The 57,671-nt window shown below is 41.7% G+C and carries 43 protein-coding genes (1 of these 43 running past the window's edge); 23 read left to right on the plus strand and 20 right to left on the minus strand.

Annotation, left to right across the window (positions count from 1 at the left end):
• Positions 1–86: 86 nt before the first annotated feature.
• The 5 genes from G3T18_RS03945 (at position 87) to G3T18_RS03965 (ending at position 4,936) form a co-directional block, all read left to right on the plus strand.
• Entirely contained in the window at positions 87–1,229 is a 1,143-nt protein-coding gene (locus G3T18_RS03945) for a SpoIID/LytB domain-containing protein (protein WP_224409227.1), read from the plus strand.
• 300 nt (positions 1,230–1,529) lie between these two features.
• Positions 1,530–2,987: a signal recognition particle protein gene (ffh, locus tag G3T18_RS03950; protein ID WP_224409228.1), complete on the plus strand. Its 1,458-nt coding sequence runs from the start codon at positions 1,530–1,532 to the stop codon at positions 2,985–2,987.
• A 184-nt stretch (positions 2,988–3,171) separates the two neighbouring features.
• Positions 3,172–3,423, plus strand: a complete 252-nt coding sequence (rpsP, locus tag G3T18_RS03955; protein WP_224409229.1) for a 30S ribosomal protein S16 — start codon at positions 3,172–3,174, stop codon at positions 3,421–3,423.
• Positions 3,413–3,865 carry a KH domain-containing protein gene (locus tag G3T18_RS03960; RefSeq protein ID WP_224409230.1) on the plus strand — a complete coding sequence of 151 codons (453 nt, stop codon included), beginning with the start codon at positions 3,413–3,415 and terminating at the stop codon, positions 3,863–3,865. The genes rpsP and G3T18_RS03960 overlap by 11 nt, the downstream gene beginning before the upstream one ends.
• Positions 3,866–3,958: 93 nt before the next feature.
• Positions 3,959–4,936 (plus strand): PhoH family protein, encoded by a 978-nt coding sequence (locus tag G3T18_RS03965; protein WP_224409231.1) that lies wholly within the window; start codon positions 3,959–3,961, stop codon positions 4,934–4,936.
• Between the two features lie 434 nt (positions 4,937–5,370).
• Here the strand turns inward: G3T18_RS03965 and G3T18_RS03970 are convergent, their stop codons facing one another.
• The 7 genes from G3T18_RS03970 to G3T18_RS04000 all read right to left on the minus strand — a co-directional run bounded on the left by G3T18_RS03970 (position 5,371) and on the right by G3T18_RS04000 (position 17,577).
• Entirely contained in the window at positions 5,371–8,199 is a 2,829-nt protein-coding gene (locus G3T18_RS03970) for a CHAT domain-containing protein (protein ID WP_224409232.1), read from the minus strand.
• A gap of 164 nt (positions 8,200–8,363) precedes the next feature.
• Complete coding sequence (locus tag G3T18_RS03975; RefSeq protein WP_224409233.1) at positions 8,364–9,029, minus strand: DUF928 domain-containing protein; 666 nt, start codon at positions 9,027–9,029, stop codon at positions 8,364–8,366.
• Between the two features lie 103 nt (positions 9,030–9,132).
• Positions 9,133–9,882: a DUF928 domain-containing protein gene (locus G3T18_RS03980; RefSeq protein WP_224409234.1), complete on the minus strand. Its 750-nt coding sequence runs from the start codon at positions 9,880–9,882 to the stop codon at positions 9,133–9,135.
• 199 nt (positions 9,883–10,081) lie between these two features.
• The gene (locus G3T18_RS03985; protein WP_224409235.1) at positions 10,082–10,747 is read right to left on the minus strand and encodes a DUF928 domain-containing protein; all 666 of its coding nucleotides are present in this window, start codon (positions 10,745–10,747) and stop codon (positions 10,082–10,084) included.
• Between the two features lie 136 nt (positions 10,748–10,883).
• Positions 10,884–12,890 carry a WD40 repeat domain-containing protein gene (locus G3T18_RS03990; RefSeq protein WP_224409236.1) on the minus strand — a complete coding sequence of 669 codons (2,007 nt, stop codon included), beginning with the start codon at positions 12,888–12,890 and terminating at the stop codon, positions 10,884–10,886.
• 8 nt (positions 12,891–12,898) lie between these two features.
• On the minus strand, positions 12,899–15,685 hold the full coding sequence (locus G3T18_RS03995; RefSeq protein WP_224409237.1) for a tetratricopeptide repeat protein: 2,787 nt from the start codon (positions 15,683–15,685) through the stop codon (positions 12,899–12,901).
• 209 nt (positions 15,686–15,894) lie between these two features.
• Positions 15,895–17,577, minus strand: coding sequence for a mechanosensitive ion channel family protein (locus G3T18_RS04000; RefSeq protein WP_224409238.1), 1,683 nt, complete (start codon positions 17,575–17,577; stop codon positions 15,895–15,897).
• Between the two features lie 351 nt (positions 17,578–17,928).
• On the opposite strand from G3T18_RS04000, the gene G3T18_RS04005 reads away from it, so the two are divergent.
• The 9 genes from G3T18_RS04005 (at position 17,929) to G3T18_RS04045 (ending at position 29,211) form a co-directional block, all read left to right on the plus strand.
• Positions 17,929–19,320: a malic enzyme-like NAD(P)-binding protein gene (locus G3T18_RS04005; protein WP_224409239.1), complete on the plus strand. Its 1,392-nt coding sequence runs from the start codon at positions 17,929–17,931 to the stop codon at positions 19,318–19,320.
• A gap of 290 nt (positions 19,321–19,610) precedes the next feature.
• Positions 19,611–20,483 carry an SDH family Clp fold serine proteinase gene (locus G3T18_RS04010; protein WP_224409240.1) on the plus strand — a complete coding sequence of 291 codons (873 nt, stop codon included), beginning with the start codon at positions 19,611–19,613 and terminating at the stop codon, positions 20,481–20,483.
• A 217-nt stretch (positions 20,484–20,700) separates the two neighbouring features.
• Positions 20,701–22,251, plus strand: a complete 1,551-nt coding sequence (locus tag G3T18_RS04015) for a hypothetical protein (RefSeq protein WP_224409241.1) — start codon at positions 20,701–20,703, stop codon at positions 22,249–22,251.
• 136 nt (positions 22,252–22,387) lie between these two features.
• Positions 22,388–22,843 carry a ribosome maturation factor RimP gene (rimP, locus tag G3T18_RS04020; RefSeq protein WP_224409242.1) on the plus strand — a complete coding sequence of 152 codons (456 nt, stop codon included), beginning with the start codon at positions 22,388–22,390 and terminating at the stop codon, positions 22,841–22,843.
• Positions 22,844–22,969: 126 nt separating this feature from the next.
• A complete protein-coding gene (gene nusA / locus G3T18_RS04025) occupies positions 22,970–24,280 on the plus strand; it encodes a transcription termination factor NusA (RefSeq protein ID WP_224409243.1) in 1,311 nt (436 codons plus the stop codon).
• Positions 24,281–24,303: 23 nt separating this feature from the next.
• Positions 24,304–24,624 (plus strand): YlxR family protein, encoded by a 321-nt coding sequence (locus G3T18_RS04030; RefSeq protein ID WP_224409244.1) that lies wholly within the window; start codon positions 24,304–24,306, stop codon positions 24,622–24,624.
• 398 nt (positions 24,625–25,022) lie between these two features.
• Positions 25,023–28,082: a translation initiation factor IF-2 gene (infB, locus tag G3T18_RS04035; RefSeq protein ID WP_224409245.1), complete on the plus strand. Its 3,060-nt coding sequence runs from the start codon at positions 25,023–25,025 to the stop codon at positions 28,080–28,082.
• Positions 28,083–28,245: 163 nt separating this feature from the next.
• Positions 28,246–28,839: a low-complexity tail membrane protein gene (locus G3T18_RS04040; RefSeq protein WP_224409246.1), complete on the plus strand. Its 594-nt coding sequence runs from the start codon at positions 28,246–28,248 to the stop codon at positions 28,837–28,839.
• 165 nt (positions 28,840–29,004) lie between these two features.
• The gene (locus G3T18_RS04045) at positions 29,005–29,211 is read left to right on the plus strand and encodes a hypothetical protein (protein ID WP_224409247.1); all 207 of its coding nucleotides are present in this window, start codon (positions 29,005–29,007) and stop codon (positions 29,209–29,211) included.
• A gap of 77 nt (positions 29,212–29,288) precedes the next feature.
• Here the strand turns inward: G3T18_RS04045 and G3T18_RS04050 are convergent, their stop codons facing one another.
• Positions 29,289–29,822: an alpha/beta hydrolase gene (locus G3T18_RS04050; RefSeq protein ID WP_224409248.1), complete on the minus strand. Its 534-nt coding sequence runs from the start codon at positions 29,820–29,822 to the stop codon at positions 29,289–29,291.
• 235 nt (positions 29,823–30,057) lie between these two features.
• On the opposite strand from G3T18_RS04050, the gene G3T18_RS04055 reads away from it, so the two are divergent.
• Positions 30,058–31,386 carry a hypothetical protein gene (locus G3T18_RS04055; protein WP_224409249.1) on the plus strand — a complete coding sequence of 443 codons (1,329 nt, stop codon included), beginning with the start codon at positions 30,058–30,060 and terminating at the stop codon, positions 31,384–31,386.
• 4 nt (positions 31,387–31,390) lie between these two features.
• Here the strand turns inward: G3T18_RS04055 and G3T18_RS04060 are convergent, their stop codons facing one another.
• The 3 genes from G3T18_RS04060 to G3T18_RS04070 are packed head-to-tail and all read right to left on the minus strand — an operon-like array spanning position 31,391 to position 34,197.
• Positions 31,391–31,879: a hypothetical protein gene (locus G3T18_RS04060; protein ID WP_224409250.1), complete on the minus strand. Its 489-nt coding sequence runs from the start codon at positions 31,877–31,879 to the stop codon at positions 31,391–31,393.
• A 41-nt stretch (positions 31,880–31,920) separates the two neighbouring features.
• Positions 31,921–33,036 (minus strand): mechanosensitive ion channel family protein, encoded by a 1,116-nt coding sequence (locus tag G3T18_RS04065; RefSeq protein ID WP_224409251.1) that lies wholly within the window; start codon positions 33,034–33,036, stop codon positions 31,921–31,923.
• A gap of 30 nt (positions 33,037–33,066) precedes the next feature.
• Positions 33,067–34,197, minus strand: a complete 1,131-nt coding sequence (locus G3T18_RS04070; RefSeq protein WP_224409252.1) for a mechanosensitive ion channel family protein — start codon at positions 34,195–34,197, stop codon at positions 33,067–33,069.
• Between the two features lie 254 nt (positions 34,198–34,451).
• Between G3T18_RS04070 and G3T18_RS04075 the strand changes: the two genes are divergently transcribed.
• Positions 34,452–34,649, plus strand: a complete 198-nt coding sequence (locus G3T18_RS04075; protein ID WP_224409253.1) for a hypothetical protein — start codon at positions 34,452–34,454, stop codon at positions 34,647–34,649.
• A gap of 331 nt (positions 34,650–34,980) precedes the next feature.
• Entirely contained in the window at positions 34,981–40,635 is a 5,655-nt protein-coding gene (locus G3T18_RS04080) for an Ig-like domain-containing protein (RefSeq protein ID WP_224409254.1), read from the plus strand.
• A 371-nt stretch (positions 40,636–41,006) separates the two neighbouring features.
• Here G3T18_RS04080 and G3T18_RS04085 read toward each other — a convergent pair whose 3' ends face one another.
• The gene (locus G3T18_RS04085; protein WP_224409255.1) at positions 41,007–41,474 is read right to left on the minus strand and encodes a peptidoglycan-binding domain-containing protein; all 468 of its coding nucleotides are present in this window, start codon (positions 41,472–41,474) and stop codon (positions 41,007–41,009) included.
• 600 nt (positions 41,475–42,074) lie between these two features.
• On the opposite strand from G3T18_RS04085, the gene G3T18_RS04090 reads away from it, so the two are divergent.
• The gene (locus G3T18_RS04090) at positions 42,075–42,548 is read left to right on the plus strand and encodes a hypothetical protein (RefSeq protein WP_224409256.1); all 474 of its coding nucleotides are present in this window, start codon (positions 42,075–42,077) and stop codon (positions 42,546–42,548) included.
• Positions 42,549–42,788: 240 nt separating this feature from the next.
• The gene (locus tag G3T18_RS04095; protein WP_224409257.1) at positions 42,789–43,256 is read left to right on the plus strand and encodes a DNA phosphorothioation-associated protein 4; all 468 of its coding nucleotides are present in this window, start codon (positions 42,789–42,791) and stop codon (positions 43,254–43,256) included.
• Positions 43,257–43,293: 37 nt separating this feature from the next.
• Here G3T18_RS04095 and G3T18_RS04100 read toward each other — a convergent pair whose 3' ends face one another.
• Together G3T18_RS04100 and G3T18_RS04105 are read right to left on the minus strand one after the other, a co-directional pair.
• Entirely contained in the window at positions 43,294–44,898 is a 1,605-nt protein-coding gene (locus G3T18_RS04100) for a DGQHR domain-containing protein (RefSeq protein WP_224409258.1), read from the minus strand.
• A 276-nt stretch (positions 44,899–45,174) separates the two neighbouring features.
• Positions 45,175–46,350, minus strand: coding sequence for a DNA sulfur modification protein DndB (locus tag G3T18_RS04105; RefSeq protein ID WP_224409259.1), 1,176 nt, complete (start codon positions 46,348–46,350; stop codon positions 45,175–45,177).
• Between the two features lie 89 nt (positions 46,351–46,439).
• Here G3T18_RS04105 and dndC point away from each other — a divergent pair, with 89 nt between their 5' ends.
• From dndC to dndE, 3 genes are all read left to right on the plus strand, one after another.
• On the plus strand, positions 46,440–48,005 hold the full coding sequence (gene dndC, locus G3T18_RS04110) for a DNA phosphorothioation system sulfurtransferase DndC (protein ID WP_224409260.1): 1,566 nt from the start codon (positions 46,440–46,442) through the stop codon (positions 48,003–48,005).
• A 129-nt stretch (positions 48,006–48,134) separates the two neighbouring features.
• Positions 48,135–50,117 (plus strand): DNA sulfur modification protein DndD, encoded by a 1,983-nt coding sequence (gene dndD / locus G3T18_RS04115; protein WP_224409261.1) that lies wholly within the window; start codon positions 48,135–48,137, stop codon positions 50,115–50,117.
• Positions 50,118–50,144: 27 nt separating this feature from the next.
• Complete coding sequence (gene dndE / locus G3T18_RS04120; protein ID WP_224409262.1) at positions 50,145–50,552, plus strand: DNA sulfur modification protein DndE; 408 nt, start codon at positions 50,145–50,147, stop codon at positions 50,550–50,552.
• On the opposite strand, the gene G3T18_RS04125 is transcribed toward dndE, so the two are convergent.
• The 4 genes from G3T18_RS04125 to G3T18_RS04140 form a co-directional block, all read right to left on the minus strand.
• Positions 50,542–51,144, minus strand: coding sequence for a DUF2062 domain-containing protein (locus tag G3T18_RS04125; protein ID WP_224409263.1), 603 nt, complete (start codon positions 51,142–51,144; stop codon positions 50,542–50,544). The genes dndE and G3T18_RS04125 overlap by 11 nt on opposite strands.
• Before the next feature lie 328 nt (positions 51,145–51,472).
• Positions 51,473–52,600, minus strand: coding sequence for a mechanosensitive ion channel family protein (locus G3T18_RS04130; RefSeq protein WP_224409264.1), 1,128 nt, complete (start codon positions 52,598–52,600; stop codon positions 51,473–51,475).
• 51 nt (positions 52,601–52,651) lie between these two features.
• Positions 52,652–53,776: a mechanosensitive ion channel family protein gene (locus tag G3T18_RS04135; RefSeq protein WP_224409265.1), complete on the minus strand. Its 1,125-nt coding sequence runs from the start codon at positions 53,774–53,776 to the stop codon at positions 52,652–52,654.
• Between the two features lie 9 nt (positions 53,777–53,785).
• Entirely contained in the window at positions 53,786–54,883 is a 1,098-nt protein-coding gene (locus tag G3T18_RS04140; protein ID WP_224409266.1) for a mechanosensitive ion channel family protein, read from the minus strand.
• 184 nt (positions 54,884–55,067) lie between these two features.
• On the opposite strand from G3T18_RS04140, the gene mnmE reads away from it, so the two are divergent.
• Entirely contained in the window at positions 55,068–56,450 is a 1,383-nt protein-coding gene (gene mnmE, locus G3T18_RS04145) for a tRNA uridine-5-carboxymethylaminomethyl(34) synthesis GTPase MnmE (RefSeq protein WP_224409267.1), read from the plus strand.
• 24 nt (positions 56,451–56,474) lie between these two features.
• On the opposite strand, the gene G3T18_RS04150 is transcribed toward mnmE, so the two are convergent.
• Together G3T18_RS04150 and G3T18_RS04155 are read right to left on the minus strand one after the other, a co-directional pair.
• On the minus strand, positions 56,475–56,822 hold the full coding sequence (locus G3T18_RS04150; protein ID WP_224409268.1) for a hypothetical protein: 348 nt from the start codon (positions 56,820–56,822) through the stop codon (positions 56,475–56,477).
• Positions 56,823–56,894: 72 nt separating this feature from the next.
• Positions 56,895–57,671, minus strand: the 3' portion of a protein-coding gene (locus tag G3T18_RS04155) for a bifunctional aminoglycoside phosphotransferase/ATP-binding protein (RefSeq protein WP_224409269.1). 756 nt of this gene lie beyond the right edge of the window; only the last 777 of its 1,533 coding nucleotides appear in the window; its start codon lies off the right edge, out of view; the stop codon is at positions 56,895–56,897.

The raw sequence follows: 57,671 nt of genomic DNA on the forward strand, positions 1-57,671 counted from the left end.
TTTGTGAAACAATTTTACTGGCGAATAAATCAAAACACTCAGCGATCGCTATTTAACTAAACGCAGAATTTAAGGAAATTAAATCGATGTCGGAGCAAAATCTCTCTATTTCTCGTTTCTCTGCACTCCAAAATGTGTTTTCGCAGCAACGCTACTGGTGGCTTTCCTTTTTATTTTGGCTGTTTTTGGTTCTCCCCGGACAAGCGGTAGAGTTGCGTATTGCGATTAAAGATACTCCCAGTCAGTTGAAAATCGGTAGTTCCACCACAGCAGTAGTTAAAGACAGCGCCGGTCGAAAAGTGGGCGAAATCGCTGCTATGAGTGCGTTTATGGCTCAACCAGAAGGTAGTGGAGTAGCATTAGGAAACTGGCGTTCCGGTCAATTGTGGGTAGAACCAAGCGGCGATGGTTATATTTGGATTGGCGATCGCTGGTATCGCGGTGCAGTTCATCTCGTGCGTAATGGGAATAAATTATTAGCGATCGATCGCGTCGATTTAGAAGAATATCTCTATAGTGTAGTTGGTGCAGAAGCAATTCCTTCTTGGCATCTGGAAGCTTTGAAAGCGCAAGCAGTTGCAGCCCGCACCTATGCTCTTTATAAACGTGCTGAATCTAAGAGTAACTTATATGACCTCGATACAACTACCGCTACCCAAGTATATAAAGGTTTAGAAAGCGAATATAGCAGCACTCATCAAGCCGTCAACGCTACCGCAGGCGAAATTTTGACTTACAACGGTAAAATCATCCTCGCTGTCTTTCATTCGTCTTCTGGGGGTCATACAGAGAATGTTGAAGATATTTGGTCAAATCCCTTACCTTATCTGCGGGGTGTGGTAGATTATGACCAACAAGCACCCGTCTACCAATGGACAAAAAGCTTTTCTGCAAGTGAATTAGGTCAAAAATTAGGCGGAGTAGGAACAGTGAAAGCGATAACAGCCGAACGAACAACGCCCAGAGGGAGAGTAGTTACGATGAAAGTAATCGGCGATCGCGCTACAAAAATCCTGAGTGGTTCCGAGATTCGCCAAGCCCTCGGCTTACGCAGTACCCTCTTTACAGTATCCTCAAATGGTAGCAATTTCCAAATTTCCGGTCGCGGTTTCGGTCATGGTGTCGGACTCAGCCAATGGGGAGCAAAAAACCTCGCCCAGCAAGGACTTGGCTATCAGCAAATCTTAAGCCACTACTATCAAAATACCATCCTCGCCAAATTAAATTAGGGATTGGGGTTTTCAGTGAACAGTGAACAGTTTTCAGTTAACAGTTAGCAGTTAGCAGTTAGCAGTTAGCAGTTAGCAGTTATCAGTTATATATCAGTTAGCAGTTACCAGTTACCAATTCCTCCTTGTCTCCCAGTTTCCACCACTAACTGTTCACTGTTCACTGTTCACTATTCACTGAAGTCCCCCTTGTCTTCCCCCTCTCCCAATCCCCAGTCCCTAGTCCCCAATCCCTAAAAAGCGCTATCCTGAAAGGAGTTTGATTAAGAAAAGAAATAATATCTACTTACGAATTGCTTTATGTTTGATGCCTTATCTGAACGCTTAGAAGATGCCTGGAAAAAATTACGCGGTCAGGATAAAATCTCTCAATCGAATATTCAAGACGCTTTAAAAGAGGTTCGTCGCGCACTTCTGTCCGCAGATGTTAACCTCCAAGTTGTTAAAGATTTTATTAGTGATGTTGAAGCAAAAGCTCAAGGTGCAGAGGTAATCTCTGGAGTTAGTCCTGCTCAACAATTTATCAAAATTGTCTACGATGAGTTAGTTGAGGTGATGGGGGAAAGTAATGTTCCCCTGGCGAAAGCGGATAAACCGCCGACTGTAGTTTTGATGGCTGGTTTGCAGGGTACTGGTAAAACTACCGCTACAGCAAAGCTTTCCCTGCATTTGCGGAAGCAAAATCGTAGTTGTTTAATGGTCGCAACAGACGTATATCGACCAGCAGCTATTGACCAATTAGTCACTCTGGGACAACAAATTGACGTTCCTGTGTTTGAATTAGGAACCGATGTTAATCCGGTCGAAATTGCTCGTCAAGGTGTCGCCAAGGCTCAGGAAATGGGCGTAGACACGGTAATTATCGATACTGCCGGACGCTTACAAATCGACCAAGAGATGATGGGCGAACTCGCCCAAATTAAGGAAACTGTCCAACCTGACGAAACTTTGTTAGTCGTGGACGCAATGACAGGTCAAGAAGCAGCTAATCTAACTTTGACCTTCCACGACCAAATAGGCATTACTGGGGCAATTTTAACCAAGTTAGACGGCGATACTCGCGGTGGTGCAGCTTTGTCGGTGCGCGGTGTTTCTGGGAAACCGATTAAGTTTGTCGGTGTTGGGGAAAAAGTTGAGGCGCTACAACCGTTTTATCCCGATCGCATGGCATCGCGTATCCTCAATATGGGTGATGTCCTGACTTTGGTGGAAAAAGCCCAAGAGGAAATCGATTTGGCTGATGTTGAGGAAATGCAGTCAAAAATCGTCGAAGCGCGCTTTGACTTTAATGATTTCCTCAAGCAAATGCGTCTGCTGAAAAATATGGGTTCCTTGGGCGGTATCCTCAAGTTAATTCCGGGAATGGGTAAGCTGAGTAGTGGCGACTTGGAAAAAGGCGAAGTTCAGCTTAAGCGCACCGAAGCGATGATTAACTCGATGACGAAGGAAGAACGAGGAAATCCAGAATTACTGGCTAAATCTCCTTCTCGCCGTCGTCGGATTGCTAAAGGTTCCGGATTCAAGGAAAATGATGTTACTAAGCTGGTGAGCGACTTTACCCGAATGCGATCGATGATGCAGCAAATGGGTCAAGGTGGAATGCCTGCAATGCCGGGAATGGGTGGAATGAACCCAATGGCGGGAATGAACCCAATGGGCGGTATGGGAAATGCTCGACCTGGATTTCGCGGTTATTCCGGTGGTTCTAAGAAGAAAAAGACCAAAAAGAAGAAAAAGAAAGGTTTTGGGAACTTGTAGAAGTTTTTCCTGATTGGCGATCGAACCCTTAGCGATTTGCTAATTGACTTTTGCTATGGTAGTTTAATAGGTTTGTAGTCATTATCAATTTCCGATCGCCTAGACAAGGGTCGATCGAGAAAGAATTCCCTCAGCAATAGCTCCTGGGAATGTCAAAATCAAGCAAGTTAGAAGTGAAATAAATATGGTCAAACTGCGTTTAAAGAGATTTGGAAAGAAAAGAGAAGTCAGCTATCGAATTGTCGCGATCGATAGCCGCGCTCGTCGAGATGGTAGTCCTTTAGAAGAATTAGGCTTCTATAATCCGCGTACCGACGAAACTAGATTAAACGTACCAGCGATCGTCAAGCGCCTGCAAGACGGAGCGCAACCTACGGATACTGTACGCCAAATATTGCAAAAAGCCCAAGTATTTGAACAAGTCAATGCTTCCTGAGCAACAATCTTCGTCTACCGAAACTAATGAGAAGAGTCCTGACTACACTAAGTTAGTTCGCTTTTTGCTGTCACCGCTTTTAGATGCACCAGAAACCTTGAGTATAGATTTGGAAGAGTCAAATAATAACCGCCGAGTCTGGATTCGGGTAGCATTTGACGATGCAGAGAAAGGACGAGTAGTTGGTCGCGGTGGACGTAACTTGCAAGCAATTTCGACAGTTTTGAATGCGGCAGCCCAAACCGCAGGTCAATCTGTTTACTTAGAAATTTATGGCGATGGGCGCGGTAGTGGCAGCAACCAAAGCGGCGATACACCACAAGTGCGTCGGCAAAACCATCGCGCGAGTAATGATTCTGGGGCAAAAGGAGGGGGTAAAAAACGCTCCTCTCGTTCTCGTCCATCGCCGCCGAAACCTTCTCCGCGATCGCGTTCTGAATAAGTAATCGTTGGTCATTAGTCATGCTTTTGTGGCTAGTGACTAATGAGTTACGTCTTTAATCCTAAATTCACCATCATTAAAATATTTAATCGGATGACCGAGGCATCCCAAATTATTCAGCTACCAAGTAACGAAAGTGCGATCGCTTTAGCCGGAGATCGAGAGGAAAACCTGCAAATTCTCTCTCGGCATACGGGAACGAAACTGGTGCTGCGAGGTTACGATCTGCATATCTACGGTCAAGGGAAAGCGGTAGAAAGGTGTGCGGCGGTAATTGGTTTACTCGAACCTTATTGGCGCGAGGCTCAAAATATTTCTCAACCTGAGATTACCACAGCTTTTCAGGCTCTTGATACTGGGCAAACCGAAGCTTATCGCCATCTCCAGCAAAATGAGCTAGCCCGCACTCGTCGAGGTGAGGTGATTCGGGCGAAAACTCGTAACCAGCGCCAGTACGTGCAAGCGATTCTAACTCATGATGTTACCTTTTGTACCGGACCCGCAGGTACGGGGAAAACCTTTTTAGCCGCAGTTTTAGCTGTGCAAGCGTTGCTTAATGATGAATGCGATCGCCTCATTCTCACTCGCCCCGCCGTCGAAGCTGGAGAAAAACTTGGCTTTCTCCCCGGCGATTTACAACAAAAAGTAAATCCTTTTTTACGTCCTTTGTATGATGCTTTATTTGAGTTTATTGACCCCGAAAAAATCCCCGACCTCATGGAAAGAGGTAAAATCGAAATCGCGCCTTTAGCCTATATGCGCGGACGTACTCTTAACAATGCTTTCGTAATTGTTGATGAAGCCCAAAATACCACTCCAGCGCAAATAAAAATGGTCTTGACTCGCTTAGGTTTTCGTTCTCGCATGGTAGTTACAGGCGATATTACCCAAACCGATTTACCTAGTTATCAAGCATCAGGATTAGTCGTCGCCACTAATATCCTCAAATCAGTTGAGGGACTTGCTTTTTGCGAACTAACTTCCGCCGATGTCGTGCGTCATCCTTTGGTACAAAAAATTGTTGCTGCTTACGAACTACACGAACAAAAAAATCAAAGTTCGAGTAAGTAATTCATAGTTTTAATAATTTGTCAAGTCTCTCAAGAATCAATAAAAAACCGTGGGACGCAAATACCACGGCTGACGAACAGAAGGAACCATTACTTAGCTATTATCATAAAGCTCTTTTCTCGCTGCTAGGTTGCGGTTACAGTTTTTGTAACCAAGTGAATCAAGTTGTATTGACGAACTGACAAACAAGTTGAAACTTAGACTGATACTGTGTTTGCTGGTCTTAAATGAGTAAAAAATTAATACTTAGTCATTGAATAAAAGCGAATGATACTCTACTAATTTTTTCTTTTTCGTTCTTCTTCAGCTATTTTTATTAGCTTTGGAAGGGTATGCTTTTTATCTCAACTGCAAAGATTATTTTGCCCTAATTTTAGCTCAAGCTATTGGTAGAGACGCAGCCAAACTTCATCTCTACCAAATAATAATTAGCTTTATTCAGCTTCACCAATTAACGTTGGAGCAGCCCAATTTTCCGGATCGGGAAACTGTTCCATTGTTGCTAACATTGCTTGTCGGAGAGCCACAGCTTTATCGCCAGTGCTATCAAGTTGTTGATAAAACTCATTCATTAAAAAGGCTGTAGCATCGTCAGGAATTTTCCACAAAGTAACAATAATACTCGGCGTTCCTGCGGCAATAAACGAACGAGATAAACCAATTACTCCATCACTTTTTATGTCTCCTTGACCAGTATCGCAAGCACTTAAAACAACTAATTCAGCATTCAAATTTAAGTCCAAAATTTCGCTAGAAGTTAAGAAGCCACGATCTTCGGAAGAAGGTGCAAGTGCTAAAGCCCCCGGTACTCCTAACCCGACCACATCTTCTAGCAAACCATGCGTAGCAATATGAACAATTCGCGAAGCTTCAATTGACTGTAAAACCTTGTTTTTTGTGGCTTCAACTCCTAAGATAGGGTCGGTATTCAGAAATTCAGCTATTTGTTGTGCTTCCGCTTCTGCACCTTTTAAAGGCATCAAAGTTTCGCCTGTTTCGGGATTTTTAGGCATTTCTGGATTGCCTAAAATTAGGTCGTTTATCGCCCCGGGATCGCGAGGAAAACCAACAATTAATGAGTGTTGAGGATTAGTTTGTTTGTTTCTTTCTCGTTGTTGACGAGTTAAGTCGAGAACTTGAATTGCCGGAGCAGTTAGCAAGGTATGCTTCTGAACTAAATATTGTTCATTTTCATCTAAAAGGGCGACAAAGGGAACTAAGAATAATTCTTTTTGGGGAATGAAAACAATTCTTTTATTTTCGTCTTGGGGAAGCAAATCGGCGATCGGATCGATCAAGATTTGATGTAGTTTTTGGAGTTCTTCCCCTGGATAGAAAGGAGGGATAAATAAGCCATCGCGAGTGTTTTTAACTAACTGAGCTAAAGTTTGATTTTCTAGGAGAGAGGAAACTTCTACATTCCGAAAAGCGACTTCTCCTGTTGGTTGAATTACCCAAGTATAAATGTTATCGTTGACTAGGGAGTATTGAACTAAAGTTGCGTTTTGTTCTTGAGCAATTTGTTTGATTTTTTGAATGTTTGGCGGGTTAATATCGGGCGGATTTTCGGCAAAGTTAGCAGCGAGTAATTCAATAAAAGCTCTGGCTCGTCCTCGTTCGGCGATTTCTAAAGCTGCTTCAATTTTATTTTGCGCGATCAGTGTTTCTTGGAGGTAGCTATAAGTTTGATTTTGTCTTTCTGCAAGAGAAACTTTATTTTCATCAGTTAAACCGGGACGAAGAGATTCCCAAGCTTCAACTGCGGCAAAAAGTTGTGTTTCTGCTTGAGAATATTGTTGAGATTTGAGATAAGCAACACCGATATTATTTAAAGTTGCACCAATTCCGGCGCGATCGCCAACTTCTTGACGAATAGCTAAAGCTTGTTGAAAAATAGAAATAGCTTCAGATTGCTGACCTGTTTTGGAGAGAACTTCGCCAATATGGTTGAGAATTTGGGCTTCCGTCGCGCGATCGCCGATTTCTCTGGCAATAGTTAAGGCTTGTTGCAAAACTGCGAGGGCTTTTTCCGTTTGTCCTAGTTCAGCATAAGTGACACCGAGGGTATTTAAACTTATCGCTTCACCATAGCGCTTGGTATTAGTTCCATAAGCTTCAGGAATCAAGCGAAATGTTGCTAAAGCTTCTTCAGCAGATTTTAAAGCCTTTTCGTGCTGTCCGAGTCGATTATGAACCAAAGCAAGGTTATTCAACAAAGTCGCTTGTTCTTTCGGTAACTCCCAAAAACCGCCTGCGGCTTCATCTAAACGTAGTTGAAAATTCTCATCTTGTTCCCGAACGATCGCTAAAGCTTCTTCTAGTGCAGCTAAAGCTTTTGGATACCTTCCCAAACGTTCGTAAGCAGCAGCTAATCCTGTGAGCGTAACACTAACTCCTGGTAAATCCCCTAACTCGCGACGTAGCGCTAAAGCTTGTTTGTAAGTTTCTAAAGCTTGAGGATAATTACTCAGGTTAACATAAGTATCGCCAATGCGGTTGAGAGTATCACCTTCCTTGAGGCGATCGCTTTCTCGCTGATAAACTTCGAGAACTTGATTATAACTGTTAAGTGCGGTTTGGAAATTTCCCTCTTGAAACTGTTTTTCCGCTTGCACGTAAAGGTCTTGTCCCGCATTATCAAAAATACACTTATTTGCAGGTTGTAGGGGACAAACTTTCGACTGAATCGGATTTTGTAAGAGAGTTAAATTTCGGAGTTTTGTCAGAGTTCCCAGCGAATCGATCTCAGTAATTTGATTGCCTGTTAAGCTTAAATAAGTGAGATCGGTGAGCTTAGCCAAGGGCGTGACATCGTTAATTTGATTAAAACCCAGGACAAGATAAGTCAGGTTAGTCAGATTTGCCAGAGGAGTAACATCTGTTACCTGAGTCCCAACTAAAGTTAGATTAGTTAAATGAGTTAAACTCCCAAAAGGACTTAAATCGGTAATCGGAGGCTGAGTTAAACTTAAACTTGGATTAGCCGAAAGTAATTCTTGTGCAGCATCGCAATCAGTCGTCCCCACATATTGTAAAAGAACATCGACAGTTTGTTTGGCACTCTCAGAAAGGCGAGATCGATTTTGACACCATTCCGCAAAGGTACGATAATTTTCCGCCGCTTGGACAGACTGTTTTAGCGCACTCGATTGTCCTAAACCGAGGACTAAGAAAGTAGCGATGGCTGCGCCGACCTGGCGATACGCTAGAGTGAAGCGACGCTTAGAAAACAAGACACTCTTAATTTTATTAACTTGTGACATCAGTTGGCTCTCTCAAAATTAACAGAGAATAGTTCTGAAGAAAATATTGAGCGAGGCTAAATTACCTCTACATTCTCTTTTTTAACTTCTACAAGCGGCAACGTCTAATTTCGAGCAAAAGAACTTCACCGAAATCGCTATCTCCAACTGAGTCAAGAAAATAATTATTCCAATAACGGAACTTGAGTAAATTCTTCCAAGCCAACCGAATCTAAAAGTATTGGCGCTGTCTGTTCGGCATAAGCGGCATCCAAAGCATCATACCAGACACCTAAATCGGCAAAATCAGCCGCCGTTTTTCCGTCTGGATTAATATTCGGGAGGCGGTGAACCCAACCACTCACAGAAACATCTTTCGTTGCATCAGCAGGATCGCAAACTAAAGTCAAAGTCCATTCATAAACTTTTGGTTCACCATTAAGCTGTCTAGTTTCCAGAGAGACAGTTTCGGGAATTGGCAGACGCAAAATACCAGCTTGAGAATTTGGCTCTAATTCTGTGAAATAAACTTCCTTGCCACTATCATACAAAGCAAACTCTAAATAAGAAGCATTAGTTTCGGGGACATAAACAAAAAAGGTAGGATGAGCAGAAGCGGTTACAGGCATACCAAAGTTTGTCCCAGGAATTAAAGGAGTGAGTTCAGTTTCCGCCGGAAAACACTCGCCAAAATCTCCACGGGGAGGTAAAAACACTCTCCGGGGAGGTACGGGAATACCCGACGGTTTAAAAGCTTGAGCCAGAGTGAAAGATGGCTTACCAACCAATACAGTAATTTCCAAGCCCAAAATACAAGTCAAAGATATTAACTGAGTGCGTGAGTATGGCATTTTTTACTCCTTAAATTAGGTAAAAAGAATAAATGTAAAGATTCAGATAGATAATTTCCAGAGACGCTGGCGCTACCACACCAATCGCCACTTTCAACTAGAGTTAATTTAACAAAGGAACTCGTTGAAATCGTTCTAGCCCCACCTCATCTAAAAGCTTGGAGGCTGTACCTTCGCGATAAGCCGCAGCTAAAGCATCATACCAAATGCCTACATTAGCAAAATCTACGGCTGTTCTGCCACGAGGATGAACATCTGCACTACGGTGAACCCAACCACCAACAAATAAATCTTGGGCGCGATCGCTCTCGTCGCAAACTACGGTTAAAAACCATTGATAAATTTTCGGTTTCCCGTTAACTTTCCCTGCTTGCAAAGAGACTGTTGGGGGAACCTGAAGCCGCAAAATACCAGGTTGAGCAGTTGGTTGCAGTTGCAGCTTATAAAGTTCGCGGCGATCGTCATACAAAGTAAACTCGAACTTAGAAGCATTTGTGCGCGGCACGTACACAAAAAAACTAGGATGAGCGGAAACTGTCAGAGGCAAACCAAACTCTGAATTAGGAATTAAAGCAACTAAACTAGTTTCTCCCACTACACAACTCATTCTTGTTTGCGGAGTCCGAGGTCGTCTGAGCCGAAAAATACTTCTCGGTAAACGGGCGCGAGGAGGCGGAAAAGGTAAACGAGCAGGTACAGGAATACCAGATGGTTTAAAAGTTTGAGCAAGAAGAAAATCTGCTTCGCTTTGGGCTTGTGCTTGTCTAGAAAAACTTACATTTACAGTAACTTGTAAGCATAACAGACAACTAACAAAGATCCACTCGATCGACTTACCCAGCGTGTAGCTCATTATTTTTCCTTGCTCCTTAGCTTGTCAATAAGATATTTGTCGTGAGGGGGAAGTATGACGGGAGAAGAAGAATTAAATTGAAGTTGGAAATTGTCAAACCTCTGTCATCAATTTTCCCGAACAAGTTTCAGCTTAAATCAAATTAGTGACTGAGACTGCTTTGGCAGTCTGTAATCAAATCTGGTTGTCTCACAAAAAATTATTCAACTAAAGGAATGGCACTAAATTGCTCTAAACCAACCGAATTAAGCAATACCGGAGCAGATTGTTCGGCATAAGCTGCATCCAAAGCATCGTACCACAAACCAAGCTCGGCAAAATCTGTCGCTGTTTGAGTTGCGGGAGCAATATCGGCAACACGGTGAACCCAACCATTAGCGCGCAAATCGGCAGAGCGATCGTCCTCGTCACAAACTATACTAAAGAACCATTGATAAACTTTTGGTTGACCATTTACTTCCCCAGCTTCGAGAGAAACTGTTTCCGGTAAGGGAAGACGCAAAATACCTGCTTGGGAGGTTGCTGGTAATTCTAGGCTATACACTTCGGTTCGACCATCAAACAAAGCAAACTCGAAGCGAGAAGCCGTTGATTGGGGTACATATATATAAAAAGCTGGATTTGCCGAAGCAGTTAAAGGCATACCAAAATCTCGCCCTGGAACTAAAGGTGTGAGTTTCAGGTCTCCAAGAGCACAATCGCCACTCGCACGAGGAGGAGGAAGTCGCCGACGTGCAGGGATTGCTGCATTACGAGAAGGTTTAAAGGCTTGGGCTAAGGTGAAAGGTTGTTCGCTAATCAAGGCAGTAAGTTGTATACCTGCTAGTAAACTTAAAGATACTAACTTACCAGTCAAATTAGTCATGTCTTTTGTTCGCTCCTTGCATTGGTAATTTTGATGAGAATTAATTATTAATCCAAAATAACAATTGAATTCTCCGGATTTCGAGCAATTATCTCAAGAGCGTATTTGTTTAAGTAGTCTTTATCTGTTTGCGATCCTAAGATGCCTTTTTCTTAGGAACTAAGAGCCACCAAGGAGTAGGAATTGTACGCCAGAGTTTAATCGTATGGTCGTAGCTACCACTAGCTAACATTTCTCCATCAGGACTAAACTGAACGGATCTTACTGGAGCAGCATGACCGATTAAGGTGCGTAAAAGTTCCCCATTTGGTAAATTCCAGAGTTTAATTGTATGGTCGTAGCTGCCGCTAGCTAAAAGTTTGCCATTGGGGCTAAAGGCGATCGAGTAAACAGGCTGATTATGTCCTCCTTGCTGAGGATTTGTTTCCAGGGTCAGGGGTGGTGAGTTATTTTGTAAGTTCCATAGTTTGATTGTGAGATCAAAACTACTGCTAGCGAGGGTTTTACCATCAGGACTGAAAGTAACATCTAATACTGAGTCAAAATGTTCTTCCAGACTGCGATTTAAGGAACCATCTGAGACTTTCCATAACTTAACGATCGCATCTGCACTGCCACTGGCTAAAAGTTTACTATCGGGGCTAAATTCTAGGGAGCGAATACCGAGAGAATGTCCTTCAATCGGGATTTCGCTTTCTTTTCCTTCCCGAAGATCCCAGATTTTAATTCCACCATTGTTATTACCACGGGCTAGCCAATGTCCGTCGGGACTAAAGGCAATTGTTGTCACATCAGCTTCGTGAGTAATTATTTCTTTTGGTTCGGTTTCTTCTGCTTGGAGATCCCAAATTTTAATTGTTTGGTTGGTACTGACTGTAGCTAAACGAGTACCATCGGGACTGTAAGCAACGGAACTAAATTCTATTAGTCCTTCGGGTTGCAGTTGCGGTTTTTCTTCTTGGGCTGTTTTTATATTCCAAAAGTTTACTGTATAATCATCGCCACCACTAGCAAGAATTTGCCCATCAGGGCTAAAAGCCAGCGATCGCACTTCGGCAATTCCCCCTGTAGGTTCGTCTTTACGCAGGGTAAATTTTTCGCTACCATCGGCTACATTCCAAAGCTTGATCGTGCGATCGTCGCTTGCACTGGCTAAGGTTGTACCATCGGGACTATATCTAACTGCAAATACCGAACCGTAATGTCCTTCGAGGGTTTTAATCAGTTTCCCGTTTTCGAGATTCCAAAGTCGGATTGTATTGTCTTCGCTAGCACTAGCTAAGGTTTTACCGTCGGGACTAAAATCTATTGAACCGACAGGATTGTAATGACCTTCAATCGGTAAGGAAATTTCTCCACCTGCTTGAGTATCCCACAGTTTAATAAATCCTTGTTCGCTAGCACTAGCTAAAGTTTGACCGTCGGGACTAAAAGCTAGAGTTCTCACCCAATAATCATGACCTTCTAAAGTGGTGGCGAGTGTAGCTTCGGCGACATTCCACAATTTAATCAGGTTATTGTCGGTACTGCTACTAGCAATTATTTGACCGTCGGGACTAAAAGCAATGCTATAAACTAAACCTCCGGTTTCAATGGTTTTGGCTTGACTAGTTTCTAGATCCCAAATTTTAATTGTCCCATCGACACTACCACTGGCTAAAGTTTTGCCATCAGGACTAAAAGCTAGGGAAAGAACTTCTTCTTGATGTCCTTGCAGGTCGGTAATTTTTGCTCTGGTTTGAACGTCCCAAAGAGTGATGGTAAAATTGCCAGTTACACTAGCAAGAGTTTGACCGTCGGGACTGTAAACTACTGACCAAACTTCATCATAATGTTTTTCCAGAAGTTGAGCAGAATCGAGATCCAGATGCCACTGTTTTACGGTGATATCGTCGCTGATAGTAGCAAGAGTTTGACCGTCGGGACTAAAAGCGAGATCCAAAATATCGTCGTCATGTTTGAGGAATAAATCGCTAACTTCCACCAAATCGTCAAGAATGTCTGGGGTAATTGGATTTGTCCTTTTCGAGCGCGAGGCGATCGCCACAAATAATCCGCTTAAAATAGCGATCGCTAATAAAAATCCGGCTATACTTACAGATTTTTCCCGCACAGGTTCAGCAATTGACTTGATGTTACTCATATTTTTATTTACTCACTCGCTGACTCGGTTGCTTGGACTTGCACTTGCGCTGGTTCTGGTAACTGAGTAATTGCTAGATCCTCATTTTCTTGTTCTTCTGATTCATTAATTTCTGCTTTAATTGCTGGAATGTCGCTATTAATCGTATGCCAAACCAAGGCGCCATCATAGAGATCGTATCCTGGTTGAGCGATCAGGCGATCGTAACAGGCTCGATAGGGAGGTGTATGAGCATAAAGTCGTGTTTGTCCGTTCAATTTTTCTTGCACGTAGCCTGCTAATTCTAAGTAACATTTTGCTTTACCTCCATCGGCGGTTGCCGGTAAATTTTCTTCATATTGAGCCGCGCGTCGAAAAGATTCATAAGCTCGGAAAACTAAGTAAGGAACTCTGGGGTCGGGATTTTCACTTGCTTGTTCGGATTGAATTAATAAGTTTTCCGGTTCTTCATAGGGACTTTCAAAATCTACTTGCGCCCAGTAAAGTAAGCCGTAGTTGAGAGAAACTTCTTTGAGTAGTTGTCGCTGAGCTGGTACAGAAATTTGGTTTGCTTCGTTTTCGCCTAAAGTTCGCAGTCGATTCCAGGCTAGTTCCAAATAAATTTCTGCTTGTCGTAACTGTTCGACGCTTTCCATTTTGCCCGTCCAGTTAACTTGCTGTAAACCTTGTAACAAGATAACTCGACCTAAACGAATAATTGATTCGGTGTTTTCTGCTTCTAAGCCTTTTTCGTACTCGATTTGGGCTTTGTCTAACTGTCCGAGTTGTTCGTAAACTTTACCCACAGCGAGACTTAATTCGGCTTCTGCTTCTGCGGTTTCGAGAAATTTACTCGCTTGACGGTAGTTTTCTAGTGCTTGTAATAGTTCTCCTTGTCTGACTAAATGATTGCCTCGGTATTGATACCATTTTCCCAGTTTGGGTAAATTGTCGTTGATGCTATAAGCACCTAAAAATACTAAGCAAGAAAAGCCAAAGGCAGCTCGCGAGTTCCATTGGGGAGGTAAGCGTAAGGATGCTAAAACGTTTTCAATGGTTTTTTGTCCGTTTTTCGTCAATGCACCGCCAGCCCCGGCTAAAAGTGCTGCTCCCTGAGCAATTAAAGCGCCATTTTGCAACGCATCGGCGGCAGGAACGCCTTCAACTTGCTGAAAAAATGTTTGGGTGGTGGTAGTCATAAAGGCAGCCGCAGCGCCGAGAAAACCTACCGCAGCCGCAGTCCATACCCAGTCAAACAAGGAAACTGGTTCGTCGTCGCCACCAACTAAAGTGGGTTTGAGATGCCACCACCAGTTTGCGTCTTCTCCTTTTAAACTATTACGCCATGCAGCGAGTTGATTGCCGCGAGCAATGACAAAACGTTGTTTTTTCAGTCGTCGATCTAATTCGACGATCTGACGCACTGATTTTTCTGGAGCAGAGGTTTTATCTACTTCTTCAACTTCATCGCGAGCGAGTAATACTTCTAAAACTAAATCCCAAGCAGGGTTGCGGGTTTCTTCTAAGGCGATAAGCGCTTTTTCGTAGCGTTCGAGCGCTTGCTCGATTGGAGAGCGTTCGTCAGTTAAGCGCCACCACCAGTTATCTGCTGGTTTTAAGCTTGCTTTCCACTCGTCTAAGAGATTATCGTCAGCGATAACTTTGGCTTGTTTGCGTAAGCGATCGTCGAGGGCGATAATTTTGGCGAGTCGTTCCATTGGGGGTTGTTTTTGACCGCTTTCGGCGACTTCGACGGCATCTCTAGCGAGGAGAACTTCTAAGAGTTCGGCTGAGGAAGGTTGGGGTGGTTCTTCGAGTTTAACTAACGCTTTTTCGTAACGGTCGATCGCTTGGTTGGGAAGGGGTTTGGGATCTGTGAGTTCCCACCACCAATAACTACTGGGAATTTCTAAACCTTGTTTCCATTCTGTTAGCATTTTGCTGACAGCGATCGCGTTTGCTTGTTTTTTTAAGCGATTATCGAGGCGAATTATGGTGACAATATCTTCGATTGGTAAAACACTGTTACCTTTTTTGGCTTTTTCTACTGCATCTCTAGCTTGCAGCATTTCTAAGAGTTGGGGACATTCGGGAGGTTGGTTAGACTCGACGGTAGCGATCGCTTTTTCGTATTGTTCGATGGTTTGACGCAGTAAGGGTAAGGGGTTGGTGAAATCCCACCACCAGGAGGAGTTTGGTGGTTTGAGGTGGTGTTTCCAGTCTTCTAAGCGGCGATCGCGTGTCAGGGCTACTCCCAAGGCTTTTAGTTGTTCGTCTAAGGTAATGATTTCGGCAATTTTGCTTCGTTCTGGTTTTTGTTCGTTAAGAACTTCTTCGAGGCGATCGCGACTGAGGAGAACGTCAAGTAATTTTTCGGTGGGAATTCTCTCTGGATATTGTTTGGTTTTGCTTAAAGCGTGTTGATAAGCATTTAAAGCTTGTTTTAGCAAGGAAGTTTGCGCATTATTTAAATTCCACCACCAATGAGCGGCGGGAATATTCAAATTTTCTTTCCATTCGGCTAAATTTTCGTATTCTGCGAGTTTATCACTTTGAGCTTTTAAACGAAGATCTAGTTCAATTAATTTAGCGATCGCGTTTCCTTTTGATTCTACTTCTGAGGTGCGATCGCGTTCTACCTCATCTCTGGCGAGAAAAACTTCGAGAATCTCTTCTAATGCTGGTTCCAAGGCTTTTTCCAGATTTGAGAGTGCTTTTGCGTATCGCTTCAGCGATCGCTCGAAATCTACTTTTGTCCCTACACCTGGATTTTCGGAAGTATGTTGTCCAGGATGAAAATTCAGTTTCATGTCCATTGAGCGATTTTGTCTAGGGATTACTTCTACTAAGATAACTACTTCTAGCCCTTAGTTGAAATCTAGGGAAACTTACTCAATATTTATTTGTTATTTTTCATAATTTCACCCTGATTACTCATTTTCGCCACTAACTGCGAAAATGAGTTTTTCGAGCAATTTTGCTGGCGGTTTGTTTCTGCAAATCACTTCTCAGCAGTTCCCTGTCTCTAATCGCGTTTTTTCCCTAAACTGAAAGGACTTTGACTTTTTTCTTCTTTATCTGTCTTTACTTCTGGCAAAGAAATATCGCTTTCTTTTACCTCTGTTTCGCTTGATAAATCTGCCTGATTCAAAGCCTCTCGAATCATTTTTCGCAGTTGACGCTGGACTGCTATATGCTTTCCTGGTTTCACTTTGGTTGATGTACTGATTAATAACTCCTCGCTATCAAGATTTTCTAAACCATCTATACGAGTAGCATTAAGTACATTACTATTTTGTTGTTTAATTTTTTTCCCTACTTCACTAAGAATTGCATAAATGCGATCGAGGTTAGCATCTGCATCCACGCTCACTTCGACAACTGCATAAACATAATCCTTAGAATAGTTGACAATTTTGTTAATACTACCATTCCGCAGGATATAAACTTGACCAGTTAAAGCACGAATACGAGTTGTTCTTAAATCAATTGCTTCTACTATCCCTTCGGCGACTACACCTTCGCCATCATCTGTTTGAATGTAGTCTCCAATTATATAATAGTTTTGAAACAAAATTGAAATCCCATTAACCACATCGTCAATTACGTTTTGGGCGCCTAAACCCACAGCTAAACCGACAATTCCTGCACCTGCAAGGACGGGAGTTGGGTCCATATCAATTGTGCGCAAGATAATAAATCCTGACCAAAAATAAATAAAGTAGTTACAGAAATTTTGTCCTAAGGGAACAAAGGTTAAACTGCGGCGATATTTTTCTTCGTTATCATCACCTTGAAGTAAGATATATTCTATAAATAAATCAGCAACTTTAACAGCAATTTTGGTAACGAAAACAATCGAAACGATTCTCAATGCTGCCTGACCATAACCAATTAAAAAGTTCAGCCATTCTACTTGTTGGAAAGCTAAAATAGCTGTGCCAATGTAAATAGCATATTTTAAACAAGTCTGAGCGAAAGGAATCAAAGAACGAAAGTTATGATAAAATCGTAAAACTGTTTTAGCATTTTTGGCTTCTGTGGCTAGTTTATAGCCAGAAGAATCAATTGTATTAACAATCGCGGCTGAAGTTTTAGCAATCACTAAACCGATGGAAATTATTAAATACAGTTTAATTACTAACCATAAACTTTCATAAATAGTTTCGGGCAAGTTAAAAAAGCTCAGACATAAAGCGACAATACCTAACCGCAAACCGTTAATTAAGCTACGATCGAGAACCTGAAAAAATTCATCTATTTGTTCGTCGTTGGCTGCAATTAATTTCTTATTTTTTACATAATCGCTTGCTTTTTGCAAATATTTGTGCAGCCATTTTAAGGCAAAATAACCTAAGAAAATTACTCCTAAAGTTTTCAGGAGAGCCAGACCTAAATTCAGCCAAAAACTGCGTGGAACTGAACTAATAATTTTGAAAGTAGTTTTGGTTAAGTCTTTTTGTTGGTAAATTAGCCAGGCGTCTACAGCTAGGACGAAAATAATTAAAACTACCTCTGCAAATAAAAATAATCGACTTAAATTTTGTCTAATTTTAATGAAATTATCTTTCTGTTCCTGGGAGAAATATTGAGATTTCAACAATTGCTTGACGACCGATTTATTAGTCAAATTAAGGAGGTAAAATAAAATGACTAAAACAGCAATCTCACTAAGAATAAGCAACCCGTTACTAATTAGTGGAGACATGGGCATTAGCTCCGATAAATAAACTCAAAAATATTGGCAAATAAAAGTATAAGGCTATTATAAATCAAAGGGGATAAATTCAATATAAAGTTATTTAAAATAATTAAAATAGCGATAAGGAGAGTGAAATAGATCGCTCGAGAGAGCATACCAATGGCGATCGTCTAAGCAAAATCCAGGCGATCGCCAAAAAGCTGGTTCGAGAGTAACTTGCTAGGGGAGATTCAAGCACAAACAAAAGTAAGACGAACAAAACCGATTAACTTTCTAAAATAAAGCTTGGGAACCTAGCTACAACCGAAACTTGCAGCGTAAAATAGCGAGAATCGAAAGCGAACTTATTTCTCCCTAATGGTCAAACTAACACCAAATCCAAGCTTCAGTTTAACGATTCGCCTAACATATCCCAATCGAGCCGGGATGTTAGCCAGTGTAGCCCAAGCGATCGCCGATGTGGGCGGTAACTTAGGACAAGTATTACTGATCGAACAAACCAGGAAAACCTACTTGCGTGAAATTACCGTTGACGCAGCAAGTACCGAACACGCCGAACAAATTGTTGCCGCCTTGAAAAGTTTACCAGACGTGCAAATCGTCAAAGTGTCCGATCGCACCTTCGATCTTCATCGCGGTGGCAAAATTCACATCCAGAGTCGGATCCCCCTAACCGCCCAATCCGACCTCGCAATGGCATATACTCCAGGAGTAGGACGAATTTGTAAAGCGATCGCCGAAGATCCCGAAAAAGTTTACTCGCTGACGATGAAAAGTAACACCGTCGCGATCGTTACTGATGGTAGCGCAATCCTCGGATTAGGTAATCTCGGACCCGAAGCAGCTTTACCAGTCATGGAAGGTAAAGCTATGCTCTTTAAAGAATTTGCTGGTATCGATGCCTTTCCCATCTGTTTAGCCACCCAAGACACCGAGACAATCGTCGAAACCGTGAAAAATCTCGCCCCAGTCTTTGGCGGTGTCAACCTCGAAGATATCAGCGCCCCACGCTGCTTTGAAATCGAACAAAAACTGCGACAAGAAACCAACATTCCCATCTTTCACGACGATCAACACGGAACCGCGATCGTCACTTTAGCCGCCTTATATAACGCCCTGAAACTGGTCAAAAAAAGCCTAGAAGAGGTGCGAATTGTAATTAACGGAGCCGGAGCCGCCGGAGTCGCGATCGCCCACCTCCTCCGCAAAGCAGGCGCAACCACCATTTTGATGTGCGACTCAAAAGGCATCCTTTCCACCGCCCGAAACGATCTCAACGCCCAGAAACAAGAATTTGCCGTTGCAGAAAGTGGTTCCCTCGCCGATGCCATGAAAAACTCAGATATCTTTATTGGTGTCAGCGTTCCCGGAGTAGTCACCCCAGAAATGGTGAAATCGATGGCTAGCGATCGCATCGTCATGGCAATGGCAAACCCAATCCCCGAAATTCAACCAGAATTAGTTTACGACGACGTAGCAGTTATTGCCACCGGACGCAGCGACTATCCCAACCAAATCAACAACGTCCTCGCCTTTCCCGGCGTATTTCGTGGCGCACTCGACTGTCGCGCCGCCGCCATTACCACCAATATGTATTTAGAAGCAGCAGCCGCGATCGCCTCATTAATTTCTCCCCACCAACTCGAACCCGAACATATTATCCCCTCCGTCTTTGACGAACGAGTGGTTACCGCCGTCTCCGGAGCCGTCCAAAAAGCCGCCCGTCAAGACGGAGTAGCCCGACTTTAGGGATTAGGGACTGGGGACTGGGGACTGGTGATTGGGGACTGGGTTCAGTTATCAGTTATCAGTGAACAGTGAACAGTGAGCAGTGAATAGGGAACAGTTAACAGTTTATTCGCTAATTGCTTTTTGTCTCCAATATCTACTGGTAACTGATAACTGATAACTGATAACTGATAACTGTTCACTGCTCACTGAAAACCCCCTCTTCCCAATTCCCAGTCCCCAGATAGAGCTAAACCAAACCAAAACCCGAAAAAATAAGAAAAAATGCTGTTATTTCCAGCTTCTTAAACATGAACTTTAACTTTTTCGATTTATTTTGGGTGTTTCTCATCTTCTCTTCCCTGCAACCTTGGTGGCAGCGTCGTCAACTCGAATATCGTCGAGTCAAAACAATCCAAGAATTCGAGCAGGAACGCAAAAGCCGTGTAATCTTGCTCATTCACCGCCAAGAATCAATTAGCTTGCTCGGAATTCCCCTCTCGCGCTACATTTCTATCGAAGACTCAGAACAAGTATTACGAGCAATTCGCCTTACTCCAGATAACGTCCCCATCGACTTAATTCTCCATACCCCAGGAGGACTGGTATTAGCCACCGAACAAATTGCTAGGGCATTAATTCGTCATCCCTCCAAAGTAACTGTCTTTGTACCTCACTACGCCATGAGTGGCGGTACAATGCTCGCCTTAGCAGCAGATGAGATCGTCATGGATGCAAATGCAGTCTTAGGACCAGTCGATCCCCAACTTGGTAATATGCCAGCAGCTAGCATTTTGCAAGTAGTGACCGAAAAGCCAATTGAGAAAATCGACGACGAAACGCTGATTATGGCAGATTTATCGAAAAAAGCCATGAATCAAGTGCAACGTTTTGTCCGAACCTTACTTAAAGACGACATTCCGGAGCAAAAAGTCGCCCCAGAAGATATTGAGAAAATCGTCGATACCCTCACCAGTGGTAAAATTACCCACGATTGTCCGATCGCTGTAGAAGAAGCTACCGAATTAGGTTTACCCGTCACCGTCGGTTTACCCAAAATCATTTATCAACTGATGGATTTATATCCCCAACCCCAAGGTGGTCGTCCCTCTGTACAATATATTCCTATGCCCTACAAACCTTATCCAGCTTTACCAGAAAGCAAAGGTAGACCGCAAGAATAAGGATTTGGGGACTGGGTTCAGTTAGCAGTGAACAGTGAACAGTAAACAGTGAACAGTTTATCCTTTTTATCCTTTCCCTTTTCCCCCTCTTGCTTGCTTGTCTCCAATCTCTACTCTCTACTGATAACTGGTAACTACACCCAATCCTCAATCCCTAATAATTGCACAAATACTGCTTTGAGAGCCATACTATTGCCATCAACCAAAACCAAAGAAAATGACAAGCGCACAGAAATTATCAAAAAATAGGCGAGAAGCCCGCCGTAACTTGTGGTTTGAAAGAGCAATGGCAATAATTGCGACAATTAATTATCTAGTAGTATTATTTGACGTTACTTATCTTCCCTTACGAAATTTTTGGCTTCAAGGCAGAATTCAGCTTTTTAGCTTTCAAGTTGGTCCGTGGGAAACTGAAGGAATTCCGGTTGAAGTTCCGCTCCCGCCAGTAACAAACTGGTATGATTGGGTAAAGGGAATCGAACCTTATCGCGATACAGAGCAGTATCTAGAAGTAGTTGAAGAATTAGAAGATCAAGTTATTGCTACCAGTCTGCGATCGCCGGAAGTAGAGGTAATTCTTGCGGAATTGCGCCAGCGTAGTATAGACATAATTGAAACCAATCCTTTCCAAATTGCTAATAAAACTGGCACTTTGGAAAAAATTAAAAATGAAATGCGCGAGCATCTCGAAGAAGAGTCAGCGAAAGAGGCTTTTCGTGTTTTTTGGAGTCAAGAATATTTAGCAGAGCAAGGTTTTACCGAAGCCTTGGCTTTTTTCAATGAAGAAATTCGCCCTTTATTTGCCATCAATTATTATCGTCCTATTGGTGAAAATGGCGAGTTTGTAGACAATTTTGGTTTATTTGATTTTCCCTTTGAAGCACTTTTTTTTGTGGAATTTTTGGCGCGGACCTGGTTTATAAGTCGCCGCCATCATGGAATAAGTTGGTTCGATGCAATGCTCTGGCGCTGGTATGATTTCTTCTTCTGGTTGCCAATTTTTATTCCTTTTCAAGATTTAGCGAGATATTTACGTTTGCTGCGGATTATTCCCGTAACAATTCGTTTAAATCAAGCTAATTTAATTAATCTTGACAAAATTCAAAAACAGGCAAGTCAAGGATTTGTCGCTGGAATTGCTGAAGATGTAACCGAAGTAGTAATTATTCGGGTATTAAATCAATTTCAAGCCGCAATTCGCGATGGAGAAATTACTAATCTCCTGCAAAGTAGCAGAGTGAAGCCTTATATAGACCTTAATGATGTTAATGAAACAGCAGAATTAACTAAGTTGATGACTAAACTAATGGTAGATGAAGTCATCCCGAAAGTCAGACCAGATTTAGAAGCTTTATTACAGCATAATATCGATAAAACAATTCATGATTTTCCTGCTTATCAAGCAATTCAACAATTACCAGGAGTTGAGGATATAGAAAATAGATTAGTCGCGCAATTAGTTCCTCAAATTTATCAAATTATTTACGATAATCTCAAAAATGCGACCAAAGAAGATCCAGTTAATGACGAATTAATGTCGCGCTTGTTAGAAAATCTGGGTCAAACATTAGGAAGCGAACTTCAAGCTCAAGATACTTTACAGAGAACTCAATATTTGCTAGATGCCTTAATTGAAGAAGTCAAAATTAACTACGTCGAACGTTTGTCTCAAGAAGACATCGAACAAATCCTCGATCAAACTAGGGCTTTGCGGGAAAAAGCTCGCCAACAGTATCACGAGACAAGATTACTCAGCGATCGCCCCTAGTCGTCAATTTGTCCTTTATTTTGATAGACTAGAGATCGGTTGAGTTGCCGTGACGGGGACTCAAGCCAGAAGCAAGACATAATTTTGTCTGCGGAAAGTGGGTCGTACCCGCTTTTTTTGTTGGATAGATTTTTCGATGACTCATCCTCTAATACCCGAAATTATCGAGCTAGCGACACCAATCGCAGCAGAACTAGGTTTAGAATTAGTCGGCGCGGTTTTCCAGACGAACCGAAAACCGCCTGTATTGCGCGTGGACGTGCGTAATTTAGCTGATGACACCAGTTTAGATGACTGCGAACGGATGAGTAGAGCTTTAGAAGCACAATTAGATATTCAGGAATTAATTTCCGAACCCTACGTGCTAGAAATATCGAGTCCCGGTATTTCCAGACAGTTAACCACAGATCGAGAATTTATTTCCTTTAAAGGGTTTTCTGTCATTATCAAAACCTACACTCCCTATGAAGGAAAAAAAGAGTGGCGAGGAAAACTCCAAGGTAGAGACCAAGAGACAGTGTATCTCAACCAAAAAGGACGGGCGATCGCTATTCCTCGTCAACTCGTCGCCAAAGTGCAACTAGAAGATTAACCCCTATCGCTCGTTGGGCAAAAATTATTGGTCTTTTCTGGGTAGATGGTTCTTATTCGCGATTACCGATCGCCCCAATTGACCAACGAGCGATGACTGCTTACTGAAAAAGGAGATGCGTGCTATATGTCAATTGTTGCTTTACCAGGACTGAAAAAATTAATTGAAGAAATCTCTCAAAAACACAATTTACCCAAATCTGCCGTCCAGCAAGCATTACGAGAAGCGTTAATCAAAGGATACGAACGCTATCGTCGCGCTCAAAGTTTAAATCGCAACCAATTTAGCGAAGATTATTTTGAGAACTTTGAAGTCGAACTGGATACAGAAGAAGAAGGTTTTCGGATTCTCTCAACCAAGGTAATTGTCGAAGAAGTTGATAATACCGATCATCAAATTTCCCTCGAAGAAGTTCAGCAAGTAGCATCCGAAGCACAAACCGGGGATTCAGTAGTCTTAGATGTTACCCCAGATCAAAGAGAATTTGGTCGGATGGCAGCAATTCAAACCAAGCAAGTCCTGCTGCAAAAACTTCGGGATCAGCAGCGTAAATTGATTCAAGAAGAATTTCAGGACATTGAAAACACGGTTTTGCAAGCCAGAGTATTAAGATTTGAGAGACAATCAGCGATCGTGGCTGTGAGTAGTTCCTTTGGTCAACCAGAAGTAGAAGCCGAATTGCCCAAACGCGAACAACTTCCCAACGATAACTATCGAGCTAATGCGACATTTAAGGTTTATCTGAAAAAAGTGCGCGAAGGAACCCAACGCGGTCCGCAATTAATCGTTTCCAGAGCATCTGCTGGTTTAGTAGTTTATTTATTCGCCAACGAAGTACCAGAAATTGAAGACGAAGTTGTCAGAATTGTCGCCGTAGCTAGAGAAGCTAATCCTCCCTCTCGTCAAGTCGGTCCCCGCACGAAAATTGCTGTAGACACCCTAGAGCGAGATGTCGATCCAGTAGGTGCTTGTATTGGTGCAAGAGGATCGCGCATCCAAGCAGTAGTAAACGAACTACGCGGTGAGAAAATTGACGTTATTCGTTGGTCTCCCGATCCCGCTACCTACATTGCCAACGCCCTCAGTCCCGCCCGCGTCGATCGAGTATTATTAGTTAATCCTGACGAACGTCAGGCATTAGTTCTTGTACCAGATAACCAACTAAGTTTAGCGATCGGAAAAGAAGGACAAAATGTGCGCCTTGCTGCCCGTCTTACAGGCTGGAAAATTGATATCAAAGATACCGCGAAGTACGATCCTGAAGCTGAAAAACAAAAACAAGCAGCTCAAGCTGAATCGATCGAAGAAACAGCACAAGAAGATTTAGATCCTTTAGAAATAGGGATAAAAAAACAGTCTCAGCAAGAATTTGCTGATTTTGAGGACTTTGAGCAAGAAGAACTAGAGAGGGAATTTGGCGCAGACGAATCAGAATAGGAAGTAAGGAGGTGAGGTAAGGCATGAAAACCAACTACCGACGTTGCCTAAGCTGTCGAAGAGTAGGACCAAAAGATTCATTTTGGCGAATTGTCAGAGTCTACCCATCCCGACAGGTACAATTAGATGAGGGGATGGGACGTTCTGCCTACCTCTGTCCTGGTGAAAGTTGTCTATCTCGCGCCCAAAGCAAAAATAGATTGGGGCGATCGCTGAGAGCTTATGTTCCTCAAGAGATTTATCAAAGCTTGTGGCAACGTTTAAGCTCAGTTACAAACAAAGAAGAAATCTCGGCAGTGCCAAAAAATAACTGTCCCGGACACAGCAGCGATCGCGCTTCTTGAACTCCAAGCAAAGGTTTCACCCTCAAGGGACGAAAAACTAATTATCAAACCGACCTTACAATAGAAACAGCAGGGAGTTAAATTAAACTAAAAAAAACGTACTAAGCATGACAGAGGGAATTAATCTGGTAACTTACAACTACCAGACTAAACCCGAAATTATTCCTTCTGGTTGAATGTCGAAAAAGAAAAAAATGCTTGTATATACCTTGAAGTGATAGTTAGTCGATTGGCTAAAGCTTCAGTCAAATTAAACTATATTGTCAATTAAATCAAGATGAGGTGCTGTTTTCAAACTTATTTAATTTAAACAAGATTTAAGAGATCTAAATAACAAAATGAACTACTCTCTCTTACTCAAAACTTGAAAACTGGTAAGTATTACAGGACAAACGTGGATGAACAACGGCAAAGTTAGAATTTACGAATTATCAAAGGAATTGGATTTGGAGAATAAAGTTATTCAGAAAATTTGCGACCAACTCAATATCGCAGTTAAAAGTCACAGTAGCACGATTACAGAAGCTCAAGCAGAAAGAATCCGCGCGGCAGCAGAGCGGTATACAGCCAATAACGTTGCTGGCAAAAGTGGCGGTCTCAGTCAGGGTGAAAAAAATTCAGATTCGGGCTCGGTTCAGTCTCCACCCCGCTCAAACCGCTCGCGCAAACAACAAATTTTGGAAATTCGCCCCTCGAAACCTCGTTCTTCGTCTGGATCTCGTCAGTCGGAAAAAGAAAATACACCCAGGATGCCTACACCTCCCCGTCCACCTGTGAAACCACAGCCTCATAAATCGTCGCCAACACCTCAACCAAGTCTCAAAAAGCCGCAAGAAAGCCTTGCTGAAGAAGATAGAGACGAAAAAGCTTCTTCTGATCCTCAACAAATTGAGGTGGAAAAACCACAGGAGCGATCGCCTGACGGGGAAGCTAATCAAGGAGTTGTGGAAAAACCTCAACTGCTCGGACCTCCGGCAAGACCAACACAAGAAAGTTCTCAACCGGAGCAACCCAAGCAACCGCAGAACAAAAAAACTGCCAAAGTAGAAGCTCCGCGATCGCCGAAACCACCTCAACTAACTCCGACTCCTACTAAGGCAAAAGCACCGGAAAAACCAACTTCCGAAGAAAGTTCGCCCAGAAAAGCTAAACCGGCACTCAAAGAGCCACCTAAACTTCAGCGTCCGAGTAAACCGAAACCTGTGGAGCCACCAGAGGAAATTAAACCGAAAAAAGTGGCAGAGGTTGAAGAACCGGAAACTCCAGATCTTGAAGAAGAACAAGATTTACTCGAACTTCCTCAGAAGCCTAAACCTAAGCTGAAACGACCTGCTCCACCTCGTCCTTCGGTGGAAGAGTGGGAAGAGGAAGATGAAGATGAAAAACAAGCCAAAAAAGCTGGTAAACCTGCGGCTAAGGGTAAGCGTCGAGTTCAGCCTCTCATTGATGATGACGAGGATGAATTGGAAACAGAATTAACCCAATCTCAGGCAACAGTATCGGTAAGTCTGTCTATGGCTCGTCCTCCTAAGCCTAAAGCCGCCAACGGACAACAGGGTGGCGCAGTAGCTACCAGTGGCAAAAAACAGAAAAAGCCAGTTACGCCGAAAACTGATGCTGGTAATCGGAGCGAGAAAAGCGATCGCCGTCGCGAGAAAAAAGCGGCTCCGGAACTTCCAGAGATAATAGTTTTGGAAGGTAATCAGACTGTTCGCGATTTGGCTGAATTGCTGAATATCTCGGAAACGGAAATTATTAAGAAGCTGTTCATGAAGGGCATTGTCGTTAATGTTACTCAAATGCTCGACTTGCCGACAGCAAAAATGGTGGCAGAAGAACTCGGCGTCACTGTCGAAACTCCAGAAGAACGAGCCGCAGCTACGAAGATAACCGAGATGATTGACGAGGCAGATTTAGAAAATCTCCAGCGTCGTCCTCCAGTGGTGACGATTATGGGTCACGTCGATCACGGAAAAACTACTTTACTCGATTCGATTCGCTCGACAAAAGTGGCACAAGGTGAAGCAGGTGGTATTACCCAGCATATCGGAGCCTATCACGTCGATGTGGATCATGATGGGAAAACCCAGCAGGTCGTTTTTCTCGATACTCCAGGTCACGAAGCTTTCACGGCGATGCGAGCGCGGGGAACTCGCGTAACAGACATCGCGGTCTTAGTCGTAGCGGCTGATGATGGCGTGCAACCTCAAACTAAGGAAGCAATATCTCACGCTCGGGCTGCTAAAGTACCGATCGTGGTCGCGATTAATAAAATCGATAAAGAAGGCTCTCAACCCGATCGCGTCAAACAAGAACTGACCGAACAAGGCTTGGTTGCTGAAGAATGGGGCGGCGAGACGATTATGGTTCCAGTGAGCGCGATTAAAGGAGAAAACCTGGATACGCTCTTGGAAATGATTCTCCTAGTTTCGGAAGTGGAGCAGCTAGAAGCTAACCCCGATCGCCTTGCTAAGGGTACAGTGATTGAAGCTCATTTGGATAAGGCAAGAGGTCCAGTGGCTACTTTACTGGTTCAGAATGGTACGCTGCGCGTGGGAGATTGTATCGTCGCTGGTTCTGCTTTTGGTAAAATCCGGGCAATGATCGATGACCGAGGTCAAAAAGTTGAAGCCGCTAGTCCTTCTTTCGCAGTGGAAGTGTTAGGTTTAGCTGACGTTCCCGAAGCAGGTGACGAGTTTGATGTCTTTGCTAGTGAAAAAGAAGCTCGCGCGATCGCTTCTCAGCGTAGCGACGATAAACGAACTTCTCGCTTACAACAAGCAATGGGATCTCGTCGCGTTACTCTCAGCAGTATCTCGGAACAAGCTCGAGAAGGCGAACTCAAGGAACTGAACTTGATTCTCAAAGCAGATGTTCAAGGTTCGGTGGAAGCAATTCTCGGTTCCCTCAAGCAATTACCCCAAAATGAAGTACAAATACGGGTGTTGTTAGCTGCTCCCGGTGAAATTAGCGAAACTGATGTCGATTTAGCTGCGGCTAGTGGTGCGATCGTCATAGGTTTTAGTACCACATTGGCTAGTGGTGCGCGACAAGCCGCAGATCGTGAGGGTGTCGATATCCGCGAGTACAACATTATCTATAACCTCCTGGACGAAATTCAGGGAGCGATGGAAGGTTTACTCGATCCTGAAGAGGTTGAAGAACATCTCGGTCAAGCAGAAGTTCGTGCTGTCTTCACTGTCGGTCGCGGTGCTGTTGCAGGCTGTTACGTCCAATCAGGAAGAGTGGTACGCAATAGTAAGATGAGAGTTCGCCGTGGTGGTGAAGTGATTTACGAAGGTAATCTCTCTTCGCTCAAACGAGTCAGAGAGGACGTGAAAGAAGTTAAATCCGGATTTGAATGTGGTATCGGTGCTGATAACTTCAACGCTTGGGAAGAAGGTGACATCATTGAAGCTTATCAAATGGTGTTAAAGCGCCGGACTCTCTCGAAGTAGCATCGGCTTAATTAGTTATCTAACCGGCTAAAGTTAAGTATTGTTGTGCGACCAGCTTGGTCGCTTTTTTGATTATTTGTGGCGATCGCTATTTGATATAACTACTTCAAGGGTGCATAAGTGACTGTGCGCCTCTACCAAATAATTCATTATCATTCGACTAATGGAATCTTTTAAATCTGAACCTTTCTTGTGGATTCATTTAGCAGGCTTGGCTGTATTACCACTCGCTTTAGAATTGGTGTGGTTATCTTTAGCCGTCGGAGATCCAGTGCTACCCTTTTGGTTAGAATTGTTTTTCCTAGCAGCGATCGCGATCGTGCCAATCCTCGTTATGCAGTGGTATCGTCCTTTCGATATCTTTAGCATCTTAGTGGTTTCGCTTCAGCCACAACAACTTACTGAGAAACAACGCAAAATTTTGAGTTTGTTCAAAACTCCTAAACATCGAGTTTTTACTGTTGTGGGAGCAATTTTAATGCTGTTGCTGTTATGGCAAATATATCGCTATGCTCCCGCCGCCGCAACTGTGGCTTTGTTTCCCCCTCAATGGCGCATAGCCGCCCTGTTAGTGGCAGCTTTAGCTTTTTTAGTTAGCAATTTGTTTTTACAAGTACCGATTAGTGTGTTAACCGTGTTGTTGACAACTCAAGCTGAATACGAAGCGATAGAAGCGATCGCTGAATCCCAAATTCCTCAGCAATTTACTGTTCCTGGCTTTCGCGTCAGAAAAATTTTACCAACTTTGCAGGATTAGGGATTTCCGTTAACAGTTACCAGTTATCGGTTACCAGTCACCAGTTTATCCTCCCCCTCTTCCCCACCTCCCCAATCCCCATTTTGTGTATTTTGCAGCAGCAGCATTGAGAAGAACTAGGCTATTCTAAAAGTAAAAACACCCGATTATGGAGTAAGAGTGTAAATGCCTAGTTCAACAATTTCCTCTTTAGGTCAATATTCCCCAGACAGCGAAATCTGGCAAAGTTTGAAAGAAGCGATCGCCAATAGTTCCGGTTTTAAGCGTTGGCAACTTCAACAAAATAATTCTCTTGTATCATCTCAACCACAAAATACTGACGCACTTGTGCGTCGCTATCTCCGGGAGACTCTCGAAACCTTGGCTTATTAGGTTAATATCACATCCTCCCGACGCTGCATTTATCTATCCAGCGCGGGATTTATCCCTTTCTTAACTTAGTTAAGAAATTAAAAAGGTAAGTGGGGTATACGCTTGAGCAAACTACTAACTCGATTGTAAACTTCTTCAATCCTTTCCCCCTCGACATGAACTTCTGTCGTCGGATAATTTTGCAGAATTTCAATTAACGTAATTTGGTCGTCTTCAAGGGCAGATTTGACCAAAGCAGCACGTAAAGCTTGTTCGTTAGCTCGATTTGTGGGAGTATGAATAATCTCGCTTACTTGGTCAAGGACGAGTTCGCCAGGCGTGGTGTTAAGTATTCGATATAAAATCAGCGAATCTACATCTACTTCATTGTTTAAAACTCTGCGCAATTCTTCTGGTTCCTTGTTTGCCATTCTTAAGTACGCCTTTAACGAAGAAGATACCTCTCCGGTTTCCGCCAGTGCAGTTAACTCTGGTATCGATACTGACTCGCGTAGAAAACCGTACTTCAAAACTACATTCTCAGCAGCTTCAGCACTACTAGTCAAGAAAATTACTCCCGCCGCAGTTAACATACTAATGTAACTTAGCGATCGCCAGATTTTTCTTGACATTTTCTTGGTTTTGTGGTAAGACATAAACATAAAATTATCCAATTTGAATTTGTAATCTAAGTTAATTCTTAGACTTAATAGTTATATCTTCATCATTCAAGGGGATAATCTTGCGTCCAGCAAAATCCCCACTCAACAAGTCGCTCGTTTGTAGCAAAAAAGTTTCCGCAATGGTAGTATCGTTTTCGTGCCTGTCATACTAGAAAGAGAAGGCAATTTAATTCTAGGAGTGACTATGACTCCCAATCCTGCCATTATCAAATCTGTAGAACAACTAGGTTATCGAGTCACCGTTGGTGACGTTGCTGCACAAGCAGGATTAGAAATTAATCAAGCACAGCAAGGATTACTCGCCCTCGCATCCGAAGCTGGCGGACACCTGCAAGTAGCAGAATCAGGAGATATTGCTTACCTATTTCCGAAAAATTTTCGCTCAATTTTGCGAAATAAATACTTGCGGTTGCAACTGAAAGAATGGTGGGAAAAAATTTGGGCGGTTTTATTCTACCTAATTCGCATTTCTTTCGGAATTATCTTAATTGTTTCGATTGTCCTAATTTTTGCAGCGATCGCCATTATCATTATCACACTTAGTGCTAGCGATAGCGATAATAACTCTGGTGGCGGTAGTAGAAATCGTTCTGGCGGTGGAGGCGGAATTTTCTTCTTTCCTCGTTTCTGGATTGGACCGGATATTTTCTGGTTTTTTGACCCAACTTATTCTCCCAGATCGCGACGACAACGCCCTCAAAATCGTCGTTCTACTAACGAAAACGAGATGAACTTCCTCGAAGCTATCTTCTCCTTTTTGTTTGGTGACGGAAATCCTAATGCCGACATAGAAGAGCGTCGTTGGCAAGAAATTGGGGCGGTAATTCGCAATAATCAAGGTGCAGTAGTCGCAGAACAAATAATGCCCTATTTAGATGATTTCGACAATCGCGGCGACTACGAAGACTCTCTCCTACCAGTGTTAACTCGTTTTAATGGCTACCCAGAAGTATCGCCAGACGGAGAAATTATCTACTATTTTCCAGAGTTACAGGTAACAGCAAGAAACCAATCTCACTCAGCAGTACCAGAATATCTCCAAGAAAAATTATGGCAGTTTAGTCGAGCCGGAAGCGGACAACTAATCGCTGCGGCTGCCCTAGGCGCTGTAAATATTATCGGTGCTTTGGTACTCAATTCTCTCTTACAAGATGGTCAAGTGGCTGCTCAAATCGGGGGACTAGTAGCATTTGTCGATTCTATCTACTGGCTTTTACTCGGATACGGGACTGCCTTTTTAACCATACCTTTACTGCGCTACTTCTGGATTCAGTGGAAAAATCCCCAAATACAAGCTCGCAATCAAAAACGAGAAACCCGGGCTTTGGCTTTAAATAGTGGAGATAGCACTTTGCAGCAGAAAATTAGTTATGCTCGTCAGTTTGCCGCTCAGAAAGTCATTGGAGAAGAGGATATCAGTTACTCTACCGAAACTGATTTAATCGACCAAGAAATTAAACGTTCCGATCGCATTGACGAAGAATGGCAGCGTCGCTTAGAATCTGGTTCGTAAGCTTCTAGCGATCGCCACTTTCTCTTGAGGTTGACTGTGGTTCAACTTGTTCGAGACGCGACCGCAAAAGCTGCAACTGACGTTGATTAGCTTGAACTGTATTAGTTAAGGTTTCCAACTCCTGGGGGACTTCTTCTCGAAAAGTTTCTAGCTGTTTTCTCTGGCGTTGTAATTGGGCTTCCATTTCCTCGATTTGTTCGAGTATTTCCGCATTTTCTGCTGCTGACTGTTGGCTCTCGCGCTGGGCAATTTGCTCTTGTAAAAGCAAACGGTAGGCGAACCAGCCAGAAATGCCAATTGCTAGCAAAACAGCGATTACCAAACCGACAACTAGGGTTTGAAGTAACCCACGCAGTTGAGTTACCCTGGATTCGAGTTTCTCAACATTAAGCTTCAGGTTCAGGTGTTGTTCCTGAAGCATTTCGAGAGAAGTTTCCCGATCCCAGTTGTTGGTTCGATCTGGATTAGACTCAAAAGGGGATGGAGTATTCATGTCATTTGCCGGGAAATAACAGCTTCAATTGATTCTCTCAACTACAGAGACATGGGTGAATCAATATAAATAGTTGGTTCTGGAACAATAAATCTCAGGTTTTGGACTGCCAGTTTTTTAGCGATCGCCTCATTAGCCAATTCTAAAAGTCGTTTGCGCAGTTCTAGAGAGTTTTCACTCGGACTGGTAAGGAAAAAAAACACCCGTGCGCGGGTTATTGAAGTAGGTTCTGCTTTTTCATACTGAACTCGCGTACTAGCGCGATCGAAGCCCCAAAATAAGCGACTTTCTTGCTCGATAATCTGAGTTACCAGGGCTTGCTCCTCTTCTCTAAGATATCTCGAAAAGTCGAGACAAAGCATCGCCATCGTCTTTTTCCCTCGACTAACATTTTCAATATTTTTGCCAGCCATTGTCAAATTTGGCACAATCATGATTGTATTTTGAGCAACAATCCGAATTTTGGTCGAACGCAAACCAATTGACTCGATCCGACCATAAACATCTTCTGCATAAGGATTAAAATTGACTCGGATATACTCTCCACAAAGATAAGGGCGATCCAGATATAGTTCTAGGGTGCCAAAAAGTTGTCCGAGTGTCTGCTGGGCTGCCAAACCGAGTACCGCACCACTAATACCTAAACCAGCTAAGAGAGGAAACAATTCTACTTGAAGTCCGATCGCAAAAATTACGATTGCCATCACCACAATCAATACATAACTCAGAGTCTCAAAAATCAGCACTACTTCATTAACTTTTCCAAACCACCGATGCACTAAACTAATAACTGAACGATGGATAATTTTGCGGACAATTCTGGCAGTAAACCAGCCAATTCCAATTGACAAAGTTGAATAGACAAAAAATCCTAAAAATTTATGCAGCTCTTCGTACTTAATCAACAAATTTAAAGCAATGGCGATAAAAAAAAATACACCTATTAACCAGAGGGAATTCTCAAATGGTTCGATCGAGCGAGCATAAACGGCTTTAGCGTTAATTATTTGCCGATAGTCTAGTAACTTAAGGATTAGCTGAATAAACTGAAGTACAAATTGACCTGCAAATGGCGAGATGACCACAGCTAAGGAAAATAATCCTAATCTCGCCATTAATTCCCAAATATATTCTAGGATTTCTGAATCTATTTGCATCGCCTCGGCATTTTTAACTGGTTCCCATGACTAAATATTCATGGGCTGGCTGACATCAACAATGCTTTCTTTGATGTCAAACATAATTCCGTATTCTTGTAGTCGCTTAGTGATATTTTCCCTCGCCATTCCTAGCAAACCTCTCCGTAATTCCATTGATGTGTCTGTTGCCCCTAAAATAAAGAAAATTACTTGTGCTTGAACTTGGTATTGACCAGAGCGATCGGGTAGATCTTGAAAGTTAACTTGGGTTAGTTGACGATCGATTCCTAGTATATCGCTGGTACTGTCCAAAAAAAGCTGTTTGAGTATGGCTTTTTCTTCTTCAGACATTGCTCTAAAAAAGGTTAGCGTTACCATTGAAATGACTCGCTGCGCACTGCTTAAGTTCTCAATGTTAATTTGGGCTAGGTTACTATTGGGTACTACGACGAGGGTATTTTTCCCCGAAAGGCGAATTTTTGTGGAACGCCAGCCGATTGATTCAACTCTACCAAGAGTTCGGTCTGGTAAATGGATATAATCGTCAACGGTGAAAGGTCGATCGATGTAAAGAACAACACTCCAAAGAATTTGCTCGATTACTTTTTGCGATGCAAAGGCGATCGCAAATCCGCCAATTCCTAAGCTTGCTACTAAACCGATTAAATTTACTTGATGAGCTTGGGCGAAGCAAAAGATTACAATTAGGACAATTAATGCTTTGGTTAAAAATTTGCCTAAAGTCAATAGTTCAGTATTGATTTTTGCTCGCTCATCTAGTGCAACTACTAGCAAATAGTTATCGAATATTTCGGAAAAAAGTCTGAATCCTAAAAAAGTGGTACTGATTGCTAAGAGTAAACTTAAGGGAAATTCAAATAAGAGTAGCCAAGATGGTGTTGGCAGTGCGAGAACAATCAAATCAACGATGATTGAAATAATTACCCAAATTAACCAACCTTGATAAGGTTGAATGAGCTTTTGGATAATTTCTTGAGATTCAGGTGAACTAAAGCGCGCGCTGAGGGATTTGCTTAGTTGCGGAAGTTTGACGTAGGAAATTCCTTGGAAAAAGAGAATGGTTAAAAGTGTCATTAAACTCAGTAGCGCCATCGCGAGCGCTGGAATTGCAATGCTATCTGGTAATGTCACTTCTAAACCCAATTGGCGATCGAACATAAATTGCCTCTAATTTCCAGGGGGGCTTTATCCTCTAGTTGGACTTTTCTACTATACTGCTAAGTTCAATTTGTTGATTATTATGGCGCAGTTTGGCTGGGAGTGCCGCGCGATCGCCTTCCTGGCAAAATGTTAATTTTTGTTACAAACAGGCATTTTGTAGCAAATGTTACAGAAATGTCCGCTATAGTAAAAATGTAGAAAGCAATCATCCCTACCACTAATACAAGTTAAGCAATCCGGAGGAAACAAAAATGTCTAGCCAAGAAAGATCTCGCGCTTTAATGATGCGTCATCATCAATTAGTTAAAAACCGTCAACAATCAATGCTTGGACGTGCAGCCTCAGAAATCGGTATGGATGTTGATAGTGAATATTGGAACCACATTCAAGGTAAACCACATTCCAGTTTCCGAGTTAGCTACGATCGCAGCCGTGCTTCCCTAAGCTAAATTGGTTGCCATGACAACAAATAAATAAATTAGTTTAAACTTTGTCGAGATTAAATAATAGTTTGATCCTCTCGCAAAAGAAAAAAAATGGACGTTCCTCCTCAGAAGAACGTCTTCATTTTTTTGAGAAAATATCCGCAAAAAATCAAGCAAAACTTCCCGATTATTCCGGAGAACTAGAGAAAATTGATGGGGTAAAGATAACCAGGGATCGATAAGAGATCCCAACTGATAGAATAGCCGCTCTCATCAAAGTTAAAACGACGGCTTCTCGGTTGGGAAAAGCAGCAAATACCAGCAAACCCATCGTCAAGCTCGGAGTAAGGAATCAATGAAATCGATAATTGCACAGTATAAGGGTTTACAGACAAGCACTACAACAATTGAAAGCCCTTTAGACGATCGAGATACAGGAATGCTAGTAGTCATCGATAAAAAGATACAAGACTACGAAATCCTGGCAAAAGGAGGACAAAATGGCGCAAAAGTCTTTATTCTAGACGATAAAGATGACGGCGTTAAACAAATTACAGCATTACTGCAAAACCAAACTGTCCAGAGTTTACATATTGTTACTCATGGTGCATCTGGTTGCTTATTTTTAGGTGACAGTAAACTCAGCTTAGAAACCCTCGATAATTACTTTACAGAATTAGAAAATTGGGCAAAAACACTTCATGGCAGCTCATTATTAATTTATGGTTGTAACGTTGCCCAAAAATCCAGAGGTCAAAATTTTGTCGAACAGTTAAGTAGAATAACTGGAGCAAAAATTGCCGCAGCTTCTCATCCCGTAGGTAGTAGATCTCAAGGCGGAAACTGGAACTTAGATTACACCACTGGAAAAATTACCTCACCCCTAGCATTCACCGACGAAGTTAGATTGGCTTACCAGGGAATTTTTCCTGTAGATATTGCTGATGGAGACGTTGCTGGCTTAATCGCCGCCATTGAAGCAATTAATAACGGTACTGCTGCCGATAATATCATCAACCTAGCTACAGGCGGTACATACACCTTTGACGGTACAACCACTACCTTATTTCCCGATATCCCTGATGGTAACGCAGCGATCGATAACGGCGTTTCCGCACTACCACCGATTACCAGCGATGTCGTAATTAATGGTAACGGAGCGACTATCGCTAGAGATCCCGCCGCTTCAGCTTTCCGTCTCTTTTATATTGACGGTACCAGCACTCCTGCGGGTAATCTCAGCTTAGATAACGTTACGCTTACAGGTGGTAGAGCCGAAGTACCTAGCGGTGGTGCGGGTACTTTTCCCGTAGCCGAAGACGACGGTGGTGCGATTTTCATTACTAACGGTGCTACTGCGACAATTACTAATAGCATCCTTAGCGATAACTCCTCGGCTGATGATGGTGGGGCGATTCTCAACCAAGGTACTCTCAGCGTTGAGAATACCGATTTTCTCAATAATACAGCCGAAGGAGACGATGGTATTGAAGATGGTGGTGGTGCTATTGAAAATGATGGCGCTTTGGGTGAAGGTATTCTCAATCTTACTAACAGTGACTTTAGCGGTAATACTGCTGCTGACGAAGGTGGGGCGATTCGCAACCGCAACAACGCTCAAATAATCGATGGTGGGAACAATACTTTTAACGATAATAATCCCTCTAATGTGGAAATTATCGGCGATATGAATCCCGCAGCGAACGATCCCCCGTTTAATTCCGTCCCTCCAGCCCAAACAACCGATCTCAGTACACCGCTACTTTTTCAAACGGATGCAGCTACCGATACAGGTAACGATCTCCAAATTTTAGACCCTGATGCCGATCCTGCTGTCGATCCCTTTGAAGTTACACTGGCAGTAGATTCGGGGACTTTAACTCTTCCCAATACTACTGGGTTAACCTTTACTACCGGAGATGGTACTGACGATCCGACGCTAACTTTTACAGGTACTCTCAACGATATCAATGCGGCGCTTGATGGTCTAGCCTTTAATCCGGCTGCTGCGGGTGTGGCTACTTTGACTGTAACTAGCGATGACGGTGCATTGACTGATACAGATACAGTTGAGATTACTGTTACTGGGGCTGGTGGTGTGTTTGATGCGGTTGATGATACGGCTACTACTGCACTGGATACACCTGTTAATATCGATGTCTTGGCTAATGATACTGACGATGATGCCGATCCTAGTGACTTAGAAGTAGATCCGGCTAGTATCGCAGGTGTGATTAACGGGACAGCAGTAGTTGATGCTGATGGGACAATTTTATACACACCTAATACTGGTTTTGTTGGCTCTGAAGACTTTACTTATGATTTAATTGACGCTGATGGTAATCGCGATACCGCTACGGTGACAGTAACAGTTGGTGGGACGACAGGTGGTGTGTTTGATGCGGTTGATGATACGGCTACTACTGCACTGGATACACCTGTTAATATCGATGTCTTGGCTAATGATACTGACGATGATGCCGATCCTAGCGACTTAGAAGTAGATCCGGCTAGTATCGCAGGTGTGGTTAATGGTACAGCAGTAGTTGATGCTGATGGAACAATTTTATATACTCCGGATGCAGATTTTGTTGGCTCTGAAGACTTTACTTATGATTTAATTGACGCTGATGGTAATCGCGATACCGCTACAGTGACAGTAACAGTTGGTGGGACGACAGGTGGTGTGTTTGATGCGGTTGATGATACGGCTACTACTGCACTGGATACACCTGTTAATATTGATGTCTTGGCTAATGATACTGACGATGATGCCGATCCTAGCGACTTAGAAGTAGATCCGGCTAGTATCGCAGGTGTGGTTAATGGTACAGCAGTAGTTGATGCTGATGGGACAATTTTATACACACCTAATACTGGTTTTGTTGGCTCTGAAGACTTTACTTATGATTTAATTGACGCTGATGGTAATCGCGATACCGCTACAGTGACAGTAACAGTTGGTGGGACGACAGGTGGTGTGTTTGATGCGGTTGATGATACGGCTACTACTGCACTGGATACACCTGTTAATATTGATGTCTTGGCTAATGATACTGACGATGATGCCGATCCTAGCGACTTAGAAGTAGATCCGGCTAGTATCGCAGGTGTGGTTAATGGTACAGCAGTAGTTGATGCTGATGGAACAATTTTATATACTCCGGATGCAGATTTTGTTGGCGTTGAAGACTTTACTTATGATTTAATTGACGCTGATGGTAATCGCGATACTGCTACGGTGACAGTAACAGTTGGTGAAGGTGTAGTTGGTGGTGGACTCGATGCAATTGATGACACAGTATCAACTACCATCGACACACCGATCGATATTCCACTTCTCAATAATGACCAACTTGGTGATGGTTTAGCAGATCTCGCGATCGATGAGGCTAGTATTGTTAACGGAACAGCAATTGTCAACGATAATGGTACTCCGGCTGACTTTTCTGACGACTTTATCAGCTACACTCCCGATGCAGGTTTTACTGGGGTAGAAGACTTTACTTATACCCTCACGGATATTAACGGTAATACTGATACGGCGACGATTACTGTTAACGTAGGTGGTGTAGTGGTCGAACCACTCGATGCGATCGATGATACAGTGACAACTGAGATTGATACACCAGTAGAAATCGATGTTTTGGGTAATGATACTCCTACCGAAGGACAACTACAAATTGCGATCGCTGAAGATGAAGTTGTCAATGGAACCGCAGTAGTCAATAATAATGGTACTCCTGATGATTTATCTGACGACTTTATCGTTTATACTCCTGATGCAGGTTTTGAGGGTGTAGAAGACTTTGGTTATACGATTACCGATGCTGATGGTAACACTGATACTGCCCGAATTACAGTGGAAATTGGTAATCAACTACAAGCGGAAGATGATTTAGCTACAGCCGATCCGAATACACCAGTCGAAATTGATGTTCTTGCTAATGATACCGATCCTGAAGGAGATCCGCTACAAATTAGCATTCTGACAGATCCTACCAATGGTACGGCTGTAGTTAATGATAACGGTACTCCTGACGATCTCTCTGATGACTTTGTTACCTATACACCCAATGCTGATTTTAATGGTGTTGATAGCTTTACTTATCAAGTAGATGACGGTAATGGTAACACTGACACGGCTACCGTGAATGTAATCGTTGAAGAAGCTAACCAACCACCAGAAATTCTTGCCCCAGAAGTGGTGGAAATCGACGAAGATACAGAAGGGGGAATTGTCTTTACTGGAAACGATTTAACGATTTCGATTACCGATCCTGATGTTCTCGACGACGCGATCGGTGTAGAATTGGTGGCGACGGATGGAAGTTTGAGTCTTGGCGATCCTAGCGGATTAATTTTCTTTAATGGGGATGATACGAGTAACCTCTTGCTGACTGGGACGCTGGATGCGATTAACTCAGCTTTGGATGGTTTAACTTTCACTCCCTTTGCTGACTTCGCTGGTGAGACGACGATTGAAATTTTTGCTAACGATTTCGGTAATAATGGTGCAGGTGGTCCGCTAACCGATAATGAAGTCATCGAAATTACTGTTAATCCCATCAATGATGCACCAATAAATCTGTTTAACGGTGAATCTCTCGACGACACTACGCTTCCAGAGTTTACCAGTACGGAAACTAATCCTGCGATTGTCTTTTCTAGCGAGAATGGAAATCAACTCTCAATTACTGATGTTGACGCATCGCCAGATCCAGTTACAGTAACATTAGCGGCAGAAAATGGCATTCTCGATTTAGGTGGTGATACCACCGGATTAATTTCTTCTGGTGGAGATGGTACGAATCAAATTAGTTTGACTGGTACCGTTGAAGAGATTAACACAGCTTTAGATGGTTTAACTTATACACCAAATGCTGATTTCAGTGGCGAAGATAGCATTACGATTACTACCAATGACTTAGGAAATAATGGTGCAGGTGGTGCGTTATCTGATACCGATGCGATCGCGATTACGGTTGAAGAAGGAACAGTGACAGAACCACCAAGCCTCACTCGCAACAATAATAACGTTTTTGCGATCGGTGGCAATCAAGAAAATGTCAATCTCAAATTTACCTTGAATGAAGCGCTTTCTGATGCAGCGAATGTCAATGAGGTTGGTTTCTATCGCGTTGATGACGAGTCTGGTACGATTAACGGGATTTCACCAGGAGACTTACGCTATACTACCGCAGCCCTGAGCAATGGAGAAGTAATTTTCTCTGCTTTATCGAACGAATCTCCAGATTTCTTTATCGATCCTGAACGTATTATCGAGTTTAGCGGTGGGGATAATATCGGTTTCTATCTGGTTTCTGATGGTTCTACAGATGAAGTTTTAGCCGGACAAGTACCTTCAAGTCAAGTTTACTTCGGTACGGTCGATTTAACTCAGCTAGAGGTTTCTGACTTGGGAACTAATGCGTTTACAATCGGTTGGGAAGATTTACCTGTTAGCGGTAGCGGTACGGAAAATGACTTTGATGATGTTTTGTTTGAGGTTGAGTTAACTACCGAAGATACGCGATCGGGAACTGATATTCAAGGGCTACGAGAAATCGTTGATTTGCGGGAAATCGATGTTGACGGTGATGGTAATGTCGATACTTCGGTTTCCGCTATCTTCCAAGCTTTCGGTGAATCTGGTTTGACTAATCGCGGTGGTTTGTATCAGATTGATAATCTTCTTGGTAGTGTTGGTGGTGTTAATCCCGGAGATGCAGGTTATGCTCAAGCTGCTTTATCAGCGAGTGTGGTAGAGTTTGCTGAAGGTGAGACTCTTTCAGCTAATCTCACTGGTGGTCAACTTTATGCACCTTATCTGATTTCTACCGATGGACAGACGACGAATACTTACTTTGCTTTCTTAGAAGCTAATCCGGGTAGTGCTGACCAAGTTCGTTTGTTGGGAGATAATACTTTTGGTTTCGAGGATTTAATCGCTAATGATGCTGGTTTCGATGCTTCTTACGATGATTTTGGTTTCCAAGTGGTTATTTAAGGAACCACGAATGAAGGCTGATGAACTCGAATAATTGTCAGTTCATCGGATAAATTACTGTTTGAGTGACAAAGTCCGCTTGGGTGGACTTTGTTTTGTTTTCTAGCAATAGCAATGAACAGTAAACAGTAAACAGTAAATAAAGAAAAGATCGGAGCCTATGCTAGCAAGTTTTTCTGAAAATGAGGATATCTTGAGTCAACTCGTTCTCTGCTCTAAAATCTGGATCGGGATTAGCTCCCCAATCTATATTGCCTAGTTAAGAGGATAAGAAGCAAGAATCTCCCGTTATAATCTTTGAATTAGCGGGAGATTGTCAATACTTCAGCTTGAAAAATACCATGCAGAAATAACTTAGAAGAAATTACTACTTAGTCGCGAGTGCGAGTAATAGTTAAAGCTTTCCAAGTATTTTCACCAACCATACCATCTGCAATTAAATTATAACGGCGCTGAAAAGCCATCACTGCGGCTTCAGTTTTCGAGCCAAAAATACCATCAATTTTGCCTCGATATTCGCCACTTTCCTGCAAAGCTGTTTGTAAAGTTTCTACAGCCGCTCCCCGACTACCTCGTTCGAGCAAAGGTAGATTAACTGGAGCATCTTTATACAAACTTTCCCAAGTTTTTTCCCCAACGATCCCATCTACAGGAAGAAACATTCGGTATTGAAATTTTTTGACAGCCATTTCTGTTTCCTCATCGAAAACACTATCAACTTCGCTATCGAAAACACCGCGATCTGCTAATAACTCTTGTAATTCTCGCACGGAATTCCCGCGATCGCCAAGCTGTAACAGGGGTTTATTTACTTTGATTTGAATTTTTGTTTTAGTCATGTGAATTTTCGATATCGACGTTCTAATACTCTCAGATTAGAAAGTGTAAGTTATGTCTTACGTCCCTCAAGATGCAGATATTTTTGGGGGGTATTTCTTTCTCACCCCCATCCTGGGGAGGAGGAGAAGAAGAGAAAATTTATTCTCATTCTGCAAAAGGAGTACTATCTAGGAGAGATAGTCAGAAAAAATACTCAAATTCTCTAAAGAGCTGCTGCTATCTTTGCGGATGGGAAGCGAAGAGATCGCTTTTGTCTCGTGGGAAACTAAGCTGAAAGTTTGCTAAGTTTGTTGCCAAAAACACGAGCAATAGCTAAACTAGCTTGAGTTGTGTTTTAGTAATTGCTTGAGTCATTCAATTACCGGAAGTATAATTTCGATATTTCAAATCTAATCTCGACAAAAACCGTATCACCTCACCTGTATTAATTAGCTTTGACTCACTTGAATAGTTCACCCAGTAGCAGGATGTCAAAGTAAATTTATTTGGGGAATACTAGCTAGTGAAACTTGTTTGTGAGTGCTAGTGGGAAGATTCAATAATTATTTTCACAGAGCGCCATAAGCACGCTGCAAGTGTAGTTAAGTTTGAGAAAAATTATGTCTTGGCTAAGATTTTCGCCTTTTGGGAGAGTAGCGATCGCTTTAGGATCGGCTATTCTAATTACTTCTTGTTCCCAACCAAATGTAGCAGTAACTCAAGCACAAGTTGAACCCGAAGAAACTGAAATCGCACAAGCTACTTCCGAACAATGGCGACGTATGAGTGCAGCCGAACAAAACGAAGAAATTGAAAATATTTTAAATAATCGTTTGGGTATTGCTGCACTTAATCAGTTAGCAATTGAAGGTTTTATTGGCTACGGTTGCGATAAAAGTTACTATGTTAGCGAGCAATACGGCAGATTTCAAACTTTATTAAGGGTACAATGCAACGAACCCAAAGGAGCGTCTTCAGCTATCGGTTACGATGAAGTTCGGGTAATTTTCAGCCGCTTTGAAGATAATATTGAAAATTTTGAAATTGAGCGAGTTTCTCAAGAAACTCCTCCAGAAACTACTTTACCTGATTAATAATTAATCAAGTGGCGCTTTGACGTTAATTATTTTTTTTGCAGAGGGGCTAAAGAGTTATTTACTAACTTTTGTTTAGCCCCTGCTGACTAGGAACTTTAACCATTAAGAAGTAAGCCTAAAAAGATGAGTAAAGCCACGAATGCTAAACTATAAATGTATTTTTTCATCATCAAAAACTATCTCAACTAAATATCTATATTTTATGGTAAAATACTAGGCAAAGTAGGTTAACCAAAAATGGCTTATAATAGAATCAGGGTTGCGAAAGATAAAGCTGATTTAGTAAAAAGTTTATTGAATTCCAATAACAAAACCGCTCCCTTTCAAACCTATGCCGATCTTATCGCCTTTGCCGCAGCTTTAGGCGCAAAACGGAAAAAACGAGTTTCTCTAGGAGAAATTTCCCAAAGCGAACCAGCCCCTATTGGTTTAGAGATTTTTGTTTCTAGAGGCTACGATTTAGAGATTAAGTTATTGGCGATCGCGGAAACTCACGATACCAAAATTCTCTCTCCTCTTGACCCCATTGCTGAAAATGAACGCTTGCAAATTTTTGAAGAATATGCTAATGGAGGATTAGAAATTTTGCAAGAAGAATTACGCGGCGCAGTGGACTATACCGAACGACTATTATTAATAATGAGTCAAGAACGTTATCAGTCAGTACAGCCCGGAGAAGAATTCGATTTAAGTCGATTTCTGTAATTAGTAAATGCTTGTAATTGGGCTATAATTACATTTTCTAACAAACAAATTTTTTTGCCAAAATTCTCGGTAATCCTACCTCTTTTGGCGCAACAAACTTACCCTTAAAACCGATTGCTCGATCCTCAATTGTTCTCGCTTCAGCAAGTTCTCGTCGCAACTCCGCACGTTCAAATTTATCTTTAATTCCACCAAGAATATAAACTATTAACCGGGCTGCTAAATCTCGTCCCGATACCAGAACTCGCTTTTTATTTGGGTCATATAAAACACTATACCAAAGAGAACTAGGACGATCCATATTACTGAAACCATCATCAACATCGAAGCTAATTAGTTTCGGAAAAATCTCTTCTAGTGAGAAGTTTTTTTGGAAAACTAAGATACCCAAAGCTTGCGCGATCGCCACTTGTCCCACAGGACGAAAAAGCATATTTCCTTCACCTTTTGGCTTCTCAAAACTAAAGCGACGCAGTTGGGGAGTTTTTTCACCTTCTGCTAATCTTTGATAACTAGGTAAACTCGCTAAATAATCAAACAATTCTTGAAAATATTTAATGCCAATTTCTAATTCATCATCCTCAGGACGCATGGGAATCAAATTCTTTTTATCCGAAGATTTCCAATTTTTAAACTTATAGCCTAAATATCTTTCAGACATATCTTGTAGCGCTTGTAAGGTCGTCAAAACCGTTGCTTTAGCCGCTACTGTCGGACTATCCCAATTAACCCGAGAATCGTCTCGTAACAAAGGATGAGATACAGCTACTTTCCTCGCCACAATCGAAAATCCATTGTCTTCATCGAGTAAAGCCAATTGTCCTTTACTCAGTCTTACCGCCATTAAATTGACGTGAACAAAAATTGACCTAATGCGTCGTTTTGCTTCGTCACGAGTTTCGCCTTTCACTACAGCAGGAATAAATTCAATACCGATTTGTTCGTATGCCAAATTTTGTAAATAAGAAAATTCAAGTTCGTATTCTTCGAGCAGATCGTCAACAGTAATTACACCTCCGCTAGCTTTTTTAACTTTGTTGTAACACTGAAGTTTACCAGTTTTAATTAATTCCATTAAGCCTTGAATTCCCATTAGTCGATGTTGTCCATCAAGGGCAAAAATGGAAACCCCAGGAGACACATCTAATAATCCGACTTTTCCTTCTTTATCTAAAGCATTAAAATCAACTGCGGATTTAGTTGCGCGTTTGTTTTCGTCCCACTCTGTTGCATTTGGGTTGTCTACCCAGTCAGGACTAATAACTACTAAAACCGCCGGAAATTTATGTGCAACTCTTGCCGCGAGATATTGAGCGAGAGGTGCTTGACGCGACCAATCTAAAGGACGTTGTTGGATGTCGTCAATAGTGTCTGAATCTCTAACTACATTACCTGTTTTTTCGTCGAATTTTTGCCGAAATAAAGGTAATTGGGAGGCGAAACGGACGCGACTGTCTAACCATTCAAGAGTCACGGAACCAATATATGCTTCTGTACTCCCCATCCAAGTCTTTTGAGCTAAAATGCGATCGTTTTTTCCTAAGTATTTATCTAATAAAATGGCTAGTGTGGATCGTTCTTGGTTTTCTTGTTCCAGCACTTGACTGGTTATGTCTCCAGTTGAGCTTGTGGCGCTGTCCATAAGTTTTTTATTATTTGCTTGATTTTTATAAAATTATCAGTTTACTATATTATAGTCAACACAATAAAAAATACTTTTTTATCATGTATTAGCAAATTAGTCAAGTTAAGTTTTGAAATATCTGTTTTGGCTGTGGAGCGAGTAGAGGAGAGTTTAGGCGCGCGATCGGGTTTATCCTTCTTGCCTCTCTCAGTCCAATAGTAACCTACTTGCAGCCATAATTACAATTGTCATTGAATCTTGAAATATACTCAATCGATGAAAAGTAATATGAGTTTACATCCAATCCAAGCTCACTTTAACTCTTTCAATTGCTACTCTTACAGCACTGGTATGAGATAAAACTTTGTATGGTTTAGCTGGGTTTTTCGGATTCGGACTAGAGATAATGACATTTCCTTGCCAAAGTTGGCTTCCTCTTGACCAATCTAATTGAGCGAGTTGAGATACTTTATCAGCCTCAAAATAATAATTATATTGATTGTAAGTCTGATAAAGTAAACGTCCTAAAATTTCAAGTCCGACACTTCTACCTAAAATACAATGTTCTTTGAATTTAGCGATTTCATCAACTGTTAAATCTTCAACATTGGTTTCAAATATGTGTTTAGTAGAACTGCACTCTGAAAAAAACTGATTCAAACAGGCAACCATAGCATCAGATAACTTGTCTACATCATGGTGTTGAAGTTCATTGCTTGGAACGTTAGTAAAAGCACAACTTACAGTTCTAGCTATGTAGTTAGTGGTGTAAATTAATTTTTTCTTTGTAGAAGGAGAATTTTTAATTTTTTCCGTTTTTCCATTAAACATTGGCACTCGCTCGATTAAGTTTTTAGTAATACCAACTCTTCCTTCAAACTCACCAAATGACAAAAGTAGCGCTTTATCCAATGGCTTAGTTTGTGCCATGTCACGGAAATCTGTTTGACACTGATTAAAGTCAGACTCTAGAACCAGTGTAATCGGAAAATCATTATCAGCTATCAATTCGCCTTCTTGACTTTCAATCAGTTCATGAATAGCACGTTTACGATGTTGTCCGTCTGTAATATCTAACTTAACACCGCGAGGAATGACTACTAAACAGAATCCCCTACCCAACTCGATTAATTCAATCTCCTCTGGGTTGACATTAGCCGTCAAAGTACCTAAAATCCAAGGTTTACTCCTTTTAGTACGTTCGAGAAGATATTGTTTTACTTCATCAACATGACCTTTTACCTCTGGACGATTTTTACCTGAATCGGGATCGTTACCTGTAGATGGCTTTGCTTGTAAAAGAGTAGGTAGGTCATCAGCAGGAAGATTGATTTGCACCATTTTCCGCTTTCCCTGCTGGAAAATAAGCCCCGGATAGCACTTCTGACGGTGATATTTTGCAAAGTATGGCTCAATAATAGAATCTAGTCGCTGATTGGTTTCAAAGTAAAGGTCGTTGTTTTCAGACATCTTAGCTAATAAAATCAAATAAAACCTATCTAATCATCATAATAGCGATTTAATACCATATAAAACCAGAACAATACGGAGTTTATTACATGATAGGCACACAGACATCACTATTTCCACCGCGTACTTTAGAAGAGTTAGTGGAAGATATACAAAACCTGACACAAGAAATTCAAGATTTGTATTGTTTAGACGAAATTCCTTGGGTAATAGGATATAGCGGCGGAAAGGATTCAACAGCAGTGTTGCAGTTAATCTGGTATGCGATCGCCGGATTGCCACCAGAAAAACGGACTAAAACGATTCATGTTATTACCACAGATACGCTAGTAGAAAATCCTATTGTATCTGCTTGGGTTCGTAATTCTCTAAAACAAATGAAGTCTGTTGTTCAAAAACAGCAAATGCCAATTGAACCTCATTTGCTACAACCTGAATTTACAGAAACATTTTGGGTAGGATTGATAGGCAAGGGCTATCCGCCTCCAAGAGATAAATTTCGTTGGTGTACTAATCGTTTAAAAATTAGTCCATCTAACCGTTTTATTCGTGAAGTAATTCGTACCTGTGGTGAAACTATTCTTGTTTTAGGTATCCGGAAAACTGAAAGTAAAAAACGAGCTTCTAGAATGGAAAAAATGGAAGCATGGCGGCTACGCGATCGCCTAAGCCCTAACGCTAATTTACCTAACTCTCTAGTTTATACTCCTATTGAAGATTGGCGTACTGACGAAGTTTGGCTTTATCTAATGCAGTGGGAAAATCCTTGGGGATATAGCAATAAAGATTTGTTTGCAATGTATCGAGGTGCGACAGCAGATAACGAATGTCCTCTCGTAGTTGATACTTCTACTCCTAGTTGTGGTAGTTCTCGCTTTGGATGCTGGGTTTGCACTTTGGTGACTCAAGATAAATCTTTAACAGCGATGATTCAAAACGATGAAGAGAAAGAGTGGTTACAACCTTTATTAGATTTACGTTCTGAGTTAGATGTAAAAGATAACCGCGATCGACGTGATTTTAGACGTAGAACGGGTCAAGTTCAATTATACGAACGTAATTTAGAAGGAAAAATCTCTGTCGAACCCATTCCGGGTCCTTTTACTAAAGAAGCACGAGAAGATTGGCTGAGAAAAATTCTTACTGCTCAAATGCAAATTCGTTATAATGCTCCTCCAAAAATGGGCGAAATTACTCTGATTTACCCAGAAGAATTGAGCGAAATTAGACGGATATGGATTGAGGAAAGACACGAATTTGATGATAGCTTACCTCGTATTTATGAAGAAGTGACAGGCGAACCTTTTCATGATGTTCGTCTTGGTGCAGGGAATCACCTTCTTGGTACTGATGAATGGACAGTTTTGGAAGAAATCTGTGGTGAGGATGGTATGCACTTAGAATTGATGGCGAAACTGTTAGATACGGAACGTCAATATCAAACTATGTCTCGTCGTGTTGGTATCTATGATTCTTTACAAAAATGTTTTGAAACCAGTTCGCGTTCCCAAGATGAAGCAATTGAAAATGCTCAAGACAAATGGAAAATGAAAGAGGCAGCAAAGAAGGGCGATGTTGAGCATATAAAACAATTAAGTTGGGGTGATATGAAGTTTGGTACTCGCAATTCTGATGATGAGGCTGATAATTCATAAAATAAACACTCACCCAAAAGTTACCCGGAAATAAATTTCCGGGCTAATAGTCCAAGTCCTTGAAAAAGGATTATTAAAAAATGAGTTTTTGAGCCGACTTTCGCTATCATACTATCTTAATATTACCTAATGATTTTCCTTGAACTTGTATTAGAAAATTTCGGTCCCTACTTGGGTAAGCAGGTAATTAACTTGCGCCCGGAAAAGGATGAAAATACTCGCCCAATTATCCTTTTTGGGGGTATGAATGGTGGCGGAAAAACGACACTGATGGATGCTATTCGTCTGGCGCTTTACGGACATCGCGCTCAATGTTCTACTCGTGGTAATTTAAGCTATAGCGATTTTTTAATTCAGTGTATTAATCGCCATACGCCAGGAAATGAAAAAACTCGTGTTGAGTTACTTTTTCAGCATTTCCTGACTGGTGAAGTTACAGAATTAAGAGTTGTTCGGTACTGGACAAAACAGCTAAAAGATGGTAAAGATCATCTTGGTATTTTGAAAGATGATTGGCTGGATGATACGCTTAAGAATATTTGGGATGAGTATATAGAAAATTTGCTTCCTTTGGGTATATCTAATTTGTTTCTTTTTGATGGCGAACAGGTGAAAGAGTTGGCGGAGTTGGAAACGCCTCCTGATACGGTTGTTGAAGCAATTCAATCTTTGTTGGGTTTAGAATTGGCGGAAAGATTGTCGCAGGATTTAGAGATTTTAGTTAATCGGAAGCGGAAAGAAGTTGCTAGTAAGAAACAGTTGGCGGAAATTGAAGATATTGAAGCGAGATTAAAGGAAAAAAAAGCTGCTAAAGCAAGTGCAATTGAAGAACAGGAAAAAATAGAAAAGCAACTTAAGTTAGCGAAGCAAAAGCAAAAGGAAGCTTTTGATAAATTTACTTCTGAAGGTGGGAAAATTGCTGCGGAAAGTGCTGGTTTAGAACGTGAGTTACGCGACTTGACTGAAGCAACGGAATTAGGACGAGAAACATTGCGAGAGTTGGCTGCTGGTATTCTTCCTTTGGGGTTGATTTCTCCTTTATTAAAACAAGCTCATCAACAAGGAGAATTAGAGTTAAAACGTCAGCAAAGTGAAATAGCTAGAGATGTGATGGTTGCTCGCGACGATCGCCTGCTCGCTCATCTGAACGAAATTAAGCTAAAATCTAGTCAGGTTGAGGATATCAAGGCTTTTCTCGATCGCGAAAATCAAGCTTTAGATGCTGAAATTGCTTCGATACCGGAACCTTGGCTGAAGGCAGATCGAGAAGATATTCACAAGCTACAATCTATTTTAGAGCATCAGTTACCATCGAAAATTACAACCGCAACTGCCGAATTAAAGCGTCTGCAAAAGTTAGAAGCAGATATTGATAATAAGGAAAGACAAATTGCTGCGGCTGCTTCTCCAGAAGTCTTTTCTCAATTAAAAAATGCTTTGTCAGATGCACAAGATGAGTTTGTGAAAGTACAAGCAAATTATCAAGAAATAGAGCGGAAAATTCAAGAATTGCAGCGCGGAATTGACCAAGTTAAAAAGGAATTAACTAATTATGGTGAAAAAGCTTTTGCAAGCCAAAATAGCGAACATATTATTAAATCAGCTACTAAAGTACAAAAAACGCTGCAATTGTTTCGGGAACGTTTAACGCTGAAAAAACTGAATAAACTCGAAGGTGAAGTAACTGAATGTTTCCGTTATTTGTTACATAAATCCGATTTAGTACATCGCGTGGCTATTGACACTGATTCCTTTCGCCTTTCTTTATACGATAACCAAGCTCAACCTGTACCCAAACATCGCCTTTCTGCGGGGGAAAAACAACTGTTAGCTATTTCTTTTTTATGGGGATTAGCGCGGGTTTCGGGACGCAATCTTCCGGTAGCGATAGATACACCTTTGGGACGTTTAGATTCTTCTCACCGGAATAATTTAGTCGAACGATATTTTCCCACTGCTTCCCATCAAGTAATTTTGCTATCAACAGATACAGAAATTGGCGAAAATGAGGTTAAAATTTTAAGAGAGCAAGAGGCGATCGCTAGTGAATATCTGCTTGAATACAACTCTCAACAAGGTCAAACTACTGTTAAACCTGGTTATTTCTGGTAGTCGTTAAAAAATAAGATAATAACTAAAATGGAACCTCCAGTCGAACGTTTTCGCTTATCTCAAGGCGCTAAAGATCAACTTAGTAAACTCAAACGTTACACAAAAATTGACCAATGGAATATTTTGTGTAGATGGGCGTTTTGTCGTTCCCTCGCCGAACCAACAATTCCTTCTCCCGTGCCTATACCCGCCGATAGTAATGTAGAATTAACTTGGCGAGTTTTTGGCGGGGAAATTGGAGATTATTTAGCGATCGCGCTGAAACAACGCTGTCAAAATGACGGTTATGAAACTGATAAAGATACCCTAGCTTATCAATTTCGCCTGCATTTACATCGGGGAATTGGTTATTTAGCAGGCGAGCAAAATTTAAAGCAAATTGACGATCTAGTAGTTTATGTTTTACACCCTGAAAGCGAACAAATTACTCTTTAAATTGTTTGTAATTGGAAGCTTTATTTTGCTGCTTAATAAGCTCGGAATGATGGCGATTGGTGCGGTAGCGCCAGCGCCCTAGCGGGCGATCGCGCAAACGGGCGTACAACCATAAACTTAAAAAATAAGTACAAATTCCCGCTACTAAACCAGTCACTAAACACCCCACAAATAAGGTTGAAATTAAAGCTGAACCCAACTCTAACAACTGATCCGTTGATGCGACACCGATCCGGTCAATATCAATTAAAGATTCATCTACTCTTAAAAGCAGTGCGCCAACGTGAAAATTAAAAGCATAAATTGGTACATAAGTCAAGGGGTTGCTAATCCAAGTTGCTGCTGCCGCCGCAAATTTATTACCGCGAATCAAAGTAGCCAGCAAAACACCGATTAAGGTTTGCATCCCAAATAAAGGAAAAAAGCCAGCAAACACACCTACAGCCAAGCCGCGAGCAATCTTCTGTTTACCGCCTCGTAGTCGTCGCAAGCGATACAAATAATATCGCCAGCGTCTTACCAACCAAGACTGAGATTGTTTTGAGTGGGGATCGCGAGAATCAGAATTAGACACAGTGGGAAATGTCTGCATACACCTTCATTAGAGATCGTTACTGATGACAGAATTTGTAATTTCAACTTAATTGTATAGTTAATTTAAGATACACGCTTTGTACCGAAGAAATCGCGATCGCGCAATCGGTATAACGGGCGTCAGCGCAGCCATCGCTTCTCAACTGCTTTTCAGACTACAGCGAAAAAATTAGGCTCAGTGTCATCGACGCATAAATTCAACCATAAGTGCCATCTTGCCACCAAAATAGCTAAAAACTTTAATTATCACCTCATCCCACTGGCGGAAATTGTTACGAAATAACCTAATTTTCTCGCCCTTTACCGACAAAATAATCTCAGATTAGTTAGATTGTCACTGGAGAATCTACATAAATTGTCGGCTCTTGCATAGTAAACTCAATTCCATGTTCGATCAACTCTTGATAAATTTTCTTATTAGCTAACTCTAGTAAGCGCTTGCGAAGCTGAAGTGAATTTTCTGACGAACCTAAAATAAAGAAAGATACCCTAGCCCGACTTCCTAAAACATTTTCTTGGTTGGTAAAAGTAATCCGAGTGCTACCAGGATCGATTCCAAATAAAGTATCAGTGCTTTGCTGAATTTCTTGTTCGACTAAAGCTTGTTCTCGCTCAGTCAAAACTCGGTGAAAATCCAAGTAAAGTAAAACCATTACTTTCTTCCCTCTAGTAACATTTTCAATCTTCTTATTCGCCATAATAGAATTAGGTACAATTAACAAAGTACCTTGACCAGCAATACGAATTTTTGTCGAGCGCAAACCGATAGATTCGATGCGTCCAAAAACATCAGGAGCGTAGATATTAAAGTTAGCGCGAATATAATCTCCGGGGATAAAAGGGCGATCTAAATATAAGACTATGGTTCCCAATAATTGCTCCAAAGTTTTTTGCGCGGCAAACGCGATCGCCAAACCACCAATTCCTAAACCTGCAAGTAAACCAAACAAATCTACATCCTGACTATTCAAAAAAGCTGTCACGGCTACAAAAATAATAATTACATTAACAAAAGTTTCAACAATTAACAGTAATTCATTAACTTCCTTGCCTAATTTTCGGAGTAAATCTATACCATAAACGCGCATTAATTGGCGGAAGAGTCGCGAAATTAACCAAGCTAAACTGATAGTTAATGCTAAAGCTAAAGGTGGTCGAAGAAATTCATATAAGCCTGGATATTCTCTCAACCAACCAAAGGATAAAGAGATAAATATTAGCGTTCCCGCAATCTTTATCTCTTTTTTAAGAGGATTAATAAAATTACGCACAACTTTTCTCCCTATTTTTGGGAAAAAACGTTTAATTAAGAAACTAACAATTGCTGGAGTATAGCGACCGAGAAAAATTGCTAAGAGGGTAAATAATAAAAAAGTGACAAAGTCAGGGATTCCCGCATTTTCTATATATTCTAAACCAAGCTCGACAAAGTTTTTTATCTGTTCGTAATTCATAAATAGTTCTTCATTGCTTAATCTTTTTTGACTAACCACGCACTATTTTGCTTAAATAGTCACTGGTGCATTAACATAAATTGTCGGTTCATCTAAGGTAAATTCAATTCCCCGCTCCTTTAATTTTTTCGAGATATTTTCATGAGCTAATTCTAATAAGCGTTTGCGTAATTCGAGAGAATTTTCTGAAGAACCTAGAATAAAGAAAGAAACTCTCGCCGCGATCCCTGTTTCTCCTTCATTAGCGGACAAATTAATATTAGTGCTACCTGGAGCTATACCTAACAAGGCATTGGTACTTTCTGCCGCAACTTGTTCGACAAAAGCTCGTTCTTGTTCGTTTAAATTATTAGGGAAATTAAGGTATAATAAAACCATAACTTTTTTTCCCCTAGTAACATTTTCGATTTCGCGATCGGTCATCATTGAATTAGGAATAATTGCCAGGGTATTTTTACCAGGAATGCGAATTTTTGTCGAGCGTAAACCAATAGATTCGACTCTACCATAGAGATCGGGGACGCGAGGATTCATCGTGACTCTGATATAATCTCCAGGTAGAAAAGGACGGTCTAAATAAAGGACAATTGCACCAATTAATTGTTCGAGAGTTTCGCGTGCGGCAAAGGCGATCGCTATTCCCCCAATTCCCAAACCTGCTAGTAAACCAACTAAATCAATGTCTTGACTTTGGAGAAAAACCATCACTGCAATAAAACCAATAATCGCGTTAACAACAGTTTCTAAAATTAGGAGCAATTCGTCTTCTTTACCCATTTTTCGCAGCAATTTTATCCCCGAAATTCGCAGGAATTGACGAAACAAGCGAGATAACAACCAAGCAATACTAATTGTTACAAATAACTCTAAACCAGGTTCGACCAATTGATTAATCTCTGGATATGGATCTAGCCATTCTGACGACCACAACAGTAAAATTAATGTCCCGGTAACTTTAAATTCTTTTTGCAGGGGTTCGACATAATTATCGTAAATTTTTCTTCCTGGTTGAGGAAAAAAGCGATGAATAATCCAGCCAACCAGTTTGGGTGTATATCGCCCAATCAAAGTTGACACAATGGCAAAAAATAAGAAAATTAGATAGTTAGGAAGATCGGAGGAATCTAGATAATCGCTAACCTCGTTAATATTGTTGTTGATTTGAGCAAACTCCATCGGTTAAATCTAAATTGTAATTGGGGAATCAACGTTAATCATTTGTTCTTCGATATCAAAAGCGATACCGTATTCTTTCAATTGTTGGGTAATATTGTGGTTAGCAATTTCTAACAATTGACGGCGCAAGTCCATTGAAACTTGTCCGGAACCGAGAATAAAGAAATTAACTTGGGCTTGGGTAAGAGAATTTTTCCCATCTTGAACGATCTCTTTAAAGTTTACTTCCGTACTGCGCGGATCGATACCAAATATATCTCTGGTAGATTCGATTATTACTTGACGAATTAAGGCTTTTTCTTGTTCGAGTACCTGACGATAAAAAGTTAGGTAAATAATCGAGATAATCTTTTTGGCGCCTGTAAAGTTTTCGATATTAACCTGAGTTAAAGAGTTGTTTGGGACAATAACTAAAGTTCCTTTTCCAGAAGTCCGAATTTTGGTCGATCGCAAACCAATTGATTCGACACGTCCGAAAGTTCCGTCGGGTAAACCAATGTAATCATCGACAACAAAAGGACGGTCAATATAAAGCACAATTCCGCCTAATAATTGAGATAATGTACTTTGGGCAGCAAAGGCAACTGCTAATCCGCCAACTCCTAAACTTGCTAGTAAACCAAAAACATTAATATTGTGAGTTTCTGCGAAGATAAAGGTGACAATAATAACAATTAGGGAAGTTGCTAATAGTTTGGCAAGAATTAGAAATTCGCTGTTAACTTTACGCTTGCTTTGGAGAGCAACCTCTAATAAATAAACGTCGAAAAATTGTTTAAATAAGCGAGATCCTAGCCAAGTAATGGCTAGGGCGAGAGATAAACTAACTCCAATTTCAAATTTATCTATCCATCGAGGTGTTGAGGTAATTAAAATAAATAAATCGCCGAGTAAAAGCAAAACAACTAAGCCAAGCCAATTTTGATAAGGGGCAACAATTTGTTGATAAGCTTTCTTGGCTTGAGGAGAAAACAATTTCCCAATCATTGGTGCAATAAGTCGGGGTAAATAAAGAAAAAAAGCAATTCCTACTACTCCCGCAAATCCGCTTAAAGCTAAGAAAATTGGGGTACTGATGCTTGTAGTTTCAGGTAAAGTATCCAGCATAGGTGAAAGATGAAAATTTTTAGTTAAATTGAGTCAATTGCTGAAACTGTTTCGTTACAGTTAAAGTAGAAAACGATCGCGTCTGTCTTGATTAGTCGAAAACAGATGTTGCTTCGATCGCATAGCAACCCAATTACCAAGAAACAGCAATTAGTCAAGGAAAATTTAGGAAAATACAGCCGTAATGTCACAGCCAGTTTTACCTAGAGATACGATCGCCGCGATCGCTACTGCTATTGTCCCTCAACAAGGTAGCATCGGTGTTGTTCGCTTGTCGGGAGAGAAGGCAGTGACGATGGCTAAGACTCTTTTTCACGCCCCAGGAAAGCAGGTTTGGGATTCTCACCGCATTCTCTACGGCTATATCCGCAATCCGGAAACGAAGGAATTAGTAGACGAAGCCCTCTTACTGATTATGCTTTCGCCTCGTTCCTACACTCGTGAAGATTTGGTCGAGTTTCATTGTCACGGCGGTATCATACCAGTACAGCAGGTTTTAAACCTCTGTCTCGAGGCAGGTGCGCGTCTTGCCCAACCGGGAGAATTTACTCTCCGGGCATTTCTCAACGGGCGACTCGATTTAACTCAAGCTGAAAGTATTAGCGAAATTGTCGGGGCGCGATCGCCTCTCGCTGCTAAAGTCGCCTTGGCTGGCTTACAAGGTAAACTCGCTCACCCAATTCATCAGTTACGGGCGACTTGTCTGGATATTCTCGCTGAAGTTGAGGCGCGGATTGACTTTGAAGACGATTTGCCACCTCTCGATGAAGGGGAAATTTGCAATAGCATAGAAATGGTATTAAAGCAAGTAAAATCTATTTTAGCTACCGCAGACAAAGGCGAATTATTGCGTAGCGGTTTAAAAGTGGCGATCGTCGGTCGTCCCAATGTGGGCAAATCCAGCTTACTCAATGCTTGGAGTCAGAGCGATCGCGCGATCGTTACCGAACTTCCCGGCACTACCCGCGACGTGGTAGAATCTCAACTCATCGTTGGTGGCATCCCCGTCACGATCCTCGATACTGCCGGAATCCGCGAAACAGTAGATACTGTCGAAAAAATTGGCGTGCAGCGATCGCGTCACGCCGCCGCTTCAGCCGATCTTGTTCTCCTGACGATCGACGCTCAAGCAGGTTGGACGCCAGACGATGCAGAAATCTACGAGCAAGTCAAACATCGCCCTCTGATTCTCGTCATCAATAAAATCGACCTCGCTTCCGGCAACAATATCAAATCTTTACCACAAATAGATAAAATTGTCAAGACAGCCGCTGCAAAAAATCGAGGTATCCACAGCCTCGAACAAGCCATTCTGAACATAATTGAAACTGACAACCTCAGCGCCGCCGATATCGACATCGCCATCAACCAAAGACAAGCCGCAGCCCTAACCCGCGCCAAAACTGCCTTACAGCAAGTCCAACAAACCATCGACGAAGAATTACCCCTCGACTTTTGGACAATCGACCTCCGTAGCGCTATTCAAGCCCTTGGAGAAATTACTGGAGAAGACGTAACCGAATCAGTTCTCGATCGCATTTTCAGTCGTTTTTGTATTGGAAAATAAAAGAGCAACCACGGCGGGTTGCCCCTACTCATTATCCTGTTTATTAAATAAACCGAATGATTCTAAAAAACCTTGAAAAGTCCTTTTTTCTCTCGCAGCTCGTCTTCTTTGCGCTTCAAAAATACCCTTGTTACTAGGAGCTTTTTCCCTAAACTTCTTACTTTGGACGTGAGAGCGATCGATGTCTCGCTCTGGAGATTTCCACCAAGACATGATAAATGCACCCGAAAAACCCGCCACAGCACCTAGAAAAATACTTATATAAACTGAGTATTCTAATAAGACAAAGCTAATCAGAAAAAATAGCCAAAGCTTAATTCCTGTGGAAAAACCTTCGTAAAAATCTGCTTTTTGTCCTTTGTCTTTAGTCATGATTACTACACGAGTTTATTTAATTATTTAATTTTGTAGAGACGTTGGATGCAACGTCTCTACAAAATTAAATCACCAATCCCCGATCGCCAATTGCCAATCTTGGGTAGTATCAATTGTAGTCACATAAACTTGTTCGGTGTTGGTAAAAGCCTCGGCTGCGGCTTGTTGATTGGCTAAAAGCTCCGCAGTTGCGTCAGAAATATCATTTTCGCGAGATCCTAATCTCGTGCGTAACACCTCAATTGGTGCAGTACAATGCAAAATTTGCACGGGTAAAGACGCTTTTTGTGCCGCAGTCAGACATTTTTCTCTCGTTGCGACGCGATCGTACTTTGCATCCAGGATAACCGAGAAACCTTCACTCGCTAACATCAAGCCTAATTCTAAAAGGCGATCGTAAGTTTTTTGGCTCATTTCAGTCGTATAAAGCTCATCTCCGCCTTTTTCCGCCAAAGAAATACCAGCCAAATGCTTTCTTACCGCATCCGATCGCAAATGAATCGCTCCTAACTTTCTCGCCAAATGTCGTGCTACTGTAGTCTTACCAGAACCTGACAACCCCGACATTAAAATCAGTCGTCCTTGAGTTTTTTTCGTGTAATCCCAAGCTAAACGATAATAATCCGCCGCCGTTTTTGCTGCTTCTTGTTTATCGGTTTCTGGTACTCCAGGATCGTCCAACAAAAACGAAATTACCTTACCTCGTACATAAGCTTGACGACTCAAATACAAAGGTAAAACTCGTAACCCTTCCCAGTCCCCTGTTTCTTCAATATAAGCATTTAAAAAAGCATTTCCTAAATCTTTACTTCCTCGCGAATCCAAATCCATTACTGCAAACCCTAT

This window comes from Oscillatoria salina IIICB1 (assembly GCF_020144665.1).
Taxonomy (GTDB): domain Bacteria; phylum Cyanobacteriota; class Cyanobacteriia; order Cyanobacteriales; family SIO1D9; genus IIICB1.

What these genes read in the sequence shown, in the direction of transcription:
- G3T18_RS03945 (WP_224409227.1), top strand. Translation starts at nt 87, where the DNA reads ATGTCGGAGCAAAATCTCTCTATTTCTCGTTTCTCTGCACTCCAAAAT.
- ffh (WP_224409228.1), top strand. Translation starts at nt 1,530, where the DNA reads ATGTTTGATGCCTTATCTGAACGCTTAGAAGATGCCTGGAAAAAATTA.
- rpsP (WP_224409229.1), top strand. Translation starts at nt 3,172, where the DNA reads ATGGTCAAACTGCGTTTAAAGAGATTTGGAAAGAAAAGAGAAGTCAGC.
- G3T18_RS03960 (WP_224409230.1), top strand. Translation starts at nt 3,413, where the DNA reads ATGCTTCCTGAGCAACAATCTTCGTCTACCGAAACTAATGAGAAGAGT.
- G3T18_RS03965 (WP_224409231.1), top strand. Translation starts at nt 3,959, where the DNA reads ATGACCGAGGCATCCCAAATTATTCAGCTACCAAGTAACGAAAGTGCG.
- G3T18_RS03970 (WP_224409232.1), bottom strand. Translation starts at nt 8,199, where the DNA reads ATGTCACAAGTTAATAAAATTAAGAGTGTCTTGTTTTCTAAGCGTCGC.
- G3T18_RS03975 (WP_224409233.1), bottom strand. Translation starts at nt 9,029, where the DNA reads ATGCCATACTCACGCACTCAGTTAATATCTTTGACTTGTATTTTGGGC.
- G3T18_RS03980 (WP_224409234.1), bottom strand. Translation starts at nt 9,882, where the DNA reads ATGAGCTACACGCTGGGTAAGTCGATCGAGTGGATCTTTGTTAGTTGT.
- G3T18_RS03985 (WP_224409235.1), bottom strand. Translation starts at nt 10,747, where the DNA reads ATGACTAATTTGACTGGTAAGTTAGTATCTTTAAGTTTACTAGCAGGT.
- G3T18_RS03990 (WP_224409236.1), bottom strand. Translation starts at nt 12,890, where the DNA reads ATGAGTAACATCAAGTCAATTGCTGAACCTGTGCGGGAAAAATCTGTA.
- G3T18_RS03995 (WP_224409237.1), bottom strand. Translation starts at nt 15,685, where the DNA reads ATGGACATGAAACTGAATTTTCATCCTGGACAACATACTTCCGAAAAT.
- G3T18_RS04000 (WP_224409238.1), bottom strand. Translation starts at nt 17,577, where the DNA reads ATGTCTCCACTAATTAGTAACGGGTTGCTTATTCTTAGTGAGATTGCT.
- G3T18_RS04005 (WP_224409239.1), top strand. Translation starts at nt 17,929, where the DNA reads ATGGTCAAACTAACACCAAATCCAAGCTTCAGTTTAACGATTCGCCTA.
- G3T18_RS04010 (WP_224409240.1), top strand. Translation starts at nt 19,611, where the DNA reads ATGAACTTTAACTTTTTCGATTTATTTTGGGTGTTTCTCATCTTCTCT.
- G3T18_RS04015 (WP_224409241.1), top strand. Translation starts at nt 20,701, where the DNA reads ATGACAAGCGCACAGAAATTATCAAAAAATAGGCGAGAAGCCCGCCGT.
- rimP (WP_224409242.1), top strand. Translation starts at nt 22,388, where the DNA reads ATGACTCATCCTCTAATACCCGAAATTATCGAGCTAGCGACACCAATC.
- nusA (WP_224409243.1), top strand. Translation starts at nt 22,970, where the DNA reads ATGTCAATTGTTGCTTTACCAGGACTGAAAAAATTAATTGAAGAAATC.
- G3T18_RS04030 (WP_224409244.1), top strand. Translation starts at nt 24,304, where the DNA reads ATGAAAACCAACTACCGACGTTGCCTAAGCTGTCGAAGAGTAGGACCA.
- infB (WP_224409245.1), top strand. Translation starts at nt 25,023, where the DNA reads ATGAACAACGGCAAAGTTAGAATTTACGAATTATCAAAGGAATTGGAT.
- G3T18_RS04040 (WP_224409246.1), top strand. Translation starts at nt 28,246, where the DNA reads ATGGAATCTTTTAAATCTGAACCTTTCTTGTGGATTCATTTAGCAGGC.
- G3T18_RS04045 (WP_224409247.1), top strand. Translation starts at nt 29,005, where the DNA reads ATGCCTAGTTCAACAATTTCCTCTTTAGGTCAATATTCCCCAGACAGC.
- G3T18_RS04050 (WP_224409248.1), bottom strand. Translation starts at nt 29,822, where the DNA reads ATGTCAAGAAAAATCTGGCGATCGCTAAGTTACATTAGTATGTTAACT.
- G3T18_RS04055 (WP_224409249.1), top strand. Translation starts at nt 30,058, where the DNA reads ATGACTCCCAATCCTGCCATTATCAAATCTGTAGAACAACTAGGTTAT.
- G3T18_RS04060 (WP_224409250.1), bottom strand. Translation starts at nt 31,879, where the DNA reads ATGAATACTCCATCCCCTTTTGAGTCTAATCCAGATCGAACCAACAAC.
- G3T18_RS04065 (WP_224409251.1), bottom strand. Translation starts at nt 33,036, where the DNA reads ATGCAAATAGATTCAGAAATCCTAGAATATATTTGGGAATTAATGGCG.
- G3T18_RS04070 (WP_224409252.1), bottom strand. Translation starts at nt 34,197, where the DNA reads ATGTTCGATCGCCAATTGGGTTTAGAAGTGACATTACCAGATAGCATT.
- G3T18_RS04075 (WP_224409253.1), top strand. Translation starts at nt 34,452, where the DNA reads ATGTCTAGCCAAGAAAGATCTCGCGCTTTAATGATGCGTCATCATCAA.
- G3T18_RS04080 (WP_224409254.1), top strand. Translation starts at nt 34,981, where the DNA reads ATGAAATCGATAATTGCACAGTATAAGGGTTTACAGACAAGCACTACA.
- G3T18_RS04085 (WP_224409255.1), bottom strand. Translation starts at nt 41,474, where the DNA reads ATGACTAAAACAAAAATTCAAATCAAAGTAAATAAACCCCTGTTACAG.
- G3T18_RS04090 (WP_224409256.1), top strand. Translation starts at nt 42,075, where the DNA reads ATGTCTTGGCTAAGATTTTCGCCTTTTGGGAGAGTAGCGATCGCTTTA.
- G3T18_RS04095 (WP_224409257.1), top strand. Translation starts at nt 42,789, where the DNA reads ATGGCTTATAATAGAATCAGGGTTGCGAAAGATAAAGCTGATTTAGTA.
- G3T18_RS04100 (WP_224409258.1), bottom strand. Translation starts at nt 44,898, where the DNA reads ATGGACAGCGCCACAAGCTCAACTGGAGACATAACCAGTCAAGTGCTG.
- G3T18_RS04105 (WP_224409259.1), bottom strand. Translation starts at nt 46,350, where the DNA reads ATGTCTGAAAACAACGACCTTTACTTTGAAACCAATCAGCGACTAGAT.
- dndC (WP_224409260.1), top strand. Translation starts at nt 46,440, where the DNA reads ATGATAGGCACACAGACATCACTATTTCCACCGCGTACTTTAGAAGAG.
- dndD (WP_224409261.1), top strand. Translation starts at nt 48,135, where the DNA reads ATGATTTTCCTTGAACTTGTATTAGAAAATTTCGGTCCCTACTTGGGT.
- dndE (WP_224409262.1), top strand. Translation starts at nt 50,145, where the DNA reads ATGGAACCTCCAGTCGAACGTTTTCGCTTATCTCAAGGCGCTAAAGAT.
- G3T18_RS04125 (WP_224409263.1), bottom strand. Translation starts at nt 51,144, where the DNA reads ATGCAGACATTTCCCACTGTGTCTAATTCTGATTCTCGCGATCCCCAC.
- G3T18_RS04130 (WP_224409264.1), bottom strand. Translation starts at nt 52,600, where the DNA reads ATGAATTACGAACAGATAAAAAACTTTGTCGAGCTTGGTTTAGAATAT.
- G3T18_RS04135 (WP_224409265.1), bottom strand. Translation starts at nt 53,776, where the DNA reads ATGGAGTTTGCTCAAATCAACAACAATATTAACGAGGTTAGCGATTAT.
- G3T18_RS04140 (WP_224409266.1), bottom strand. Translation starts at nt 54,883, where the DNA reads ATGCTGGATACTTTACCTGAAACTACAAGCATCAGTACCCCAATTTTC.
- mnmE (WP_224409267.1), top strand. Translation starts at nt 55,068, where the DNA reads ATGTCACAGCCAGTTTTACCTAGAGATACGATCGCCGCGATCGCTACT.
- G3T18_RS04150 (WP_224409268.1), bottom strand. Translation starts at nt 56,822, where the DNA reads ATGACTAAAGACAAAGGACAAAAAGCAGATTTTTACGAAGGTTTTTCC.